Origin of the sequence: Chryseobacterium sp. KACC 21268 (assembly GCA_028736075.1) — a bacterium.
In the GTDB taxonomy this organism is placed as follows: Bacteria; Bacteroidota; Bacteroidia; order Flavobacteriales; family Weeksellaceae; genus Epilithonimonas.
Window position 1 is genome coordinate 2,710,563 of record CP117875.1, and the last position, 57,671, is coordinate 2,768,233.

The 57,671-nt window shown below is 36.7% G+C and carries 54 protein-coding genes (2 of these 54 cut by a window edge); 26 read left to right on the plus strand and 28 right to left on the minus strand.

Annotation, left to right across the window (positions count from 1 at the left end; translation table 11 throughout):
* The 9 genes from PQ459_12665 to PQ459_12705 all read right to left on the minus strand — a co-directional run.
* A protein-coding gene (locus tag PQ459_12665; protein ID WDF45748.1) for an OmpA family protein crosses the window boundary here: on the minus strand, positions 1 to 420 show its start. It extends 1,011 nt beyond the left edge of the window; only the first 420 of its 1,431 coding nucleotides appear in the window; the start codon lies at positions 418 to 420; its stop codon lies beyond the left edge, outside the window.
* Between the two features lie 320 nt (positions 421 to 740).
* Positions 741 to 3,599 carry an aminomethyl-transferring glycine dehydrogenase gene (gene gcvP / locus PQ459_12670; protein ID WDF45749.1) on the minus strand — a complete coding sequence of 953 codons (2,859 nt, stop codon included), beginning with the start codon at positions 3,597 to 3,599 and terminating at the stop codon, positions 741 to 743.
* Between the two features lie 134 nt (positions 3,600 to 3,733).
* Positions 3,734 to 5,494 (minus strand): long-chain fatty acid--CoA ligase, encoded by a 1,761-nt coding sequence (locus PQ459_12675; protein WDF45750.1) that lies wholly within the window; start codon positions 5,492 to 5,494, stop codon positions 3,734 to 3,736.
* The gene (locus PQ459_12680; GenBank protein ID WDF45751.1) at positions 5,494 to 6,504 is read right to left on the minus strand and encodes an NAD-dependent epimerase/dehydratase family protein; all 1,011 of its coding nucleotides are present in this window, start codon (positions 6,502 to 6,504) and stop codon (positions 5,494 to 5,496) included. Before PQ459_12680 ends, PQ459_12675 begins: the two co-directional genes overlap by 1 nt.
* A complete protein-coding gene (locus tag PQ459_12685; GenBank protein WDF45752.1) occupies positions 6,501 to 6,755 on the minus strand; it encodes a hypothetical protein in 255 nt (84 codons plus the stop codon). Before PQ459_12685 ends, PQ459_12680 begins: the two co-directional genes overlap by 4 nt.
* A gap of 71 nt (positions 6,756 to 6,826) precedes the next feature.
* The gene (locus tag PQ459_12690; protein WDF45753.1) at positions 6,827 to 7,768 is read right to left on the minus strand and encodes an alpha/beta hydrolase; all 942 of its coding nucleotides are present in this window, start codon (positions 7,766 to 7,768) and stop codon (positions 6,827 to 6,829) included.
* Between the two features lie 73 nt (positions 7,769 to 7,841).
* Entirely contained in the window at positions 7,842 to 8,618 is a 777-nt protein-coding gene (locus PQ459_12695; GenBank protein WDF45754.1) for an alpha/beta fold hydrolase, read from the minus strand.
* Positions 8,619 to 8,634: 16 nt separating this feature from the next.
* The gene (locus PQ459_12700; protein ID WDF45755.1) at positions 8,635 to 9,354 is read right to left on the minus strand and encodes a pyridoxine 5'-phosphate synthase; all 720 of its coding nucleotides are present in this window, start codon (positions 9,352 to 9,354) and stop codon (positions 8,635 to 8,637) included.
* 28 nt (positions 9,355 to 9,382) lie between these two features.
* Positions 9,383 to 10,642 (minus strand): mechanosensitive ion channel, encoded by a 1,260-nt coding sequence (locus tag PQ459_12705; GenBank protein WDF45756.1) that lies wholly within the window; start codon positions 10,640 to 10,642, stop codon positions 9,383 to 9,385.
* Positions 10,643 to 10,727: 85 nt separating this feature from the next.
* On the opposite strand from PQ459_12705, the gene PQ459_12710 reads away from it, so the two are divergent.
* Complete coding sequence (locus PQ459_12710; protein ID WDF45757.1) at positions 10,728 to 11,216, plus strand: DUF456 domain-containing protein; 489 nt, start codon at positions 10,728 to 10,730, stop codon at positions 11,214 to 11,216.
* An 11-nt stretch (positions 11,217 to 11,227) separates the two neighbouring features.
* The gene (locus PQ459_12715; GenBank protein ID WDF45758.1) at positions 11,228 to 11,650 is read left to right on the plus strand and encodes a hypothetical protein; all 423 of its coding nucleotides are present in this window, start codon (positions 11,228 to 11,230) and stop codon (positions 11,648 to 11,650) included.
* Between the two features lie 42 nt (positions 11,651 to 11,692).
* Here the strand turns inward: PQ459_12715 and PQ459_12720 are convergent, their stop codons facing one another.
* Complete coding sequence (locus PQ459_12720; GenBank protein WDF45759.1) at positions 11,693 to 12,337, minus strand: uracil-DNA glycosylase; 645 nt, start codon at positions 12,335 to 12,337, stop codon at positions 11,693 to 11,695.
* 153 nt (positions 12,338 to 12,490) lie between these two features.
* Between PQ459_12720 and PQ459_12725 the strand changes: the two genes are divergently transcribed.
* The 6 genes from PQ459_12725 (at position 12,491) to PQ459_12750 (ending at position 19,727) form a co-directional block, all read left to right on the plus strand.
* Positions 12,491 to 13,603: a lactonase family protein gene (locus PQ459_12725; GenBank protein ID WDF45760.1), complete on the plus strand. Its 1,113-nt coding sequence runs from the start codon at positions 12,491 to 12,493 to the stop codon at positions 13,601 to 13,603.
* Positions 13,604 to 13,668: 65 nt separating this feature from the next.
* A complete protein-coding gene (locus PQ459_12730; protein WDF45761.1) occupies positions 13,669 to 15,972 on the plus strand; it encodes a DUF5686 family protein in 2,304 nt (767 codons plus the stop codon).
* A 64-nt stretch (positions 15,973 to 16,036) separates the two neighbouring features.
* Entirely contained in the window at positions 16,037 to 17,161 is a 1,125-nt protein-coding gene (locus tag PQ459_12735) for a lactonase family protein (protein ID WDF45762.1), read from the plus strand.
* 132 nt (positions 17,162 to 17,293) lie between these two features.
* On the plus strand, positions 17,294 to 18,067 hold the full coding sequence (gene rsmA / locus PQ459_12740) for a 16S rRNA (adenine(1518)-N(6)/adenine(1519)-N(6))-dimethyltransferase RsmA (GenBank protein ID WDF45763.1): 774 nt from the start codon (positions 17,294 to 17,296) through the stop codon (positions 18,065 to 18,067).
* 292 nt (positions 18,068 to 18,359) lie between these two features.
* Positions 18,360 to 18,869 (plus strand): isopentenyl-diphosphate Delta-isomerase, encoded by a 510-nt coding sequence (idi, locus tag PQ459_12745; protein WDF45764.1) that lies wholly within the window; start codon positions 18,360 to 18,362, stop codon positions 18,867 to 18,869.
* Positions 18,870 to 19,073: 204 nt separating this feature from the next.
* Positions 19,074 to 19,727, plus strand: a complete 654-nt coding sequence (locus tag PQ459_12750) for an NAD(P)H-binding protein (protein WDF45765.1) — start codon at positions 19,074 to 19,076, stop codon at positions 19,725 to 19,727.
* 33 nt (positions 19,728 to 19,760) lie between these two features.
* Here the strand turns inward: PQ459_12750 and galE are convergent, their stop codons facing one another.
* Genes galE through PQ459_12765 form a run of 3 tightly spaced genes read right to left on the minus strand, consistent with a single transcriptional unit; the run spans position 19,761 to position 22,368 of the window.
* Positions 19,761 to 20,780, minus strand: a complete 1,020-nt coding sequence (gene galE, locus PQ459_12755) for a UDP-glucose 4-epimerase GalE (GenBank protein ID WDF45766.1) — start codon at positions 20,778 to 20,780, stop codon at positions 19,761 to 19,763.
* A 29-nt stretch (positions 20,781 to 20,809) separates the two neighbouring features.
* Positions 20,810 to 21,238 carry a hypothetical protein gene (locus tag PQ459_12760; protein WDF45767.1) on the minus strand — a complete coding sequence of 143 codons (429 nt, stop codon included), beginning with the start codon at positions 21,236 to 21,238 and terminating at the stop codon, positions 20,810 to 20,812.
* Positions 21,239 to 21,243: 5 nt separating this feature from the next.
* Positions 21,244 to 22,368 (minus strand): DegT/DnrJ/EryC1/StrS family aminotransferase, encoded by a 1,125-nt coding sequence (locus tag PQ459_12765; GenBank protein WDF45768.1) that lies wholly within the window; start codon positions 22,366 to 22,368, stop codon positions 21,244 to 21,246.
* Positions 22,369 to 22,511: 143 nt separating this feature from the next.
* On the opposite strand from PQ459_12765, the gene PQ459_12770 reads away from it, so the two are divergent.
* Positions 22,512 to 24,119, plus strand: a complete 1,608-nt coding sequence (locus tag PQ459_12770; protein ID WDF45769.1) for a S8 family peptidase — start codon at positions 22,512 to 22,514, stop codon at positions 24,117 to 24,119.
* A 181-nt stretch (positions 24,120 to 24,300) separates the two neighbouring features.
* Here the strand turns inward: PQ459_12770 and PQ459_12775 are convergent, their stop codons facing one another.
* From PQ459_12775 to ssb, 3 genes are all read right to left on the minus strand, one after another.
* Positions 24,301 to 26,847, minus strand: a complete 2,547-nt coding sequence (locus PQ459_12775) for a phosphoenolpyruvate carboxylase (protein ID WDF45770.1) — start codon at positions 26,845 to 26,847, stop codon at positions 24,301 to 24,303.
* Positions 26,848 to 26,963: 116 nt separating this feature from the next.
* A complete protein-coding gene (locus PQ459_12780) occupies positions 26,964 to 27,485 on the minus strand; it encodes an HRDC domain-containing protein (protein ID WDF45771.1) in 522 nt (173 codons plus the stop codon).
* Between the two features lie 62 nt (positions 27,486 to 27,547).
* Entirely contained in the window at positions 27,548 to 27,880 is a 333-nt protein-coding gene (gene ssb, locus PQ459_12785) for a single-stranded DNA-binding protein (protein ID WDF45772.1), read from the minus strand.
* 187 nt (positions 27,881 to 28,067) lie between these two features.
* Between ssb and PQ459_12790 the strand changes: the two genes are divergently transcribed.
* The 6 genes from PQ459_12790 to PQ459_12815 are packed head-to-tail and all read left to right on the plus strand — an operon-like array spanning position 28,068 to position 35,250.
* Positions 28,068 to 28,886, plus strand: coding sequence for a hypothetical protein (locus PQ459_12790; GenBank protein ID WDF45773.1), 819 nt, complete (start codon positions 28,068 to 28,070; stop codon positions 28,884 to 28,886).
* A gap of 11 nt (positions 28,887 to 28,897) precedes the next feature.
* Entirely contained in the window at positions 28,898 to 29,425 is a 528-nt protein-coding gene (locus PQ459_12795; protein WDF45774.1) for a hypothetical protein, read from the plus strand.
* Between the two features lie 32 nt (positions 29,426 to 29,457).
* Positions 29,458 to 29,826, plus strand: a complete 369-nt coding sequence (locus tag PQ459_12800; protein ID WDF45775.1) for a DUF2116 family Zn-ribbon domain-containing protein — start codon at positions 29,458 to 29,460, stop codon at positions 29,824 to 29,826.
* Between the two features lie 2 nt (positions 29,827 to 29,828).
* Positions 29,829 to 30,914 (plus strand): MBL fold metallo-hydrolase, encoded by a 1,086-nt coding sequence (locus tag PQ459_12805; GenBank protein WDF45776.1) that lies wholly within the window; start codon positions 29,829 to 29,831, stop codon positions 30,912 to 30,914.
* Between the two features lie 48 nt (positions 30,915 to 30,962).
* Positions 30,963 to 34,901 (plus strand): T9SS type B sorting domain-containing protein, encoded by a 3,939-nt coding sequence (locus tag PQ459_12810; protein ID WDF45777.1) that lies wholly within the window; start codon positions 30,963 to 30,965, stop codon positions 34,899 to 34,901.
* Between the two features lie 10 nt (positions 34,902 to 34,911).
* Positions 34,912 to 35,250: a hypothetical protein gene (locus PQ459_12815; GenBank protein ID WDF45778.1), complete on the plus strand. Its 339-nt coding sequence runs from the start codon at positions 34,912 to 34,914 to the stop codon at positions 35,248 to 35,250.
* Between the two features lie 67 nt (positions 35,251 to 35,317).
* Here PQ459_12815 and PQ459_12820 read toward each other — a convergent pair whose 3' ends face one another.
* From PQ459_12820 to gldD, 4 genes are all read right to left on the minus strand, one after another.
* Positions 35,318 to 36,655: a peptidylprolyl isomerase gene (locus tag PQ459_12820; protein WDF48725.1), complete on the minus strand. Its 1,338-nt coding sequence runs from the start codon at positions 36,653 to 36,655 to the stop codon at positions 35,318 to 35,320.
* Positions 36,656 to 36,759: 104 nt separating this feature from the next.
* Entirely contained in the window at positions 36,760 to 38,595 is a 1,836-nt protein-coding gene (locus PQ459_12825) for a hypothetical protein (protein ID WDF45779.1), read from the minus strand.
* Between the two features lie 51 nt (positions 38,596 to 38,646).
* Complete coding sequence (locus PQ459_12830) at positions 38,647 to 39,567, minus strand: PfkB family carbohydrate kinase (GenBank protein WDF45780.1); 921 nt, start codon at positions 39,565 to 39,567, stop codon at positions 38,647 to 38,649.
* A gap of 113 nt (positions 39,568 to 39,680) precedes the next feature.
* Complete coding sequence (gene gldD, locus PQ459_12835) at positions 39,681 to 40,238, minus strand: gliding motility lipoprotein GldD (GenBank protein WDF45781.1); 558 nt, start codon at positions 40,236 to 40,238, stop codon at positions 39,681 to 39,683.
* 461 nt (positions 40,239 to 40,699) lie between these two features.
* Here gldD and PQ459_12840 point away from each other — a divergent pair, with 461 nt between their 5' ends.
* The 4 genes from PQ459_12840 to PQ459_12855 are packed head-to-tail and all read left to right on the plus strand — an operon-like array spanning position 40,700 to position 43,527.
* Positions 40,700 to 41,566 (plus strand): RNA polymerase sigma factor RpoD/SigA, encoded by an 867-nt coding sequence (locus PQ459_12840; GenBank protein ID WDF45782.1) that lies wholly within the window; start codon positions 40,700 to 40,702, stop codon positions 41,564 to 41,566.
* Positions 41,567 to 41,581: 15 nt separating this feature from the next.
* Complete coding sequence (locus PQ459_12845) at positions 41,582 to 42,109, plus strand: hypothetical protein (GenBank protein WDF45783.1); 528 nt, start codon at positions 41,582 to 41,584, stop codon at positions 42,107 to 42,109.
* Entirely contained in the window at positions 42,087 to 42,410 is a 324-nt protein-coding gene (locus PQ459_12850) for a hypothetical protein (GenBank protein WDF45784.1), read from the plus strand. The genes PQ459_12845 and PQ459_12850 overlap by 23 nt, the downstream gene beginning before the upstream one ends.
* Positions 42,411 to 42,414: 4 nt before the next feature.
* Positions 42,415 to 43,527, plus strand: a complete 1,113-nt coding sequence (locus PQ459_12855; protein WDF45785.1) for an FAD-dependent monooxygenase — start codon at positions 42,415 to 42,417, stop codon at positions 43,525 to 43,527.
* A 34-nt stretch (positions 43,528 to 43,561) separates the two neighbouring features.
* Here the strand turns inward: PQ459_12855 and PQ459_12860 are convergent, their stop codons facing one another.
* The 5 genes from PQ459_12860 to PQ459_12880 form a co-directional block, all read right to left on the minus strand.
* Entirely contained in the window at positions 43,562 to 44,104 is a 543-nt protein-coding gene (locus PQ459_12860) for a DUF1003 domain-containing protein (GenBank protein ID WDF45786.1), read from the minus strand.
* 51 nt (positions 44,105 to 44,155) lie between these two features.
* Positions 44,156 to 45,058, minus strand: coding sequence for a TIGR01777 family oxidoreductase (locus PQ459_12865; protein ID WDF45787.1), 903 nt, complete (start codon positions 45,056 to 45,058; stop codon positions 44,156 to 44,158).
* Between the two features lie 102 nt (positions 45,059 to 45,160).
* Positions 45,161 to 45,985: a S1-like domain-containing RNA-binding protein gene (locus PQ459_12870; protein WDF45788.1), complete on the minus strand. Its 825-nt coding sequence runs from the start codon at positions 45,983 to 45,985 to the stop codon at positions 45,161 to 45,163.
* A 146-nt stretch (positions 45,986 to 46,131) separates the two neighbouring features.
* On the minus strand, positions 46,132 to 46,947 hold the full coding sequence (locus tag PQ459_12875) for a hypothetical protein (protein ID WDF45789.1): 816 nt from the start codon (positions 46,945 to 46,947) through the stop codon (positions 46,132 to 46,134).
* Positions 46,948 to 47,136: 189 nt separating this feature from the next.
* Complete coding sequence (locus PQ459_12880; GenBank protein WDF45790.1) at positions 47,137 to 47,358, minus strand: hypothetical protein; 222 nt, start codon at positions 47,356 to 47,358, stop codon at positions 47,137 to 47,139.
* Positions 47,359 to 47,652: 294 nt separating this feature from the next.
* Here PQ459_12880 and PQ459_12885 point away from each other — a divergent pair, with 294 nt between their 5' ends.
* Positions 47,653 to 49,425: an AraC family transcriptional regulator gene (locus tag PQ459_12885; GenBank protein ID WDF45791.1), complete on the plus strand. Its 1,773-nt coding sequence runs from the start codon at positions 47,653 to 47,655 to the stop codon at positions 49,423 to 49,425.
* A 9-nt stretch (positions 49,426 to 49,434) separates the two neighbouring features.
* On the opposite strand, the gene hisS is transcribed toward PQ459_12885, so the two are convergent.
* Positions 49,435 to 50,784, minus strand: a complete 1,350-nt coding sequence (hisS, locus tag PQ459_12890; GenBank protein ID WDF45792.1) for a histidine--tRNA ligase — start codon at positions 50,782 to 50,784, stop codon at positions 49,435 to 49,437.
* Between the two features lie 196 nt (positions 50,785 to 50,980).
* Between hisS and PQ459_12895 the strand changes: the two genes are divergently transcribed.
* From PQ459_12895 to PQ459_12910, 4 genes are all read left to right on the plus strand, one after another.
* Positions 50,981 to 51,616 (plus strand): hemolysin III family protein, encoded by a 636-nt coding sequence (locus PQ459_12895; protein ID WDF45793.1) that lies wholly within the window; start codon positions 50,981 to 50,983, stop codon positions 51,614 to 51,616.
* A gap of 226 nt (positions 51,617 to 51,842) precedes the next feature.
* On the plus strand, positions 51,843 to 53,468 hold the full coding sequence (gene pruA, locus PQ459_12900; GenBank protein WDF45794.1) for an L-glutamate gamma-semialdehyde dehydrogenase: 1,626 nt from the start codon (positions 51,843 to 51,845) through the stop codon (positions 53,466 to 53,468).
* A gap of 250 nt (positions 53,469 to 53,718) precedes the next feature.
* On the plus strand, positions 53,719 to 54,324 hold the full coding sequence (pncA, locus tag PQ459_12905; GenBank protein WDF45795.1) for a bifunctional nicotinamidase/pyrazinamidase: 606 nt from the start codon (positions 53,719 to 53,721) through the stop codon (positions 54,322 to 54,324).
* A complete protein-coding gene (locus tag PQ459_12910; protein WDF45796.1) occupies positions 54,324 to 55,010 on the plus strand; it encodes a hypothetical protein in 687 nt (228 codons plus the stop codon). Before pncA ends, PQ459_12910 begins: the two co-directional genes overlap by 1 nt.
* Positions 55,011 to 55,032: 22 nt before the next feature.
* Here the strand turns inward: PQ459_12910 and PQ459_12915 are convergent, their stop codons facing one another.
* Positions 55,033 to 55,548, minus strand: coding sequence for a DUF421 domain-containing protein (locus PQ459_12915; GenBank protein WDF45797.1), 516 nt, complete (start codon positions 55,546 to 55,548; stop codon positions 55,033 to 55,035).
* Positions 55,549 to 55,641: 93 nt separating this feature from the next.
* Here PQ459_12915 and PQ459_12920 point away from each other — a divergent pair, with 93 nt between their 5' ends.
* Complete coding sequence (locus PQ459_12920) at positions 55,642 to 56,082, plus strand: nuclear transport factor 2 family protein (protein ID WDF45798.1); 441 nt, start codon at positions 55,642 to 55,644, stop codon at positions 56,080 to 56,082.
* Between the two features lie 5 nt (positions 56,083 to 56,087).
* Positions 56,088 to 56,582, plus strand: a complete 495-nt coding sequence (locus tag PQ459_12925; protein ID WDF45799.1) for a hypothetical protein — start codon at positions 56,088 to 56,090, stop codon at positions 56,580 to 56,582.
* 28 nt (positions 56,583 to 56,610) lie between these two features.
* Here PQ459_12925 and PQ459_12930 read toward each other — a convergent pair whose 3' ends face one another.
* On the minus strand, positions 56,611 to 57,671 hold the 3' portion of the coding sequence (locus tag PQ459_12930; GenBank protein ID WDF45800.1) for a proline dehydrogenase family protein. The gene runs 109 nt beyond the window's last position; the window shows 1,061 of its 1,170 coding nt (coding positions 110-1,170); its start codon lies off the right edge, out of view — the gene reads right to left on this strand; it ends in the stop codon at positions 56,611 to 56,613.

A 57,671-nucleotide genomic window follows, 5' to 3' on the forward strand; every position in this document is an offset into this window, starting at 1 on the left:
TGAGAAATTGATGTCTCCCAAAAGTGAGATTGCATCATATTGTGTTCTTGCTCCAACTTGTAAAGAAGTTGATGCATTGGCAGGTGCTGCATCTTTAGTGTTGAAATAACCTTGTCTGGTCTCACCACGGTCATATTGTAACTTCAAACTGAATGAATGCGAAAGAGCCTTGTCTATACTGAAATAAGCTGAATAGCCTACAAGCGTGTTACCACTTTGGATAGATTTCAAATCTGCGTTTTGCATCAATGGAATACCACCACCAAATGAAACAGACCAGCTGTTGAATCTTGTAGAGTCTGATTTTAAAGTAGTTCTTTCAACAGAGTTAGTGTTTGTGGTTGTCTGCATCATTTCTTGCGAGAACATCACTGCCGGGCACGCCAAGGCCAACGACAAAATGGTTAATTTTGATTTCATAAAATATAATTTTAAATTGTTTTACTTATTAAATGTATAATTGGAATAATTACACCAAATCACTTTGAACATGCATTCCTAAGGTGATTCGCATTCCACTATCCAATTACCATACCAATAAAAATAAATCGCTATTATTTATAATTATTCAAAACATAACAACTCCTAATTTTATAAACTAAACTGACAGAAAATTAATCTGTTAGACGGATGTAATCAAGACATAAAAAAACCTCTCAAAAAATTGAAAGGTTTTTTTATTGATTATTTGAATATAAACTTTAGAGTTAAATCCAAGTTCTAAAGTCTAATTTCTGCTATTACATATAAGCTTCGATCGGCTCACAAGTACAGATCAAGTTTCTGTCGCCATAAGCTTCATCAATTCTCGCAACCGTAGCAAAGAATTTATGCGTTCTCACCCAATCCAATGGATAAGCGGCCTTCTCTCTTCCATAAGGCTTGTCCCAAGAATCTGAGATCACCAACTGCTCGGTGTGAGGTGCGTTTTTCAAAACATTGTTTTCTCTGTCTGCATCGCCGTTTGCAATCTCGTCAATTTCTTTTTTGATGTTGATCAATGCTTCTGCGAATCTGTCAATCTCATCTTTGTTTTCAGACTCGGTTGGTTCGATCATTAATGTTCCAGCTACCGGGAAACTCACTGTTGGTGCGTGGAAGCCATAATCCATCAAACGTTTTGCAATATCAGCTACCTCAATTCCCAAAGTTTTGAACTGACGGAAATCCACGATACATTCGTGTGCTACTCTGCCTTTGTCGTTCGCATAAAGGATTGGGAAGTGCTCAGCTAGAATTTCTTTCAAATAATTAGCATTTAGGATTGCGTGCTCCGTTGCTTTTTTCAAACCTGAAGTTCCCAACATTTTGATGTAAGCGTAAGAGATATTCAAAATCAATCCGGAACCATAAGGTGCTGCAGAGATTCCTTCAATCGCTTCTTTCCCACCGATTGAGATATTCGCATTGGTTGGTAGGAATGGAACCAAATGCTCCGCCACACAGATTGGACCAACACCAGGACCACCGCCACCGTGAGGAATTGCGAAAGTTTTGTGAAGATTCAGGTGACAAACGTCTGCCCCGATATTTCCTGGACTTGTAAATCCAACCTGCGCATTCATATTCGCACCATCCATATAGACTTGTCCGCCGTGTTCGTGCGTCAGTTTTGTAATTTCCTTGATATTCGCATCGAAAAATCCGTAAGTAGACGGATAAGTAATCATGATGCAAGAAAGATTTTCAGAATGCAATTCCGTTTTTGCTTTGAAATCTTTAAAATCAATTTCTCCATTTTCAAGATTTTTTACGACTACGATCTTCATTCCTGCCATCGCTGCAGAAGCCGGATTGGTTCCGTGCGCAGATTGTGGAATGAGAACGATATTTCTGTAGCCTTCGCCTCTGTTTTTATGATATTCTCTGATGACCATTAGTCCGGCATATTCGCCTTGCGCACCAGAGTTTGGTTGAAGGGAAGTTCCAGCGAAACCAGTAATTTCAGCAAGGTCTTTCTCCAATTCTTTGATCATTTCCTGATAACCACCAGCCTGATCTGTTGGTACAAATGGGTGAACACTTCCCCATTCTCCCCAAGATAGAGGGATCATTTGAGTTGCAGCGTTCAATTTCATTGTACAAGAACCAAGTGAAATCATAGAATGTGTCAAAGACAAATCTTTTCTTTCCAGACGTTTGATGTAACGCATCAATTCTGTCTCAGTATGGTATTTGTTGAAAACTTCTTCTTCAAGGATTTTATCTTCTCTCAACAATTCAGCTGGGATAGAATATTCTTCTTTCAAAGTCACTTTGTAACCTTGTTTCCCTTTGAACTGAGCAAAAGCTTCGATCAAATGGTTGAGTTTGTCAACTGTCGTTGTTTCGTTGATGGAAATACTGATAATGCCCTGAGAGAAATAGTTAAGATTGATTTTCTGATCTCTCATTTTCATTCTCAAAGATGATTTCTCTTCCTCGTGCAATCTGAATTTAACGGTATCAAAAACTGGCTCGTCTACAATATCATAACCTAGAACTTTCAGCGCATCGCCCAAAGCATTGGTTTTATAATGGATCTGGTCAGCAATAAAATTCAAACCTTTAGGTCCGTGATAAACAGCATACATACCAGCCATTACTGCAAGAAGCACTTGAGCTGTACAGATGTTGGAAGTCGCTCTTTCTCTCTTTATGTGTTGCTCTCTGGTTTGAAGTGCCATTCTCAACGCACGTTTACCGTACATATCTTGCGAAACCCCGATAATTCTTCCTGGAATATCTCTTTTATAATCTTCCTTACAAGTGAAGAACGCTGCGTGAGGACCACCATAACCCATTGGAATCCCAAATCTTTGGGAAGTTCCAACCGCACAATCTGCGCCCATATCAGCTGGAGATTTCAGCTTTACCAAAGCCATTGGATCACAAGCAACAACTACCTGAAGATTGAATTCTTTATAGTAAGTGATATTTTCTGTGTAATCTAAAACGATTCCATTCTTCCCTGGATATTGCAATAGAACACCGTAGTAAGAATCATTGAACTGATGGTTGCTATGATTTCCTACAATAATATCAATTCCAAGACCTTCCGCTTTTGTTTTAAGAACAGAAACTGTTTGTGGAAGAACTAGATCTGAGATGAAAAACTTAGTTGCATTGGCTTTTTTTTGATCCTTTGTTCTATTGTTGAAGAACATATGCATTGCTTCTGCAGCAGCGGTAGATTCGTCAAGAAGAGAGGCATTTGCCAACGGAAAACCAGTTAAATCAGAAACTACAGTTTGGAAATTCAACAAAGCTTCTAATCTTCCCTGTGCAATCTCTGCCTGGTAAGGCGTGTAAGCGGTGTACCAGCTTGGATTCTCCAGGATATTTCTCTGGATTGGAGAAGGCAAAATGGTATTGTGGTATCCAAAACCGATATAGTTGTCGAAATTCAGATTTTTAGATGCCAACTCTTTGGAATGTAATAGCATCTCATACTCCGAAAGTGGCTCCGAGATGTCCAGATCTTTCTCCAGTCTGATGGCATCCGGAATGGTTTGCGAGATCAGTTCTTCAATACTCGCTGCTCCTACTTTCTTTAGCATTTCCGCTTTTTCAGACTCATTAAGGCTGATGTGGCGATTTACGAATTGTTGTGTATTCATTTATAAAACTTCAAATTAGATTCTTATTATAAGGCTTGTAAATTTAATCAATTCTAAAAATATTTGTGACGTCAAGAATTTGATAAAAACTATCGTAACAATATTATTTATTACACAGGATTTACTTTTTGATCCTATTTATTATAAATCATATTGATTTTCTCAGCATATTTTTCGAGAACAATATTTCTTTTAATTTTTAAGGTTGGTGTGATCTCTCCGCTTTGGATCTCAAAATCGGCCGGCATCAAGATAAACTTTTTAATTTTCTCAAAACCAGAGAGATTCACCTGGATGTCATCAATTAGTTTTTGGTAGAAAGCCTGTACTTTTTCGTTTTCCAAAACTTCTTTCCAGTTGGTAAATGTGATGCCAAGAGTTTTCACCTTCTCTTCCAAAGTTTCAAAATTCGGAACAATCAAAGCAGAAACAAAAGGTTTGTCATCTGCAATCAGTAGAATTTGATTGATGTAACTGTTGTTGGAAAACATATTTTCAATGGGTTGCGGCGCGATGTATTTTCCGTTGGAAGTTTTCATTAGATCTTTGATCCTGTCTGTGATTGTGAGATTTCCTTCATTATCCAAAACGCCCGCATCACCAGTTTTCATCCACCCGTCTTCTGTAAAGATCTTCGCTGTTTCTGCAGGATTTTTGTAGTAACCTTTCATTATACCACTTCCTTTCACGAGAATTTCGTCATTCTCCCCGATTTTAATTTGAGAGTCGCCAATTAGTTTTCCTGCTGTTCCGTATTTGTATTTTGTAAAAGGAAAAGCCGTGATGGTCGCGGTCGTTTCCGTCATCCCATAACCAACGGTGATATGAATTCCCATCGCATCGAAAAATTGCGTCACTTCCTTAGAAATAGACGCGCCACCACAAGGCATAAACCAAAGTCGTCCGCCTAATTTTGTTTTGATTTTATTAAAGACCAAAGCATTCGCGATCTTATATTTTTGATTTAATAAAAAAGGAATGTTTTGCTGATCTCTTTTTCTTTCCGAAACTTGAGTTCCTGTTTCAATCGCCCAAGCGAAGATTTTTTTCTTAGTTGGAGAGGCTGTCACAAGCATTTCGTTGATGCCAGCATAGATCTTCTGATAGAATCTTGGAACAGAACACATTGTGGTTGGTTTCACCTCCTGCAAAGCGTTTGCAATCAATTTTGGATTCTCCAGAAAGCTGACTTTAGCTCCTACTGAAAAACAGAATAAGGTCCAACATCTTTCGAAAACGTGGCTGAGTGGTAAAAATGCCAATGATTGTTCTTTCTCAAAATCCTTGAAACCAAAAAAGTCAATGTGCGCGTCAAATGCTTTTTGGAAATTGCCGTGCGTCAACATCACACCTTTCGGAATTCCTGATGTTCCGGATGTGTAGATAATGGTCGCCAGATCTTCATCTGACCTTTCTACAATCTTGAATTTATCCGAAGCTTTCTCTATAAAGTCTGATAGAAATATGGAATTATCCTTTAGAGTAAAATTCTTTTTAGCAGCGATAATCTTCTCGACACCACTAGTTTTACTTAATAGTTGATGACAGGTTTCGTACTGTTCTTGGTCGCCTGTCAAAATGATTTTGGGTCCTGCGTGGTTAATGATATATTCTACCTGATCGGCGCCGTTTGTGGAATAGACAGGAACTGTGACCGCGCCAATTGCAAGCGTGGCAACATCCATAATGATCCATTCTGGAGAGTTGTCTGCGTAGATCGCCACTTTGTCATTTTCCTTCACACCAGCCTCTACCAAAGCGTTGGCAGTACGGAAAACCATCTGCTTGAATCTCATCCAAGTCAGTTCCTTCCATTCATTATCTTTTTTGAAACCCACAGCTGCTTTCTGTGGAAATCGTTTGGTGTTCTTGTTCAGAAATTCCGTAATGTTCATTAATTGGATTTTGATATGCTTTGTGCATAATTTTTAAGATGGAAATCTACACTTTCATCTATCGGAATGAATTCGTAATTCAAAGTCTCACGAATTTTGTTGTTGGTGATCGTCGAATCTGACTTGATCGTTTCAACATTTGTTCTGTTTCCTAATTTCAAAATTGGAATGAACCAGCCGAAAATCACAGAGAAAAATGGAAGAATATCTAAGATTGAATTTGATATTAATTTTGCTGGCGTCTTTCCAAAAGTCTTTCGAACTTTATCCGCCATATGTTTGTATTTTACAACTTCTGATGTCAAAATGAAACGTTGTCCGAAAATTGACCTTTCCATCAATTCAACAGCAATTTTTGCGACATCTCTCACATCAACATAAGCTGTCGACCCTGGAAAAGTAAATCCATTTGACATCTCTTTGAACAGTTTTCCGCTGCTGTGATTCCAGTTTCCTGAACCTATGATTAAACCCGGATTGATGATGATCGTATTCAAACCTTCTGCAGATGCACGCCAGACTTCCATTTCGGAAAGATATTTGGAGATCGCATAATTTGAATGGTCTAACTTCTCGTTGAAATCGGAGTTTTCGTCCATTTCGCCTTTGTCATTATAACCATCAAGAACTGCAATAGAACTTACGAAAAGAAACTTTTTGACTTTATCTGGATCGATTGCGAAGAGTAATTTCTCTGTCGCTTCAGAATTATTTCGGTACAATTCCTTCTCTGCACTTGGATTGAAGCTGACCTTCGCGGCGCAATGATACACTTCATCCACATCTTTCAAAGCGTTCTCCAAGGAATCTTGATCATTAAAATCAATATCGAACCACTCTATTTGGTCAAAATAAAAATCTGGACGATCAGTATAGAATTTATAAGAATCTTTGACTTCCGGCAAATTACTGGAGCTGCGTTTTGTGGCGCGAACTTTCTTTCCTTTTTTGAGAAGTTCCAAAGCAATTACCCGTCCTAAAATCCCTGTTGCACCTGTGATCAATATCATTCTACGTCGGAAATTTGAGGTTGGATGTCAGTATTCGTTTTGAAGTTCTGTATCAATAAAATAAAGTTTGCAATAGAATATGCTGCGATAATCACTACAAAATACCAGAAACTTTTGCCCTCCAAGAAGTAATCTCCTGCTCCGGAAAATGAATCCTTCAGAACAAAAAATAAAAGTCCTATCAAAAAAAGATTGACAAGAACCGAAAAAAACAAAATGACCTTGTAAATAGTCTCCTGGTATTTTTTCATTAAAGATTTTTACAAAGATAATTCAATTCTATAAAAAATCTCTTATTCGGATATTGAAATCTATCAGGAAATTAATGTGTGTTCTGTTTCATAAACTCCAATGTTTTTTCCATCATCAATTGGTGTCCAGGTTCTTCATTTAGGCCGTGATTTCCTTTATCGATGGGAATGAGTTCATTTTTGACATTATTCTCGTCCAGTTTTTTCTTCAGAATTTCGGATTGGGAATATGGAACGATTCGGTCTTTGTTACCGTGGATCATCAAAGTCGGAACAGAATTTTGGTTAATGTAAGTCACTGGCGAATAGATTTTAAGACCATCAATCGCTTCTTGTTTTTGTTCTTTGATATCTTTCGTCGTAAAGCCTCTGATCATATCGTTGCGCATTGTGTAGATCTTCGGAAAGATCAGTTTGAAAATGAAAATTTTGAAACCAGCTTCTTCGGTTCTCAGAAGTTTGTTCAAGTCGGATGGACCGAAATAATCGATCACGTAATTGACCTTGGCAGATTGACCAGGAAAATTGCTGTGTTCAGAAAACTGACTGTCATCCGAATAGGCCGCGACCATCCCAATCTGTGCGCCTGCGGAAGCGCCCCAAAGTCCTATATTCTTCTCATCAAAATTATATTTGTCAGCATTCGCCCGGATCCATCGTACTGCTTCTTTGGAATCTTCAATAGGTTTTGGAAAATTGGTATTTTTATCTAATAACGTATAGTTGACGCTGACTACGGCGTAACCATTTTGAACAAATTTTAGAACGAAATCATTCATATAGAACTTTTCGGGAAAGGCTTTGTCGCCACCGATCCAGCCGCCACCGTGGAGGAAGACGAGAACGGGAAATTTTTTATTTGATCGTTCAGGAAGGTAGATATCCAGTTTATGGTCGATGGAATCTGACGTTTTATAGGTAACATCGGGAATTTTCGAAACTTCGGAAATGGTAGTCTGAGATTTGAAAAACGTTAAACAAAGGATCAGGATGATCGATAACTTCCATTTCATAAAGATAATTTTAATTCAGATCCGATAATACAAGGCTTGTACCATTATCAAATCTGAATTAATATGTCATTATCTATGCTAAAAGAAAATCTTTGACCGCTGCGTTGAAATCTACAGGATTGTTGGCCTGGACCCAATGTTCTGCTTTGGCGATCTTGATGATCTTGGAATCCGGAAATTGCTGTCTGATCAAGAGTTCATCTTGTGGCAAAATATAATTCGAATTGGCGCCGGCAACGAACAACGTTGGTCCTTTGAAAACACCAAATTTTATCGCATTGGAAACAAACTCCGTATATTTTTCCGCCAAAGTTTTGAGGTTGAATCGCCAAGCTAACTTCTTATCGTCGGTCCAATAAAGATTCTTCATCAAAAACTGGATCACAAATTTCTCGTGAATATATTCGCCTAAAACTTTCTCAACATCCTGTCTGGAAGTTACAGTTTCGAAATCCACCGTTTGAAGCGCTTTAATAATTCCCTGATGATGCGGCGGATAAGCTTTCGGAGAAATATCGACCACAATCAGCTTGTTCAGTTTTTCTGGGAATTTGATGGCGAATTGCATCACTGCTTTCCCGCCAAGCGAATGTCCGAGAAGATTGGCTCTTTCTATTTTATGAAATTCCATATAATTCAGAATGTCATTAGCCAGATCATCGTGCGACATTGAATCTGAATGAAAACTGCGGCCGTGATTTCTAAGGTCAATCACGTGTGTTGGCATCAATTCTCCAAATTCTTTTCCGAAACTTCCCCAATTGTCCAGCATTCCGAACAATCCGTGGAATACCAAAAGTGGTGTTTCTGTTATTTCTTCTCCGTATATTTTTGAGTGTAGGATTTCCATTGATTCTAATTTATTTTTACCATTTCGCCAATCGCTTCAAATAAGCCTGAACCGTATTTTCCAAACCAAGGTAAAGCGCCTCAGAGATCAAAGCGTGACCGATGGAAACCTCTAAAAGATTCGGAATGTTGTCTGAGAAATATTGTAGATTATCCAAACTAAGATCGTGGCCAGCATTGATTCCCAAACCAAACTTCTCCGCTTCAATTGCTGTGTCAATATATGATTTGATGGCCTTTTCTTTATCTTTAGGATAGTTGGTTGCGTACGCTTCTGTATAAAGTTCAATCCTGTCTGTGCCTGTTTCCGCTGCAAATTTCACCATTTCTGGATTTGGGTCCAGGAAAATTGAAGTTCTAATTCCGGCATCTTTAAATTCAGAAATAACAGATTTTAAGAAATCAAGATTCTTTTCGCAATCCCAACCAGCGTTGGATGTAATGGCATTATCAGCATCCGGAACCAATGTCACTTGCTCGGGTTTTACCTCCAAAACCATATCGACGAATGGTCTGTGCGGATTTCCTTCGATATTGAATTCTGTTTTCACCAAAGGCTTCAGGTCGTAAACGTCTTTTCTGGTGATATGTCTCTCGTCTGGTCGTGGATGAATGGTGATTCCCTGCGCTCCAAATCTTTCCAGATCCACAGCTACTTGGGTTACACTTGGCACATCGCCACCTCTTGCATTTCTAATCGTTGCGATTTTATTGATGTTGACACTTAGTTTAGTCATAAATGATGAATGATGAATGATAATTAATTTAAATTTTGTGGACCTGCATTATCTCAAGGTCAAATTCCTTGGATGCTACCAAAAGATGATCGAAAATATCCGCCTGAATTTGCTCAAAATGTTCCCACTTTGAATCGTTGGCAAAACAATAGATTTCCAAAGGCATTCCTTGAGGTGTGATTTCCATTTGCCTCACCATCAAAGCTCCCGTCTGGTCTATGTTCGGATTGTTTTTCAGATAGCTCATCGCGTATTTTCTAAAAGTTCCGATGTTCGTCAACTGTTGTCCATTGATGATCTCGTCCGAATTGATCAAGTTTGCTTTCTCCTGCTCTATCTCTTTTTTCTTCTCCAAAAGATAATCGTGAATCAAATTGATTTTCAGCAATTCTCCGAACAACTGGTCATCCAAAAACTTAAACGATTTGATATTAAAGACAATCGATTTCTTGATTCTTCGGGTGTTGGTTTCAGACATTACCTGCATATTTTTGATTTCCGTGGTCAGCAGATCGTAGGTCGGAATAGTGGAAAGTGTTTTGTCAAAATTTCTGATTTTGGTTGTCAGTAAATCGATATCTTCAATGTTACCTTCAATCGAATATTTTGGGATCGTCACCCAATCTCCCACTTTCAAATTCTTAGATGTTGCAACGTGAATACCAGTTACGAATCCGAGAATCGTATCTCTAAAAACCAAAACAATCACAGCCGTTATCGCCCCCAAACTTCCTAAAACTGTCGTTCCACTAATGCCAAACAAAACACATATAGCAATGACTGTAAAAATAAAAACGCCAAAAATCTTAACTGTTTGCGAAATAGAATTGATCGCAATAATTTTATAATAATCCTTCTGGATCAGATAATAATTCTGTAATACTTTAATAAATCGAAACGCCATATTTGCGATAACAAACACGAGTAAAATCCCTACCAATCTCTCGAGGAAAATCATACTTTTCGGATGTCTGTAAAAGATGGAAACATAAGCAAAACTACCGAAACCCAAGGACAAGATATTTGCCACGGAATTGGTCACTTTTGCTTTGTAGATGGACTTCATCACAGGATACTTTTCTTTATCAAAAAAGAATCTGAATGTCAGGTTAATGCCATTTTTCAGCAAAAATGAAACGATGAAAATGAGAGATATTAGAAATAAGAATTTAAAAGTAATTTGGCTCGTCAGCACAAACTCATCAGGAAAGAAATCTTTGCAGAAGAAATGAATCTTATCACTAATTTGTTGAAGAAAATCCTTATAATCTATGAGTTCGTTTTTCATTTAGATGAATTATTTTACAAAAATAAGGATAAAAAAAAACTTTTGGCATTAGATTGAATATTGTATTTTTAATAAAATTATAAAATTGGATCCAACATTAATCAACATTGTCTCACTAGCGCTGCTCTTCATCGGTCTATTGGGAACATTTCTTCCCGTTTTGCCGGGATTATTATTAAGTCTCTGCGGACTTTTGATCTTCAAATTCGGGACAGAGAACGATATGCCGATGATCTACGTCTGGATATTCGTACTCTTGACAATCGTTTCAACCGTTTTGAATTACGTCATCCCGGCGAAGACCAACAAAAAATATGGCGGAACGCGCTATGGAAGTATCGGTTCATTTGTAGGAACCATTGTCGGACTTATCTTCATACCGATTCCTTTTGGCTTTTTAATAGGAATGTTGTTAGGCGTTTTCCTAGGAGAATTGCTTCACGACGTGAGCGACACCAGAAAAGCACTCAACTCTATGAAAGGTGCTTTCGTCGGATTCATCTACGGAACTGGATTCAACCTGATGGTTGGATTGGCTATGTTTTTGGTGGTTGGCTATTATATTTTCTTTTAAAAAAAATCAAAATGATGAACATTAAAACATTTTTCTGCATTCCTCTTTTATTATTGATGAGCAATTGCAAAACCCAAACTTCCCAGACTGAGACAGCTAATTCAACTAATAAAACTGTGGTGATCGGCCTGGAAAAACAAAGTAAAATTCCTAATTCTAACGTGAGTCTTCACTTTAAAGATGTTGTGGAGGAAAGTCGCTGTCCTGTGGATGTCACGTGTGTTTGGGAAGGCATTGCGATAATCAATGTTGAAGCGACATCTGGAAATCAAAAAGCTAATTTCCAAGTTGCAACCAGAGATTTCAGTCCGAAAAATGTTACCAATTCCTTCAGTTTTTCTGGCTACAAATTCACATTAACAGAATTGAAACCGCAGCCTGGAGGCAAAGAAGAGCCAGAAACAGTCAGCTTCAAATACGAAAAAGAAAATTAAATCTTCTATCAAACACTCAAACACTCCAACTCTTTAACCTAGTTATCCCCATATAATCGGCTCTTTCCTTTTTTCCTTAAGATAATTATTGATCTTAGAAAATGGATGACTTCCGAAAAACCCTCTGTAAACAGAGAATGGCGAAGGATGTGCGGATTGTATGATAAAATGTTTGGTCTCGTCTATCAGCGAGGCCTTTTTTTGTGCAAATGCGCCCCAAAGTACAAAGACCACATTTTCTTTTTGATTTGAAATTTGTTTGATGATAAAATCCGTAAACGTTTCCCAACCTATATTTTTATGAGAATTGGGCTCGTGAGCTTGCACGGTCAAAGTCGCATTCAGAAGGAGAACGCCTTGCTTTGCCCAATCCTGCAGATCATTACTTTTCCTTTCTACACCAATATCGTCTTTCAATTCGATGAAAATATTTTTGAGCGATGGTGGCGCTTTCACGTTTTCAGAAACTGAAAAACAAAGTCCGTTGGCCTGCCCATCATTATGATATGGATCTTGGCCGATGATCACGACCTTAATATCTTCAAATTCCGTTAATTCCAAAGCACGGAAGATCTGCTTCGTTGGTGGAAAACATTTTTTAGAATTAAATTCCAGTTTCACATTCTCCCAAAGGTTGATAAAATAAGAACTTTCTTTAATCGGTTTCAGAACTTCGGACCAGGTCATAGCAAGATTTTTGCAAAATTAAATTTAGAAATCGATTAATGCAAATCCCGTGACAATTACATCAATTAAAGTTAATTAATCACAAATATCGTTTGGCTTAATTTTATATGTAATAAATTCGCGGAAAATTTACATTTTCCCATCACTTTTAGAATGAAAATCTGGAACAGCTTTATCTTTTCAATCATTTTTATGGCCAACATCTCTGCTCAAAATACCATCATCGTAGGAACATACACCAATAGCGATAAGTGTACGAGTGGCGGTATCTATATTTTTGATTTTGATGAGAATACGTACGATCACAATCTCAAATTCCACACAGAGAACGTCATCAATCCAAGTTTCGTAAGCCTAAGTCCAGACAAGAAATTTCTCTTCTCAGTCAACGAAGATGGCGATAAAAGTACAGTCACTTCTTTCTCTATTGATGAAACCGATGGAAAATTAATAAAAAAAGACCAAAGAAAAACCCAAGGTGAAGATCCAGCTTTCCTGATCTCTGACGACCAAAATGTCATCACAGCCAACTATTCCGGCGGAAGCATCAATGTGTTCAAACGATATGCGGATGGAAAATTATCCGATGTTTTTCAGAATATCAAATTCGAAGGTGTTGGTTTGAATCCGAAACGTCAGGAAAAATCGCACATTCATCAGGTTCAATTTTCTCCGGACCATCAATATGTTTTGGCGACCGATCTTGGATTGGACAAGATCTATGTCTTTAAATATAATAAAATAGGCGAACAGGTTTTAGAAAAAACTGGAGAATTTGATGTAAAAAAAGGCTCTGGACCGAGACATATTGCATTTGATAAAACAGGAAAATTGATTTATCTCGTTCAGGAATTGAGTGGTGACTTGTCTGTTTTAAGTTTCAATGAAGGTAAAATCGAATTGATCCAGGAAGAAACCTTGTTGTCACGAAAAGTTAGATTTAATTTCCGTGCGGCAGACATTCATTTATCTAATAATGAAAGGTTTGTCTATGTGACGAATCGTGATGATGCAGATGACATCACCGTTTTCAAAAGAAAAAAAGATGGAACGGTAAAGAAGATCCAACAAACGAAAACCATTGGCCGAAATCCCAGAAACTTCACCATCAGCCCAAACAACAAATTGGTACTGATTGCGAATCAGGACACCAACCGAATCAATATTTTTGACCGTGATTTAAAAACAGGATTGCTCACAGCAACTGGAAAATCTATTCCGGTTTGCAGTCCTGTGAATGTCATATTTTACGAAAAAGGCAAATAGCTTTCACATTAAAACAATATTCAAAACAAAAAACAGTTACTAATAGTTAATGCTTGATGAAATCGATGATTGATAAAAAATTTATTCTCTCTTTTTTCTTAATATTTGTCACCAGTTTGCTTTTTTCGCAGACTGACAAAGAAAACGAAATCGAAAACGTCGTGATCCAAGGCGTAAAAAAATATAAGAACAAAAAGGAAAATCCTGCTTACGCCATTATGCGTGAGGTTTGGAAAAAGAAAAAATCCAACGGATTGCTTCTCCATAAAGATTACAAATACAAAACCTACGAAAAGATAGATTTCCGCCTGGATAATATTGACAGCGCTTTCACAAAGAAAAGAGCTTTTAAGGGAATGGACTCTATCATCTTCAAATACAATGATTCTTCAGAAATTGCTGGCAAAGCGGTTCTACCGGTTTTCATCACCGAAAGTATTTTCGAGACGTACGGAAAAAACGACCCGAAAAAAGAGCGTAAAGACCTTTTGGCGACACGACTTTCTGGACTGAAGAACAATCAGATTGTTTCCAAAACGATCCAGAATATGTACAAGGACATCAATATTTATGATAACACGATCAATTATCTGAATATCGGTTTTGTAAGTCCTGTTTCCACTGATGGTTTTGGCGTTTTCGATTATAATATCACAGACACGATCGAAGTCAATACTGTTAGAAGTTACGAGATCAGATTTACCCCGAAAAACCCTGAAGCTCTTGCACTGAAAGGCAGACTTTACATTTCAATGGACAAGTACAATGTGATGAAAGTGGAAATGGAAACCAACAAAAAGATCAACATCAATTTCGTCAAGAAAATTGCAACAGACCTTGAGTTTGACAATCCGGACGATTCCACATTCATCCCAACAAGAAATGAAACGACGATCAATCTCGTTACAAATGATAAAGACAAAGCGAAATCCATCATAGCCAGACGCGTCGCCAACTATTCTGACTACGAATTTGACAAAGGCATCACCGATGATTTTCTAAACAAGATCGTGATTCCCGAAGACGAAATGGTGGCGAAAGACGAAACCTACTGGCAAAGCAACAGAACAGAAGCATTGACGGAAAGCGACCAGAACATCTATAAAATGTATGATGAACTTGCTGATAATCCAAAGTACAAAAAGATTGTGAAGATTGTCGAGATTGGTAATTCCGGATATTTTCACATTGGCAACGGCATTGACATCGGAAATATATTTCAATCCTTTGGTTATAATGACATCGAAGGTGTAAGGCTGAGAGGTGGTTTCAGAACTTATCACGGTAAAAATGATATGTGGAGAATCCAAGGTTACATAGCGTACGGTTTCCGTGATCAAAAATGGAAATTCGGTGGTGAGGCCAAATATATGTTCAACAAGGAAAACCGATTTATGATTGGTGCTGGTTACAGAAAAGATGTCTTACAACTTGGTGTTCAATTGACGACGGATGAGGGAATTATGACCAGGTCATTCGCCTCTTCTTCGGTTTTGAACAGCGGTGAAACGACCTCTATGAGTTCCGTGAATCAAACCAATGTTTTTACAAGCATCGAGCCTTGGAAAAACTTCCAGGTGAGATTGGATGCGACCACTCAAAATATAAAATCGGCAGATTCTAATTTGTTTAACATCAATTATTATAGAAGCGGTGTTTTGAGAACAGACCTCAATGATACAAGATTCACCACAACATTGATTTTCAGACCTGGAATAAAATTCTCAACATATGGCGTTGACCGTTATGAGATGACTGCTTTGGCAACCAATCCATCATTAATTTTAAAATATACAAAAGGTATGGGTGGCGTTTTCAATTCTGATTATAATTACAACAAACTTCAGTTCTATTATTATCAACCGGTGATATTAGGAAACTGGGGACGCTTGTTCGCCAATGTAGAAGTTGGTAAAAACTTCGATGCTCTCCCACTCGCTTTGCAAAATGTAATGCCGGCCAACCAATCTTACGGTTTGGTGAGAGGTGTTTTTTCTTTGATGAATTATTATGAATTCGTGGCAGATTCTTACGCCGTGATGTTTTTGGAACACCACTTCAACGGAAAGATCTTATCTCAAATTCCATTGATTAAAAAACTAAAACTGCGTGAAGTTGCCTTTTTCCGTTCAGGAATTGGAAGTTTGAAACCAGAAACGATTTCGATGAATGCAGGAAATCTGAACCTTAGCGCTCCAAACAAACCTTACTACGAATATGGTTTCGGGATTGAGAATATCGGTTGGGGGAATTTCAGATTGTTGAGATTGGATTTCAACTGGAGAGGAAATTACCTTAATCATAATACTTCTGCAACTTCCGAGGTTAGAAAATTTGGTGTTCAGTTTGGTTTCCAGGCGAATTTTTAGGAAATTTGTTGAATATCAGATTTAATAAAAAAATCTGAGACAGAAATCCTCTAAATCCAGCCCAATGAATTTCAAAAAAATCATTCTGTTTCTAAGTTTTTTAATTTTCACAAGTCTTTATTCTCAGAGAGAATTTGTTTTTTTCGGTTCTTACAATTGGGACAAAGGTTCGGAAGCGGTCTATGTTTATGAACTCGATACGGAATCCGGAAAATTGACCAAAGTAGCTTCATCTTCAGATGTTATCAATCCAGGCTACATCACAGTTTCGCCAGACGGAAAGTATGTTTATGCTTCGTCCGATGCCAAAATGCCAAGCGGAACAGTAAGCGCTTTCGCTTTTGATGCGGACAAAAAAACTTTAACATTCCTGAATCAACAAAAAACTGGTGGTGAAAATCCAGTTTATGTGAATGTTGATAAGAGTGGAAAATGGCTCATTAATGCGACTTACAACATTCCAACGATTTCAGTTTTCCCAATTCTTGAAAATGGAAAAATCGATTCGATAGCGCAACATTTCACATTTACAGAAGGAAGCGGTGTTGACCCGAAAAGACAGGACAAAGCGCACACGCATTCTGCAGTTTTTTCTCCAGATTATAAAACTGTACTCTTCGCCGATTTGGGAGCCGACAAAATCTTGCAATATCCATTTGATGCGACTCTGAAACAACCTTTGATAGACAGTCAGAGTACATTCATCAACACAAAACCTGGGAGCGGACCAAGACATATCACATTCAGCAAAGATGGAAAATTGGCCTACTCGATTGAAGAATTGGCGGGAATGATTTCGGTTTATGATTTCTCGGAAAACAAGCTGAAAGAAATCCAGAGAATTGCGACGCACACAGACAAAATCAAAGAAGGATTTGAAAGTTCCGATGTTCACATTTCACCAGACGGAAAATTCCTATACGCCAGCAACAGAGGTAAAGAAAACAATATTGCGATTTTTAAAATCAAGGAAGATGGGACTTTGGAATCTCTCGGATATCAATCTGTGAAAGGAAAACACCCAAGAACTTTTGCGATAGATGAAACGGGGAAATTCATTATTGTAACGAATGTTAATTCAAATAGTGTCACTGTTTTCAAAAGAAATCTGGAAACCGGAATGTTGAAAAAAGTGGGAAAACCGATAAAAATTAATCATCCAACTTGTGTGAAGACAAAGATGTATTAATAAGCTTTTGGCATTACGCTATTTGCAATTAGCTTTAATAAAAAGTCGCAAAAGATAACTTTGCGACTTCTTTTTTATCCGTTAGAAATTATTCTTGCGCCTTTGCGTTAAATATAATTCTATCTTTGCAAAATGGACGTTAGAGCAAAAAAACACCTTGGTCAGCATTTTCTTACAGACCAGAATATCGCACGTGACATTGTAGATTCGCTTTCTTTGGAAGGTTACAAAAAAGTTTTGGAAGTGGGTCCGGGAATGGGCGTTCTGACAAAGTTCCTTCTGGAAAAAGACGTTGAAACCTACGTTGCGGAAATCGATAACGAGTCCATCGATTATCTCAAAAAGCATTATCCAAGATTAGAGGAACAGCATTTCGTTGGCGACTTTCTGAAAACTGATATTCCAGCGGTTTTTGGTGGCGAAGAATTGGCTGTGATTGGGAATTTCCCTTATAATATTTCGTCTCAGATTTTGTTTAAAATCATTGACAATTTCCAATACGTTCCCGAAATGAGCGGAATGTTCCAGAAAGAAGTTGCTGAGAGAACTTCGGGCGTTCCAAGGACTAAAGATTACGGGATTTTGTCGGTTTTGGTTCAGGCTTATTATGATGTAGAATATCTTTTCACGGTTCACGAAAATGTGTTCAATCCGCCACCAAAAGTGAAATCAGGCGTAATCCGAATGAAGCGAAATCTAAAACCTGGATTGGAAGGAAATGAAGTTCTCTTCAAGCAAATCGTAAAAGCTGGATTTGGACAACGACGCAAGAAGATGAGCAATTCTTTGAAAGTTTTGGGAATTCCTGAAGCTATGAGTTCTCATCGTTTTCTTGACATCCGTGCGGAGGAATTGTCTGTTGCGGATTTTATTGATTTTACGAATGAATGGAAGTCGAGTTTGTGAGTTTGAGAGTTTGAGAGTTTGAGAGTTTTATCGGAAACTGTAATTCAGACACAATGTTGTCATTCCGTAGGAATCTCTACAGTTAGGTTTAGATTCCTACGGAATGACAAATATGATGTTTCAGGGATAACTTTAATTAAATAACAAATCCCATAGCCCCCGATTGCAGTGGAAATCCTTTTTTGCGCTTACCAAAAGTTCTATTTAGATGGAAAACTTCTTGCAAAAAAGATTGTAGCGGAAAGCGGAATTAGCTCCAAATAATTACATTTAAAATCCTTATTTTTGTGGTATGGAAAAAGTGGTATTGGTAAATCCGAACGATGATGTTTTGGGGCAAATGGAAAAAATGCAGGCGCACGAAAATGGGCTTTTGCATCGTGCATTTTCTGTGTTTTTGTTCAACGACCGAGGCGAAATGCTTTTGCAGAAACGAGCCAACCAAAAATACCACTCGCCAAACCAATGGACAAATGCCTGTTGTTCGCATCCACGCCTCAATGAATCTTATCTGGACGGCGCGAAAAGACGCACGAAAGAGGAATTGGGAATTGATTGTGAGTTGACTGAAAAATTCCATTTTATCTACAAAGCGGATGTTGGTGAAGGACTTTGGGAACACGAATTGGATCACGTTTTCACGGGGAATTTCTCGGGAAAATTTGATTTGAATTTGGATGAAGTTTCTGAGATCCGCTATGTTTCTATCCAAGACCTTGAAAAGGAAATTACTGAGAATCCTGAGCATTTTACAGAATGGTTCAAAATCATTTGGGCGGAATATCGCAATCAGTTGAATTAAAATAAGGTCAACCACAAAAGTCACAAAAGTAACTGATTCCTTTTTTTGGCTTCTGTTAGTCTTAAAATGAAGTAAAACTTTCGTGACTTTTGTGGTTATAAAAAGATTGCAAAAGCTAAAACTCTTTGTTTTTCTATTTTCCTAAAATCTGCTGAAACGTAAATCCGAAAAAATTGCTTAACTTTATTATCAAATCTTAAAATTATGAAGGCTTTGGCAATTGGCGCAACTGGCGCAACGGGGAAAGATCTTGTGGATCAACTTTCGCACGACCCTGAATTTGAGCAGATTGATATTTTCGTGCGACGCCGTTCTGATTTTCATAATGATAAAATTACCGCACACATCGTAGATTTTGACCGACCGGAAGAATGGAAACATCTTGTGAAAGGTGATGTGGCATTTGCCTGTCTGGGAACGACTTTGAAGTCTGCAGGAAGCAAGGACAATCAATGGAAAATCGATTACGACTATCAATATAATTTTGCGAAAGCGGCGAAGGAAAATCAAGTGGAGGATTTTGTTTTGGTATCTTCTTATGGCGCAAGTCCTGATTCTAAAATTTTCTATTCGCGTATGAAAGGTGAACTTGAGGAAGCCATCAAGAATCTGAAATTCGAGAAAACGACCTTTTTCAAACCAGGAATGTTGGAGCGTAAAAACTCTGACAGAAGTGGCGAAGTTTTCGGATTGAAAGCTTTGAAGTTTGTGAACAAATTGGGGCTTTTCAAAAGTCAACAGCCTCTACCAACGTCGGTTTTGGCAAAAGCGATGATCAATGCTTCTAAGATCAAATCCAAGAGTTTTTCGGAGGTTAGTTTGCACAGTATTTTCAGCTTTGCTGAGAAATGTAAATAAAAAAACCAATCGGATTGATTGGTTTTGCTTGTATTAATGTGTTCTTTCTTTCAAGTATTTTTGCCATTCCCAAGTGGTTCTGAGCGCTTCTTCCAAAGTGGTCTCGGATTTCCAGCCTAATTCTTTTTCGGCCTTGTCTGCATTGGCGTAAGCGATTGTGATATCACCTTCCCTTCTTGGACAAATCTGATATGGAATGGCTACATCATTTGCTAATTCGAAAGCTTTCACCACTTCCAAAACTGATGAGCCTTTTCCTGTTCCAAGATTATAAATATCAAGAACGGCTTCTTCTTCAGAATTCAATAATTTTTTTAGGGCAGCAACGTGCGCTTTTGCCAAATCGACAACATAGATGTAATCTCGAACTGCAGTTCCATCTTGCGTTGGATAGTCATCCCCCCAAATGCTCAATTTTTCTCTGATTCCTGCGGCAGTTTGTGTGACGTAAGGTACCAAATTATTAGGAATTCCCGATGGTAATTCTCCCAACAAATAACTAGGATGCGCACCAATTGGATTAAAATATCTTAGTAATGAAACTCTTTTTTGATAAGCCTTAGAAAAATCTTTTAGGATATCTTCACCCATTTGTTTAGTTTTTCCATAGGAAGATTCGGGCTCTTTCAATGGTGTATTTTCATCAATCGGCATTTCGTCCGCTTGACCATAGACTGTACAAGAAGAACTGAAAATGAAATTCGAGATATTTCTTTTTCTGAATTCCTGAAGCACATTGACCAGCGAAAACAAATTGTTCTCATAATAATCCAACGGTTTAACCATACTCTCTCCCACTGCTTTTGAAGCGGCAAAATTGATGCAACCTTCGATATTGTGAGCATCGAAAACCTGAGTCAACAATTCTTTTCTTCTGAGATCGAAAGGATAGAAAATTGGACGTTTGCCCGTAATTTCTTCAATATTATTAAGAATGAATTTTTCAGAATTTGAAAGATCATCCACAATGATGACTTCAAAATTATTATTAATCAATTCTACAACTGTGTGAGAACCGATGTAGCCGAGACCGCCTGTTACGAGTATGGACATAGTTTTTTATAGATGATTTGTGATTTTATTTATAATTTTCCAATTTCTTCAATTTCATTTTTTTTTGGATTGAATCTGTAATAATTTATTAAAAATCCTAAACCTACAATTATAAGATTTCTCCACAAGAAAGGATACAAATTTTGTAAAAAGGTTTTCTTAATGAAAATTAAATTAAATAACTGAAATGAAATTAATAATCCAATTGAAATATTGAGAAATAAAAAAGTCCTCCTTGATTCTTTAAAAATATTTATCAAAGTCAGAATAAAGAATATAAAAATTGAAAATAAAAAAAAATAAAAAGGAATTGAGTAAGCCAAATATTGATCTAATAACATATATCCTTTAAACAATATATTTCCAACCGATAAACCAAAAAATATTATCCATCCAATGCAAAATACAATAGCAACAAAATATATAAACTTGTACTTGAATAATCTTTCTTCGTGCATTTTTCTTATTTAAAAAACTCCAAAACAGAATCTGTAATATACTTCAACTGCTCTTCATCCAATTCTGTGTGCATTGGCAAAGAAATTACTTCGTCCAGTAATTTATCTGTATTAACAAAATCTGCAGGATCACTTTCCTGATAATACGCTTTCTGCTTTCTAAGCGCAACCGGATAGTAGATCATCGCAGGAATTTCTTTTTCGGTAAGATATTGCTGTAATTCGTTGCGTTTTCCATTGGTGATTCTCAATGTATATTGATGAAAAACATGAGTAGAATTCTCTGCTCTTTTCGGCGTAAGGATATTTTCGTTTTCAGCAAAAGCTTCGTCATAATAATCCGCGGCTTTTCTTCTAGCTTCGTTGTACGAATCAAGGTTTGGTAGTTTTTTTCTTAAAACCGCTGCCTGAATACTGTCTAACCTCGAGTTCACTCCCACTTCATCGTGGTAATAACGCTCGTACATCCCGTGGTTTACGATGCCTCTCAGTCTGTGAGCCAACGCATCATCGTCTGTGAAAATTGCACCACCATCGCCATAGCATCCAAGGTTTTTGGAAGGGAAAAATGATGTTGTCCCAATTGTTCCCATTGTACCCGATTTTTTTTCGGTTCCATCGGAGAAAATGAAATCTGCACCGATTGCCTGTGCATTATCTTCAATTACGTATAAATTATGTTCTTTAGCGATTTTCAGAATTTCTTCCATATTTCCGCATTGTCCAAAAATATGAACCGGAATGATTGCTTTAGTTTTAGGTGTGATTGCTTTTTTGATAGCCTCTGTATCAATAGTAAAAGTGTCGTAATCCACATCTACCAAGACTGATTTCAATTTTAATAAATGAATCACTTCCACCGTTGCAGCAAATGTGAAATCTGCAGTAATCACTTCATCACCTTCCTGTAGATCCAGAGCCATCAAAGCGATCTGAAGCGCGTCGGTCCCGTTGGCACAAGGTATCACGTGTTTTACATCCAAATAAGTTTCCAGATCTGCCTGGAAAGATTTGACTTCCGGACCGTTTATAAAAGCCGCAGAATCCATCACGTTCAAAACTGCATTGTCAACTTCACTTTTTATTTTGTAGTACTGGCTTTGTAAATCAACCATCTGGATTTTCTTCATAATCAAATATTTATTATTTAAAGGCTTTTAAAATCGTTATGAATATTACTGAAAATATTTCTTGAAAGCGATTTCAAAAGCAAAAACATTATTTTGTAAATTTACATTTATTTATCAGTTTAAAAAATCAAAATCCCTGAAACGTGAGAAAAATCTTTACAATTTTATCGGTTAGCTTTTCTTTGATAGCAACGGCTCAAACAGAATTAGTTTTTGTATTCTTCAAAGATAAACCGAACAAGGCTGCGTTTTATTCCAATCCATTATCGGAACTCACGCAGAAATCTCTTGATAGAAGAACCAATTTGGGAATTTCCCTCGTTGATCAGGATGCGCCCATTGAGCAGTCATATATCACAAATATTCAAAATCTGGGGTTTACGGTTACTGATTATTCCAAATGGTTAAACGGTGTTGCTGTCAATGCGACTTCGGCACAGATTCAAAATTTATCACAACTGGCTTTTGTGGATCGTGTGGAGAGTTTTGTTAAAAATCCAAATGGAGGCAGACGAAAAGAAAAAATTGAAAAGTTTAAAAAATTTGATCAGGAATTTGCTAATCGAGAAGGTTTGACAACTTTTAATTATGGCGGCGGTTTAAATCAAATTAACCAAGTAAATATCAGGGCGCTTCACGTGGCCGGTTTTACCGGAACTGGGATGACGATTGCTGTGATCGACACAGGCTTTCCATCTGTGAATACAGGAAATGCTTACAAAAGACTTCGTGACAATGGTCACATCAAAGGTGGCTTCAATTTTATTAATAAAAGTACAGACATCTACAATACATCTTTGAATTCACACGGATCGATTTGCCTTGGAACTATAGGCGGTTATCTGGACAATCAATTTGTTGGAAGTGCACCAGATGCAGATTTTTACCTATATGCAAGCGAAGATGCATTAAATGAAATTCCAGAAGAGGAACTATATTGGATAGAGGCTGCAGAAGAAGCGGATAGAAAAGGTGTGGATGTAATTTCTACATCGCTGGGTTACACAGACTTCGACGATAGCCGATATGATTATACTTATGCGGATATGAACGGAACGACATCATTTATTGCAAGAGGTGCCCAGATTGCTGCTGAGAAAGGAATTTTCTTAACTGTTTCTGCCGGTAACAGCGGGAATGGTCCTTGGCATTACATTGGAACTCCGGGAGACAACGCCAAAGTTTTCACGATTGGTGCTGTCACAAACCAAGGAAACATTTCATCATTTTCGTCGTATGGTCCAAACTCTGCGGGTGTTATAAAACCCGAGGGAAGCGCCAGAGGAACAGACACATATACTGTCTATGGTAATCAGGTGACGCAAGAATCCGGAACATCACTTTCTAATCCTCTAGCTGCTGGTGGTGTTGCTTGTCTATTACAATCATTGCCGAAAACGACATCTAGAGATGAGATCAAAAACAAACTAATACAAAACGCTTCTTTGTACCCAAATACATCTCCACAAATGGGCTACGGTATTCTGAATTTTTACAAAACTTACCAAACTCTAAGCGTAAAAGATGTGAAAAAAGTTCAAGTCAAACTCTATCCAAATCCTGCAAAAAACATTCTCAATATTTCTTCGGAAGCAACTATACAATCAATAGAATTGTATGATTTTCTAGGAAGATTAATAAAAACTGAGACTAAAAATAATGTCGATGTCTCTAAACTTTCAAAGGGCAATTATCTTCTTAAAATAAAAACAGCAGATCAGGAATTAATTGAAAAATTCATTAAAGAGTAAAGTTTTCCCAAGAATTATATGAAAAAAATTAAGCTCTAATTCTTTCTCAGAAAATAAATAATAATTGTTTTATTATATTAAATCAAAATAAAAACCTCTCAATCGCTTGAGAGGTTTTTTTATATGAGACTAATAGTTTTTCTAAAATTAATCTGTAATTCTCTATTTCATAAAACCTTCGTTAGGCCGAATTTCTGCTCGCATTAATATTACCAAACAAAGATCTCATTACAAGTTTTTCGTAACTCTCACGATTGCCTTCACCTTTCTGAATCTTAATCAATGCGTATTGCTGAATGCTTAGTAATGGCAGCACAATCTTTTCACGGATTTTCACGGATTTACGGTTCAGAGGTTCTTCCTGCATCAGGATTTTGTAGCCTGTCAACTCCAGCATCATCTCTTTGGATAAAGAAAATTCTGCAAAAAGAATATTCCAAAACTCGCCAAACTTTTCATTATTTCTCATGTAATATGTCAATGGGAAATATGTTTTATTCATACTCATCATAGAGTTCAACACCAGAGTTTTAAAGAAATCTGAGCCTTTGTACAATTCTTGAATCTCATCAAATCTTCCAGCATCCATCAAGGTTTTCAAAGCAAATCCGAATCCGAAAAATCCGGGTACATTCTGCTTCAGTTGCGCCCAAGATCCTACAAAAGGGATTGCTCTCAGATCTTCGAACTTAAGTTCAGATCCTGCGCCTCTTTTGCTTGGTCGACTGCCAATATTCGTGCGTCCGTAATATTCCAAAGTACTCATTTCCTGAAGATATGGTACGAACATCGGATGCGCCTTCAAATCTGAATATTTTTTATAACTAATGTCAGCCAGTTCCGAAATCAGTTGACGTTCTTTATCATTCAAATCTTTTTTGACACTTTTGAAAACATCATTCTCAATCCCGGCAGTTAACAATTGTTCGAAGTTAAATTTTGCCTGATCCTTATTCCCAAAAACACTTGTAATCGTCTGCCCCTGGATTGTTAATTCAATTTGGTTATTTGCAATTGTTTTCCCCTGCGATGCGTAAAAATCGTGGGTTTTGCCACCTCCTCTTGCTGGCGGCCCACCTCTACCATCAAAGAAAACGACCTTCATTCCATTTTCCTCAGAGACTTTCGTCAGTTTTTCTTTTGATGTATAAATTTGCCAGTTTGCTTTCAGGTAGCCACCATCTTTGGTTCCGTCTGAGAAACCTAGCATGATGATTTGCTTATTATTTCTTCTCGCTAAATGTTTTTTGTAAACTGGATGATCATAAAGCGTTTTCATCACACGTTCTGATTTATCCAAGCCTTCCATTGTTTCGAACAATGGTACAATGTCGATATGGATATCCTCATCAGAATAACCACATAGCTTCATCATCACATAGACATTCATCACATCTTTCACTTCATCAGAATTCGAAATGATGTAACGGTGCATTCCTCGTTCACCATTATTTTCCTGGATGGTTTTGATGTTATAAACACTTTTCAAAGTTTCACAGGTCATTTCATCTTCAAAATCCTCGGGAATCAAAATTGCGCCAGAGTTTAGCAGAATATCAATCTTCTCAACATTTGTTTTAGAATTAACATCTTCATTAACAACTTTTTTAAAGATATCATCTATCACATTCTGATGGACTCTGCTGTCTTGACGAATATCCAACGTCGCAAAATGTGTCCCGAAGATTTTCACCCGATCTCTGAAATCATCCAAAACATCATAGAAAAGTCCATTATGTTCTTCTTTAAGAATTTTTTCAGCTTTGTCAAGCTCAGCAATGATTTCTGCGGCGGAAATCCTCGCATCTTCCTGGAATATAGAATCATATATTCTTTTGCTAACCGCTTTCAAGACATCTGAAACACCTCGGAAACTCAATCTTCTTCTTACAATTTTGAGGTGTCCGTAATAATCTTTCAGAATCGATATCCTTAATTCTTCTGCAACTTTCATAGTGATATCAGCAGTCACGAAAGGATTACCATCTCTGTCACCACCTGGCCAAAATCCTAACTGAATAATGTCCGGACTAGGTGTAAAATTAGATGTTCCGTAAACCTGTTTTATCTTTCTGTAAAGCTCACCAATACTTTGGTAATAGACATATCTTAAATAATAAATGATGCTCAAAGCTTCATCTAGCGGCGTTGGTCTCTCTTTATTTACGAAAGGGGTTTTGCCCAACTGCTGAAGCAGCGTATCAATCTGCGTCACAGAATCATTAATAATTGCATCCCGCAAATCATGGATAATTCTTTGAACCGCATTTGGGTAGAATTGCGTTGGATGCGCGGTAAAAACAATCTTGATTGCAAAATCATCCATTTTTTTCCTAATGGCTGCTAAATGATGATCCTGGTTGGCCCGATCGTACATATTCATCACAGTTCCAGAATCAGTTTCGGAATGAAGTTGTTGGAAAGCCGCATCTTCTATACTGTCAAACAAGACGACTTGTCTTTCTATGTATTGAATGATCTTAAAAAGGAGTTCTAGTTTTTGATCTTCCGTTTCCAGTTCGGTATGTTTCTGGAAAAACTCTTCCACAATTTCTTCCGGAGATTTTCCTACGTTGTAACCTTCTCTGCTTTCCTCAGCAAGAAAAGGAAGCAACATCCCAATATTTGTCATTTTATCGTAAGGCAGACTCATAAAGAGAGAATTGTAGATTTGGAATTTATTTTCTACAATCTGCCGGAATTTTTCAATTTTCTGATCGTTTAGCATTTAACAAAAATAAAAGATAAATTGTAAAATCACTCTTCGGAAATGTTATTTTTATCTTAATATCATACTTATTTACTAAAATTAATTTTCAACAGTTGCAATCTAATACATCTTAACTAAGCATTTTCCAAAACTTCAATAATTTCTGCTCCGTATTTATCAATTTTTGATCTTCCGATCCCACTTACATGCTCCAGATCTTCCAGGGTACTTGGTTTTCTCCTAGCGATCGACATTAGATGAGTATTATGAAAAATGATGTAGGGAGGCAATTGATATTCCCTGGCCTTGTCCGAGCGCCAGTCTTTGAGTTTATTATAAATAATCAGTTCCTCTTCAGAAGGCTGTTCTATCATCTCAAGTTTGATACTTTCTCTCTTACTATTCCCACTTTTATAAGAATCTGCCTGAGCTATTTTATTACTATGATCAACAGTAAATTGACCAGGACTTTCTTTGATGTGATTGAGATCTTCTTTGTAAAAAACTAAAACCGACCAGTAATTAATTTCATCTTTAATTAATTCTGTATTCACCTTTACAATCTCGCAACCATTAACGAAATCACTCACCAGTTTCTCATCTTGCTTTTGAAACTGATCCGAAATTCTAATTTGAAAAACTTTAACTTTCATCATATTTCTATTTTAAAGTAAAAGAACCCCGGCAGGACAAAACCAGCCGAGGTTTAAATCAATACTTATTTTGATCCTAAAAGAAGAAGTTCTTCAATTCTGATTTCGGTTAGAAAACGTTTTGTTCCATCTTTGTCGTCGTAAGAGCGATACATTAGTTTTCCCTCTATCGCAATTTCTTTTCCTTTGGTGACATATTTTTCCATAATGTCCACCACTTTTCCATAGGCAACCAGATTGTGCCACTGCGTCTCATCTACTTTTTCGCCATTAGCATTGATGTAATAATCAGAAGTAGCGAGACTTACGGACGCTTTTTTGTTGCCATTTTCGAAATTGAAAATCTCAACTTCTTTTCCTGTGTGACCAATCAATGTCACTTTGTTTCTTAAAGACATAGCATAAAATTTTTAAAATTAAACTTCTAAAATCGGGACGTTCATTTGTCTATTTCCTGATTTCCTTGTTGCAAATTTTCAACAAAAAGAAAACTTGAATCGGTAGAAAAACATTTATATCCGTTTGTAATCGTTTGCAAATGGAATGATTTTTATAATTTTAAAAGAATAAAATACAAATGAACCTATGAAGATAATTCTCAAAGTACTAATGCGGCTCGCAGTGATAATCTTGTCCATTATTATCATTGGAGTGATTGGATTCAATATCTCATCCTATCAAAACAGAAAACGTGCAGATGCCGATGGAATCAAATATTCTGGAATTTGCGATACTGTGAAAATAATCACGGAACAACCGGAAATAGGTTTTACAGGATTTGATAAAAAAGACATTGCTGTTCTGAAATTTGAAATCAGTAGAAATGGAAAAGTTCAAGCTGATACGATTATCAAAGATCAATTCTCTTACACCTCGGACGATGGTACTTATAAAAAAATTAAAATTCCTTTTGGAAAATTTCTGAAATCTGATACAATAGTTGTGACTACTCAAAATAATTTGAAATTCTACATCTCGGGGTATCATCATTTTGCAGGATTACATTATGGAATGACAGGCTATGTGGGCGGACACGATTGCGGATTATCCGAAAATGTCAACATTAATAAAAGTGATACCTACGGCGTAATTTCTAAAGAAATTGCATGGAATGAAGCCGACAAAAATGACAGAATAAAAACACTTGCCCCAAGTGACGAAGAATTCCTTACAATCTCTGAAAAATCTAAAATTAACAGAAAAAAAGCAGAAGAAATCTTTATGCAAAATCGAAAGAATGTGCAGTTGATGTCTCAGCTATTCTACGGTATGCATATCGAGAAATCTGGGAATTACTATATCTTCAAGGAGGAAAGAGAAGATAAAAAAAGAAAAATGGATGTAATAAAAATCAATGCAGAAACCGGTGAATTCAAAAGATTTGAAAATTACCCTTTTAATTAAAATTCGACATTATGAAACTAATTATCATCTTCCTGACATTCGGTATTTGGACTTTTGGACAAACTTCCAAGAACAAAAAAGTTGGAGAAAAAATTGAAGGTAATTTTCTTGGAAATGGAAAAATAATTGTGGCGACTGCAGTCAAAACAAAAGAAGGAAAAGGAAATCCTGTAGAAAACGGAACTCCCGACGAATATGAAGTCCGGTTTTCAGACAGCAAGTTAAAACCAATAAAATCAGCTTGCTGTGAAATCATTCTTATCAACGAAGGTGACCTAGACCAAAACGGTACAGATGAAATCTCCATCTACCAAGCATCGATGAATGGCTGCATTTACACGATGAGTACTTATTCTTTCATTAATGGGAATTGGAAAAAAATTGCTAATAGTTTTTTGGTTCCAACCGGATGTGAGAGCATAAATTATGATGATTTGCAAAAAATAATCTTCCGTGAGAAAGACAATATTTATTATTTACGAAAAGATATGAGTGATGAAAACGGTAAAATAATCAAGAAAAAATTAGAATTGAAATAGCAATTGCAACATCAATTTTTGTAAATTAGTTAATGAAAAACACACAAATGGAAAACCTCACCTGCCCAGAATGTGGCGACAAGATCATCGGCAGATCCGATAAGAAATTCTGTTCCGATGCCTGCCGAAATGCCTTCAACAACAAGCAAAATAAAAACTCAACCAACTACATGCGAAATGTGAACAACAGGCTTCGCAAGAACTACCGCATCCTTTCCGAAAATAATTTTGAAGGAAAAACAAAAGTTAATCGTCTTAAACTACAGAACGCCGGTTTTGATTTTGAATACATCACACAGATTGTGACTTACAAAAACGGCTCACAATACTGTTTCGTTTATGATCAGGGCTACAAAATCCTCGACAACGATTGGGTATTAATTGTAAAAAAGACCGAGTAACTATGATTTTTATTTTTCCAATTCTGCTTATTTTTTTAGCTGTTTATATCTACTATCTCCCCGTTTTTGGCGGCGAATTCTCCGGAAAAAGACTGGTACGGATGAAACAGTCTCCTAACTATAAAAATGGAACTTTTCAAAATCTAAGCTTTACCCCGTCATTAGCAGAAGGTTTTACAATGCGGAAAGTTCTTTGGGAATTTCTGACAGATAAAACGGAAAACAAAATCCCAAACGTACAGTTACCAACTCAAAAAATCAATCTTAAAGAACAGCCAATCACTGATAATTTTTTGGTTTGGATGGGACATTCGTCTTATTATTTTCAGATTGATGGAAAGCGATTTTTGGTAGATCCCGTCTTCAGTGGGAATGCATCACCGATTCCGGGAACTACAAGGGCTTTTGCTGGAACAGATATCTATTCGGCTGATGATTTTCCACCGATCGATTTTCTGATTATTTCCCACGACCATTATGATCATCTGGATTATAAAACAGTGAAGAGCCTTAATCCTAAAATTGATAAAGTCATCTGTGGTTTGGGTGTTGGTTCACATTTTGAAAAATGGGGTTTTGCAGAGGAAAAAATCATCGAGCTCGATTGGTACGAAGAAGAAGAATTGGCTAGCGGATTCACAATCACTTCTACTCCAGCACGTCATTTTTCCGGACGAAGATTCAAAAGAAACAATACGCTCTGGTCTTCCTTTGTCTTAGAAACTCCGAATCAAAAAATCTTCCTCGGTGGTGATAGTGGTTATGATTTTCATTTTAAAGAAATTGGAGAGAAATTCGGTCCATTTGACTGGGCGATTTTGGAAAATGGACAGTACAATGAAAAGTGGCGATACATCCATACGTTGCCGGAAGAATTCATCCAAGTTGCGGAAGATCTCAATGCGAAAAATGTTCTGCCTGTACACTCGGGAAAATTCTCTTTGGCGCAGCACGCCTGGAATGAACCTTTGGCAAAAGTGTTTGAGAACAGCAGAGGAAAAAACTTCAAAATATCAACACCCATTATTGGTTCAAAATTGATTTTGGATGATGATTCCCAGACTTTTGCTGAGTGGTGGAAATCTTAAAATTTTGTTAAAATAAATATTATCTTTGCGGAAACTTACAACCGCAAAATGAGGAAAATCTATTCTCTAGTTTTAATATTAACGTCTATTATTTTTTTCGCTCAGAAAAAAAACAATGATTATTCTTTTTACGAAAACAAAGGTCAAATTGTCGATCAAAATGGAAATGCAAATCCAGATGTAAAATATCTTCTCAATTCTCCTGGACTGAATGTTCAGATCAAGAAAAATGGTTTTTCTTATGATGTTTATGAAACCGAAAAGAAAGAATCAAAGAAAGAGATATCTAATAATGATTTAAAATCCGACAAAAAGAGAGATCATTCTAATACAATTCTAAAACATAAACATCACAGAGTTGACATCAAGTTTGTAGATTCCAGAAGCAATCCCGAAATAGTTTCAGAGTTTAGATCTCAGGATTATGAAAATTATTATAATCTACCTTACAAAAAAGAAGGTGTCAGCTTTGTTTATCGCTACAAAAAACTGACGTATAAAAATCTTTACGACAATATTGATTTAGTCTTTTTCAAACCGGAAGATTCTACAAAACCTGTTGAATATAATTTTTTGGTTCATCCTGGCGGAAGAATGTCTGATATTAAAATGAAATTTCAGGGTGCCAAAACAAAATTGAAAGATGGAAAATTATCTATGGATCTGAGATTTGGTGAGATGCAGGAAAATATTCCTAATTCCTGGATCGAAAACGACCGTAAACAAAATATTACTGTCAATTACAAAGATTTTGGAAACCAGACTTTCGGTTTTGAATCTTCTATTAATAATTCTGATAAAACAATTGTGATAGATCCGGTTCCTACGAGGATTTGGGGAAGTTATTTGAGTGGGAACCAGGATATTTATGGAATAGTAAAAACTGATATTGAAGACAATGTCTACGTTTGTGGTCTTACATGGAGTAGTACCAATATTGCAACAGCGGGAGCATACCAGCCGACATTCAATACGACTGGATTTTCAGATTCATTTATAACTAAAATCAGCAAAGATGGATCTACAAAATTATGGGGAACATACTGCGGAGATAAGTTTTATGATGAGTTTATGAGCGTTACCTTCGATCCTTCTTCCAATGTCTATGCAACGGGAATGACTTGGTTACCGAAAACTCCAACCAGTAATCAGTACAATGTTTTTAAAAGATTTTCCTTATTAAAATTCAATAAAAATGGAACCATGATTTTCTCCAAAATACTTGGAGGTAATGTAGAAGAAGTTCCATATGATATTGATTTTAAAAACAATAAACTTTATCTCGTTGGAGAAACCAGAAGTACCAGTGGATTGGCAACGACAGGCGCTTTTCAGGAAACGAAAATTGATGGATATACTGATGGATTTATTGGCAGATTTGATGCGATCACAGGAGATGCAGATTGGCTGACATATTTCGGAGGAAATAGCCCCACTAGCCTCTATCAAATATTCAATTCTGATAGTAATTATATAGAAATAATGGGTGCCAGTAGAGCATCTGACCTTGTAATGCAAAATCCTATTAAGGGAACAAATATACAGGGAAAAACCACTGGGCTTTATTTGAAATTTTCCGATAACGGGAGTTTAATATACTCAACATATCTGGGTGATGACAGTGTTGACAGTGATTATTTTCGATATGCACGCCGAGTTGGTAACAACATTTTTTTTAGTGGCAGAACTACAAAAAGCACTTCAGAACAGGCACTTTTATATAAAATTGATACCAACACCAACAAACTAGTAAGCAGAAAAGAATTTAGAATCTACAATCATTTGCAGCATACGTCATATATAGACAGGCAGGGTAACATCTTTATTTCGGGAATGGTGGATAACTCATCTTCTTGGCTATCACAGATTGGTACTCCGGATGCGTTTCTACCAAACCCTGTCAGTTACGCAGGAGTATATGCCATAAAATACGATTCCGACCTCAATAAAATATGGGGAACATTCTATTGGGGTTCTCAATTACCTGATATTATAAAGGATTCCGAAGATAATCTGTACTTTTTTGGTATGGCAAGCGGATATTCTCCTTATGTAGGTACTCCTGGGGCTTTTCAAGAAACTGCTAGCTCTGTTTATAATGGCATGTACATCGCAAAATTCAAAGACTGCTCATCATTTGCACAATTAACTTCAAACTCTCCCGTCTGCGTTGGTAAACCAATTGAGCTTTCTGCAAATGGAGGTGCAAATTACGATTGGACAGGTCCTAATGGATTCACCTCCAAAGAGCAAAATCCGAAAATTCCAGATGCTTCACTGGCCTCTGCCGGAACGTACACGTGCTCAATTACTGGAACGCTCGGTTGTGACACCTCCACATCTATCACAATCGTAGTTGGTGACAATCTAAAACCAGTGCCAAATATTGCAACTCTTCCTAAGATTATAGGCGATTGCAAAACGGTAATTACATCAATACCATTAGCAACAGACAATTGTACAGGAACAATTGCTGCAACAACCACTGATCCACTATCCTACCAACTGCCGGGAACTTATACAATCACATGGAAGTATGATGACGGAAATGGAAATATCACAACACAGGCGCAAAATGTAGAAATTACTCCTCAACCTTTACCCATTGCAAATCCGACACAAACTTTCTGTAAGATAGAAAAACGTAAAATTTCCGATATCTCAGTAACCGCAAATAATCCAAAATGGTATGATGAAAATGGAATTCTAATTACAAATCTGTCTAAAGAACTGGATGATAATACAAAATACTACGTTTCTCAAACAGCTGGTGGCTGCGAGAGTGCAAAGACAGAAATTTTAATTAAACTTGCAGATCCTAATCCTCCTACCGGTGATGCTGTTCAAAGTTTCTGTTCAGCTACTATGCCTAAGTTATCAAATGTTGTAGTGAATGGAAATGCTATTAAATGGTATAATAATCTAGGAGTTTTCATCCCCAATCCCACAAGCACAGATTTAGAAGATGGTAAAACTTACTTTGCCTCTCAAACTTTGAGTGGTTGCGAAAGTACGGTAAGATTACCTGTAAAGGTAAATGTGGTCACCAATTATCTTTCCGCAAATAATTACTCAAAGAGTATCTGTAATGATACTACTTCAAGCATAAAGACAGAAAATCTTGATAAGTATAAAAAAGAATTAATTCCTAATCCTGATGATTACACTTTCTTAATTACGGATAGTAAGGGGGAAAAAATCATTGGAGATGCCGAACTTTTACTTAATGAAAATATTTTTGACGTTAAAATAATCTCGGGTCTTGGCTGTTACCAGCTCGTAAAATTGAGCTTGACACTTAACGAAAAACCAAAGATTGATCTACCTGCTGAGAAAGAATTTTGTGATAATATTGGAACTCCGTTAGATGCAGGCTTCAATAAAGATTATTCATACAGCTGGAATACTGGCGAAACTACACATGAGATCAATGCAGACAAAGAACAAACTTACACTGTGCAAGTGACGACTCCATTTGGATGCACAAATACGGCGAGCGTCATTGTAAAAAAAGCTAAGCTGGCGGAGATTGAGAATATTTTGATTAATAATGATACTGCGATGATGCTTATGTCTTTCGTAGGAGAATATCTATATTCGATGGATCAAATTACCTCGCAAGAGTCTAACAAATTTATCAATTTGAAGAACGGAAATCATACTGTTTTTGTTAAAACCAAATTGGGCTGTGACCTGGGTTCAAAAACCTTCACTATATTTTCTTTAAGTAATATATTCACTCCTAATAATGACGGTGTAAATGATACCTGGAAGATCTCTGGAATAGAATACTACCCCAATTCTGAAGTGAAAATCATTGATAAAAATGGAATAACTGTAGTCAATCATACTACTAAAGGTGAAGCGTACGAATGGAACGGAGAGTCCAATGGCCGAAAACTACCGACAGATAGCTACTGGTACCAAATTAAACTGAGTGATGGAAGAATACTGCAAGGTTATGTGGTAATTAAAAATCGAAATTAAAAAAAATAATATGCTAGAGCTAAACGAACTTGAACTTGCACTATTGGAAGGTCTGTACACAAAATATCCGCAGCTAAAATCTCACAGTCCTTTTATCAAAATTACAGAGAGAAAACTCACCAATACTGGATTGGATGTACATCTTGAATACATTGATTTTAGTGGCGAATCAGATGAAATTAACGCGCTATTCAGCAATGGAGAAAATATACAGGTCAAGGGATTGAAAGAAGGCTTAAGCTACGTCATAGACGTCACGGCTGGACAGATAACCGCCATCGAGTTTTCTACTTACAATGAAAAATGGGATGGAAAATTAGCAGATTATAAGATCGTCGAAAAAGAATAAACTTATTTGAAAATAAAAAAGGATGAGCAAAACACTCATCCTTTTTTTTTATATTAAATCTTAAAGATTATTTAGTTGTCACAACTGTATTTTTCTGCCAGTTACTGTGGAATTTGCAATCCTTGTATTTGTTATCAATTGAGATAAAGATTGAAGGTATTTTTGCATTTACCCATTTCTCAACGATTTCGTTTTTCTTCTTGTTGAGAGCCATTTCCTTGATTCTTTCGTAATCTGTAGAGAGCTCCAATTGATGTGCATCGATGATGTCATTTACTTCAATGATGCTGATCATCTTTCTCTTCTGCTGATCCTCCTGCTGGAAAGGTTCCGTGATATCATTCTTCTTAAGACCTGCAATCTGATAAGAAACTGTTGGATCCAGACTCAACTTTTCTAATTTATCAGAACCGTCTTGAGCATTTGTCATAATACCTGCAGAGAATTTGTTGCTTTTGTCATCAGAGAATTTGTAAGCGGCATCTTTGAAAGTCATTTTCTTGTTTATAATCAAAGTTCTGATACTGTCCAGCTGCTTTCTTGTGGATGCAATTTCCTGGGCGTTGGGCGTACTTTTGATTAGAATATGTCTTGCATCATACTTCTTCCCATTTCTTTTGATAAGTGTAATCAAGTGGTAACCATATTCAGATTCTATAGGATCCGACATCTCACCTTCCTGAAGGTTAAGCGCTGCCGCCTCAAAAGGTTTTACCATCTGCCCTACGTTGATATTCTTATAAAGTCCACCCATTGCAGCAGAACCTTCGTCTTCGGAATAGATTCTTGCCTGGCTTTCGAAGCTTTCTCCTTTTTTGATGTCAGCTTTTATTTTATTTAATTTATCAATAATCTCCTGCTTGTGGGAAGATGAAATTTTTGGAAACATACTGATTTTTGAAAGCGCTACTTCATCTTTTACATTCGGTAACTGGAACTTGAACTGGTTGTAGAAATCAGTCACCTCATTCGGCGTCACATCTGCTTTCTCTGTAATCCTTCCGTATTTTGCCTGCCCGTAATAGTTGTCAGCATCAATTTTCTCTATTGCCGTTTTCATCTCGTAAGACGTACGGAATTTGTAAGCTGCCAACATTGCCTTCTCGTCCGGAAACTGAGAAAGAATCTGAGTGTATTTTGTACCAGCCATTTCTTTAATAGCCGCAGATCTGTTTTCTACCAATGTATCCTTCTTAGCTTCGTATATCAGTAACTTATTGTTCAGGATACTCTCCATAAAATCACATTTATCCCCCACATCTGCGCCTTGCTGTTTAGCATAGTTCGCTTGATCTTCTATGTCAGACTCCAATACAATTTCATCACCTATTACGGCCGCAATCCCATCTATGAGCTGACCTTTTTTTACCTGAGCAGAAAATTTTGTACTGAACAAGCACAACATTACTGACAATAAAAAAAGACATTTCGTGTATTTTAACATTATTTTTATTTATTAAGGTGCAAAATTAAGATTATCAACCAATCTTGCTTCATTTTTTGTTATAATTATTTCTTAAAATTTTTATTCAGTTCTGCCATAAAAGCGGGCTGAATTTCAACCTTCGTTTTTGCACGTTGTTCTGCAATGGTTTTCTGAAGTACTTTCTCTGTCACAGCGTCTGTCATATCTTCCTGAGCTTCTGCCTGCGTCATTTGCTGTTCTGGTAAAAGTGCGTCAATTGCAACTACAACATCTCTATCAGAAATTTTGGTTGTAAATGTTCCTTTTTTGAATGGCACGTTGTTCTTTTTGAAAATATCAGAAGATTCCTGAATTTTACCTTCTTCAAAGTGCACCAAAACCTGATTCTTATCGTTGACCTGATTTTTATATTTAGTTTTCAAAGTTTCCCATTTCTTAGGATCCTTGATTTCCTTTTCTATATCCTTCAGCAATTTTGGATCAGAAATGACTGCAGCTCTGGATTCTGCACGCTTTTCCCAAACGTATTTTGATTTGTTCTCGTTGTAGTACTCTGTGTAAAGTTTTGGATTATTCTTCACTTCATCCTTCAGGTATTCGGAAAAGATATATTCTGAAAATAGATTTTTCCTAAGATCATCTATTGCAGGTTTCACTTCGGGAAGATTCTCAAAATTCTTTGCATAAACGCCTACAATGTACTGCTCTGCTTGATAGTTCACCAAGTCTGGCCACTGGTTGGTTGGCAATTGCTCCAGATTTTTGTATTGGGAATCAATTGCTTTTTTCAGATCTTCGTAAGTCACTCTATTCTTTCCGTAAGAGAAAAGAACGGCCTTACTGTTTTTTGGATTAAGATAGTTTTGATAAGATTTTTTAATCTCTGCAAATTCAGCTGTTTCAGTGAATTTTTCTTGAGTTTTCAACCAATCAACCAGTTTTGAAGTCACCTCTTCACCATAACTGGTCGCCAGCATCTCTTTTTGGAAAAACTTTCTGTTAGTATCATTAAGTTCGTAAGGCTCAATATTGTAGATATTAAAAATAAAATATTTATCACCGAACAAAATTGGTGTTTTGGTGTAGAAATCTTTCTTTTGACCTTTCAAAGCGTTGTAAACTTCATCTGGCAAAATAGGTGAACCCATCACTGCACCTCCGGAATTTTTCTCATCTTCCGTGGTTCCGTAATCTTTCACAACAGCTTGAAACTTCTTCCCAGCGTCCAATTCTTTGTAGATTTTTGCTTTGTTCATTTCATAGTTCGCATCATTCGGAATCGTAAGGACTCCAAAAATCATGTAACCCAAGCTAGGTCTTGTCGCTACTACTTTTGCGAAGCCAACCACGTTTGGCTTGTCTATGAATGTAGTGTAAGTGTTTGCCGGGGCATTTTTCACCTGCTGGTACAAGTCGTAATCCAACATTCCTGGTTTTACATAAAAAGGTTTCGATGCTTCCGGCGTTCCATTCTTTGCAAGAAAATCTTCCATCGTCATTTTTCCTGCTTTCACCTGATTGTAAAGTGTTTTGTAATCAGTTTTATCGTCTGCCTTTTTCTCTTTAATGAAAAGCAAAACCTGAGTTTCTGTCTTGTTGGAATTTACATAATCAGAAAGGACAGGCTCAATAATAGCTTTCGGATAAAACTTTTGCTCTCTCAGTTCAGACATTCTCTGGTTCACAGAATTGACGAAAAAATTAAGCGTATCGGCTCTTTTCTCCTTTGCCAATTGTTGCAACAGAAGGAATTCTACAGTAGAATTAACTGATTTATCGGGTCCATTATTTTCAAGACCATATTTATTTTCTTTAATATAATCTTTTACAGAAATGCTGTCTTTACCAACAATCAGATATTGCGCAGAAGTCATCTGAGAAACGAATGCTAAAACAGCAGGAAAAAAAATCTTCTTCATTTGAATATTTTATAACACCCTTTTGAGTGAAAAATTTGTGTAAGGTTAAATTTAGATTACAGATTCGAAAGTCGTAAGCTCCTTGAACTGGTTGATTCTCTCGCTCAATTCTTCTTTCGTCACACTTTCGATTCTCTCTGTCCCGAATTTCTCAACTGTGAAAGAAGCCATTGCACTTCCAACAATAATTGCGGTTTTCATACTTTCAAAACTGAAATCACCTTTCTTTGTAAGATAAGATGCGAAACCACCTGCGAAAGTGTCTCCAGCGCCGGTTGGATCAAAAACTTCTTCCAAAGGCAATGCAGGGATCGCGAAAATTTTTCCGTCGTGGAAAAGCAATGCGCCGTGTTCTCCTTTTTTAATGATCACATATTTTGGTCCTAATTCGTGGATCTTCTTAGCAGCTTTCACCAAAGAATATTCTCCGGAAAGTTGTCTCGCTTCCTCATCATTAATTGTGATAACATCAGTCTTAGCAATTACTTTCATCAAGTTGTCCCAAGCGATGTCCATCCAGAAATTCATAGTATCAAGGATCACCAATTTTGGCTGCGTTTTCATTTTTTCTAAAACAGAAAGCTGAACTACAGGATCAAGATTTCCCAACAAAAGCACTTCTGCTTCGGAAGAATGCTCAGGAACTTTTGGATCGAAATCAGCTAAAACGTTTAGTTCTGTCACCAAAGTATCTCTGGAGTTCAAATCGTTGTGGTATTTCCCACTCCAGAAAAATGTTTTCCCATCTTTCACCATTTCTACCCCATCTACATTGATGTTTTTTGAAGTCATCATATCCAGATATTCCTGTGGGAAATCGCCGCCGATTACGGAAACCAAACTCACGTCTGTGTCCAAAGCTGCTGCTGCAAGTCCGATATAAGTGGCTGCACCACCGAGGATTTTATCTGTTTTTCCAAAAGGTGTTTCGATGGCATCAAATGCTACAGTTCCTACTGCTAGTAATTTCATATGTTAAGTTTTTTTGTCCGATGTCCGATGATGGATTTCGGAAGTATTTTATATTATTTTATTTTTTAGTTTTGATTCGAAAGTCTTCTGACCTTTGACTTCCAGCTTCGCAATTATTTTTTCCATTCAAATGAATCGATCAAGTGCAAAAGGTCTTTTTTGATATAATCTACAGCCGGCGCCAAAGAATCTGGACGCGGACGTGAATTGAAATATAAATTCCCAGTTACAAAATGTCTCGTGCTGTCTGTCACATAAAACTGAATATTTGATGCGGTTTGACCTTTCAGTTCATAAAAATTTCCGTAAACATTTTTCTCTGGGTAAGCGAATGATTTAGTATCAATCGCGCTGGCTTTGATGGTGTGTTCGTAAACCATTTTCTCTGCTTCCTTCACGTGAAGTTGGAAATCATTCTTGATCGGAAAATAAGTAATGAAAACATTAGCCTTCATATCAGGATAAGAGAGATTGTACCAACAGGCTTGTTTTGCATCTTTGATCTTAGCAAAATCCGAATATTCAAAAGAGTAATCACAAGGTGCAGAAAAGCTCAGATATTTCGGGGCTGGATATTCCAAACGCAAATCGCCTTTCGGTTTTGGAACCGGTTCTTTGCCGCAGGAGAAAAGTGATAAGCCGATGAAAACTCTGATCAGATTTTTAAACATTCCGCAAAAATAACAATTAGAATTGATACAGAGAATTTTGAATACTTAATTTTTGTTAAGAATAATTGATTTACAGAGAAATAATCATATATTAATGAGTGATATTTTTAACTCTATTGCTGATTTGGAGATTTTGCGGATTTATTTTAAAAGCATTTTTGTCATTCCGTAGGAATCTCAACAGTTTAGATTCCTACGGAATGACAAAATCGTGTTTTTGTACTGTGTTTTTGTTTTAACACTGAATTTGCAGCCCGACTTGAACGGAGCTCATTTTTTGTGGCTGGAAAAGCGATGGCAAAAAATAGCGGGAGTGGAAGGCGGAAAAGCTGCCCAAATAATATTAATTAGTTTTAAAAAGCGTTAAAATTGAAGATTAATCTGATGAAAATAAAATATTTGTAACCTTTTTCGGTTTCTGATCGTATAATATAATGCAACCTAAAGAATGAGGTTTTTATATGAGACAATTAAAAATTACAAAACAGGTTACCAACAGGGAAACCGCATCACTAGACAAGTATCTGCAAGAAATCGGAAAAGTGGAATTGATCACGGCCGATGAAGAGGTAGATTTAGCACAAAGAATCCGCGCTGGCGACAGAGCTGCGTTGGAGAAATTGATCAAAGCTAACTTACGTTTCGTGGTTTCCGTTTCCAAGCAGTATCAGAATCAGGGACTTTCTCTTCCCGATCTGATCAACGAAGGAAATCTTGGTCTAATGAAAGCGGCGAAAAGATATGATGAGACGAGAGGTTTCAAATTTATCTCCTACGCTGTTTGGTGGATTCGTCAGTCGATTTTGCAGGCTTTGGCCGAGCAGTCGAGAATTGTGAGATTGCCATTGAATAAGATTGGTTCTATCAACAAGATCAACAAAGCTTATGCTCACCTGGAGCAAGAGAACGAAAGACCACCTTCTCCGGAAGAGTTGGCAGAAGTTCTTGATATGAGCGAGGAAGACATCAAGGAATCTATGAAAAACAGTGGTCGTCACCTATCGATGGATGCGCCACTTGTGGAAGGTGAAGATTCTAACCTTTATGACGTTTTGCGTTCGGGAGAATCGCCTAGTCCAGATAAGGATCTGATGTTGGAATCTCTACAGATCGAAATCGAAAGAGCACTTCAAACTTTGACGCCGAGAGAGGCTGACTTGGTAAGATTGTATTTCGGATTGAACGGAAAACACCCAATGACGCTTGAAGAAATTGGTGAAACTTTTGACCTTACGAGAGAAAGAGTTCGCCAGATCAAAGAAAAAGCAATCAAAAGATTGAAACACAACACAAGAAGTAAGATTTTGAAATCTTACCTTGGAAAATAAAATTCATTTTTCGGAATGAAATTGAAGCAAGACTTTTTGGTCTTGCTTTTTTGTATTTTTGATTTTGATCTAATAACAATGAAACATAATTTTCTGATTTTAATTTTCTTAACTATCTCTTATTTAGTTTTCTCTCAAAATTTAATCGTCCATTATAAAATTGGAGGTTATCAATTTGGAGAAAGTGGGGAGTACGAAAAAGAAGAAACTGTAAGTGTTTATCCAGAAAAACAGAATTTTAGAATGGATTTTATTCAATTAAAAAGATCTTGGATTTATAATGAATTGACTAAAAAAAACGATTCTTCAAAAACTGATACTCTAGAATTAAAATCAATAAAAATCAGAAAAAGTAAAATAGAAAATCTAATTTCAGAATTAAACAAGCAACGTAATAATTTTAATTATGATTTTATAAAACAAAACATAAAACTATCAATATCAAAAAAAGAAATTATTAGAATTACTAATAAAAAAGATTTATTTTATCTAATTGGAGACGAAAAGACAAAAAGATCAGATGAGTTTGATCGAAAAAATTAGACAATTAAAACAATTGAAAGATTTTGATCAATATATTAAATATCTAATACCTAAATTAAATTTGGATATGATTTGGATTGATGCTTGGAATTTTGCAATTATTGAAAATGGAGATAAAAAATATAAATTAGATTTTAATAATGATTTAGGTCAACCAATAAATAACTCTACAAAACCATTTATAAATTTAGATATTAATGTTAAATTAAAAGATATTCTTCCTAAGAATTCGCTTCTAAGAAAGGAAATTGAACTTGAATCTTTATTTGAAGAGTATGTTGTTTGGTACTTAAAAAAGTGAAAAAATGAGCATCTCAATCATCGGTGGCGGAATTGGCGGTTTGACTTTGGGAAATGTTCTGAAGCAACACAACATCGATTTCAAAATCTACGAAAGTGCACCGGAAATAAAACCCGTCGGAGCTGGAATCGCAATGGCAGGAAATGCAATGAAGATCTTTGACAAACTCGGTTTGAAAGAGAAAATCGAAAATGCAGGAACGAAAATGCACGCTTTAATTATTACTGATGAAAAGCTGAAAACCATTTCAAAAACCGACGTTCTGAAGCTTGAAAGCAAATACAAGGTTTGCAATATCGCGATTCATAGAGCTGAACTTCAAAAAGTTTTAAGTGAAAATATTTCAGAACATATCATTCTTAATAAACGTCTTTCGACCATTGAGAAGAAAGAAAATTATCATTTGACTTTTGAAGACAAAACAGAAATCGAAAGTGAAATTGTCTTTGGAGCCGATGGCGTGAAATCGTTGGTCCGAAATCAAATTCTTAAATTTGGACAAATCCGAGAAGCGAAACAAAAATGCTGGCGCGGAATTCTGAAGACCGAAATTCCAGAAAAATATAGTCACGATGCCTACGAAATGTGGGGAAAAGGAAAACGTTTCGGCTTTGTGAAAATCAAGGAAAATACTTTGTATTGGTATGCTTTGGTGAACGAGAAATTCTATTCTGAGAATATTGATCTATTGGAAACCTTTAAAGAATTTCATTCTGATGTTTTGGAAATGATCTCTAAAACTTCGAAAGAAAATATTATTCTTAATGACATCTTCGACCTAAAACCAATGGAAAAATGGTCTGCGGAAAATCTTTGTTTGATTGGAGACGCAGCACACGCCACAACACCTAATATGGGACAAGGTGGTTGCCAAGCAGTCGAGGATGCGTACATCATCGGAAAACTCTTGGAAACTGAAAAAGACTGGAACAAGATCTTTAATCAATTTGAAAAAATTAGAAGATCAAAAGTGAATCACATTGTAAAAACCAGTTGGACGCTTGGGAAAGTGGCGCAATGGGAAAACTTTACAGGACTTCGGAATTTTGTTTTTAGAAATATGCCGGAAAGTGTAAATCAGAAGCAGATGGAGAAGATTTTGAAATTGGAATTGTAGTTTTTATTGGTCTTCGAGAGCCTCAGACTGACAACTAATCTTCTTTTTTCAGACTTTCAATCAAACCTTCCAACTCTTTGATCTTGTCTTTCAGGTTTTTGATGTCGTTTTTGTTGTTGGAAACTTTGCTCTTCAGCATTACCGTTCTGGCGCGTTCGCTGTGGTCGTCCTCGTCATCGTCCTCGTTGATTTCTTCCACATCTTCCTGGATCTCATCAATATCTTCTTGGATTTCTTCTACATCTTCCTGGATTTCCTCGATGTCTTCCTGGATTTCATCAATATCTTCCTGGATCTCATTAACATCTTCCTTCAAATCCTCGATATGTTCTGTACTTTTATTGACTGACATCTGAATGAAAATCGCCAAATAAATCGCTTCCAACGACACAACCGTGGTGAGAACCAACAACATATGTTCAAATTCTACAATATTGAAAATCGGTAATGCAAAACAGACGATGAAGAAAATCGTATGGAAAACCAATGACTGAATAGAACCTACCCACCAAATGATCCCATTGGCAATCTTCTCTAAAATGGTCAGTTTTTCCTGAGTTTCTTCTGTGATTTTCATTGATAAATTTTGATAAAAGTAAGGATTAAAAAAGCGATTTGCAACAAGACATTAATTAATGACATCGCTCAGCGCCGCATCGAGATTGTTGTACTGGAATTTAAAACCAGCATTTTCAATCTTGTTTGATGAAATTCTACTGCCTTCTAAAGCCAAGACGGACATTTCGCCTAAAACTGTTTTGATGATGAATTTTGGAATATTGGGTAACCAAAGTTTCTTATCAAGATGGGAAGCAATCTTTTTGGTAAGTTCCCTATTATTGATAAAATCTGGTGCAGATGCGTTGTAAGCTCCATTCATCGAAACATCTTCTACCGCTTTGACATAAATATTGACCAGATCATCGATATGGATCCACGGGAAATATTGGTCGCCAGTTCCTAATGCAGCTCCGACATTCAGTTCGATTGGTTTTTTCAAGACTCCCAATGCGCCTCCTTTTTCTGATAAAACAGTAGATGTTCTGACACATACTACTCTACTTCCAAGTTCTTGAAACTGGAAAGCTTTCTCTTCCCAATCTTTGCAGACATTTCCCAGAAAGTCATTGGCAGGTTGGTCATTTTCGGTGAAAATCTGTTGCGACGTTGTTTGTCCATAGATTCCGACGGCTGATGAGGAAATTACCGCTTCTGGGTAAATCTTTCGTTTTTGCATCTCATCAAATATGAACTGAGCAGAATCGACACGACTTTTGTAAACTTCCTCTTTATAAGCCCTTGTCCAACGTTTGCTGATTGACGCGCCAGCAAGATGAATGAAAATGTACGTGTTATCTAGCGCACCTTCTTCCAGGAATTTCTTTTCATAATTCCATTCATAGGATCTGAAGTCAGAATTGTGAGGTTTGGAACGGACGAGAATCTCTACTTGATAACCTCTTTCGAATAATTTTCTTGCAAGTTTTTTGCCTACAAGTCCTGTTGCGCCACTGATGAGAATCTTTTTCATGAAGGAATTTCCTATTTGGAATCAAAAACGAGTCCAAGTAAAGTCAATCCCACCTTTAGTTTTTGAGAACTGACAATAAACATCTGGAATATGAAAAAAGATTTAAAGAAGTTTTATTCTATCGTCAGCAATCTCGATGATTTTATCTTTGTACAGACTTCCAATGGCTTTTTTAAAGTTCTTTTTGCTCATTTGAAGTTCATCTTTGATTTCGTCTGGCGAGGATTTATCAGAAAGATAAAGCAATCCGTAATTGTCATTCAGCTTATCAAGAATAGCCTGTTTGAACTCATCCACATTTTCGAAACCTTGTGGCTGAAGAGTGACATCTATCTTCCCATCCTCACGAATGGTTTTGATGTAACCGGATTCTTCGGAAAGTGGATATAATTTTTTGAAAACATCGGATTCGTAAACCAATCCGATAAATTGTTTGTTAATAACGACATTCCAACCCAATTCGGATTCATTCATCATAATCAAATCGACCTTATCGCCAACTCTCAGTGGCAAATCTTCATACTGAGGATTACGTTTGAACTTGGTAGTTCCTGTTGTTAAACCTGTTGCTTCGTCTTCGTAAACATAGACGATGTAGCGTTTCCCTTCTATGATTTTAGATTTCTGTTGTTTGTATGGGATGAAAAGATCTTTGATGATTCCCCAATCCATAAAAGCACCTGTTGGTAAACTTTGTACGCAAGTCATAACAGCAAACTCTCCTACTTCGGCATTTGCTTTTTCGGTAGTTGCCTTTAAGTTACCATCGTCCTGATAAACGAAAACTTCTACTTCGCTCCCAATTTCCCAGGATTCATCTGCAAAAACTTTTTGGATGAATGCTTTTTCGCCAAGTTCATCTTTTAGGATATAACCAGAAGAAATTTGTTCTGCGATTGTGAGAGTTTGGGTTTGACCAGGTTTCATAGAGTTGAATTTGACGCAAAAATAGAGAAACTTTTCTTAATCTAATTTTTTACGGAAAATTTCGTCACCAAAACATATTTTCAACATCACTAAAATGATGGTCGCTAATTTTACTACTATTAAATTTCTAATTTTAGACATAATAATTACCTGATTTTATAAACTGCAATATCTGCAGAAACGTTCCCTAATAAACTTAGACTAATTCCTCCACTGACTACTCCAAAATTAAGTTTATCGCCTTTCTTAAGATTATAAATATGATTGATAGCAGCCTGTGATACTGACACGTTGGCCAGTGCTAACAAATTAAGTCCTCCAAAAAGCTGATAATCCAAAACGGTTGAAACATTATCAGTATTAGTCTTGCCAATCACTGCGGCAGGCGTATTATTGGACAATAACTGTGCAGTCAACCCTTGCCCGAATCTTAATGAATAATTGATCGCATAGAGCCCGGTATCCGAAACGATATACTGGTCACCAGCAATAAACTCTGATCCAATCTCCGTCACCATTGTGCTGAGACGTATTGTACTAAATTCTGAATCCAGCACATTGACTCCTAATGAAAGCAATGATACGCCCGATCTTCCTCTTGCTGCGAAAGCACTAGGATCACTAAACATCTTCTTCCAAACACCTTTTGACAAATCCGGACGTGTATAGTCTGCGTCATAAATATAGTAGCCTGGGCTGGTGATGTTTTCTGTCTTCGGACTCGTGCTGCTTACAGGATTTGTAATCTGCACAAATGCGCCATGCTGTGCTTTCCCGTACAGATTGTCTTTCAACTTGAGCGAGTCTGCTGTGATTCTTGGCGGAATAATTCCCTCTGCAACGTGTGACAAAGCCGACTTATGAACTTCGAAAGTTGACAATGGTTTGGAGGTATTGATTCCTACTTGAGCCTTGGTATTAATGAATATCAATGCAAAAAAAGTGATGCAAATAATTTTCATAGTCTTAGTTTTAATGGTTGCAATAATGGTCTATAGAAATAAGTATTTCTTTTTCATAGAATTGCATTTAACTATAAAAATTAATTATAATCAAATGGTATAGCTTAGTTTTTATATAACCTCAATCCATTAGTTATGAATTGAGGTTGTTTATAATGAAATAGGATGAATGTTAAATACTTATATTTCCTACCAACCTGTTCTGTCTTTTGGTGGATCTGTCTCTTCTCTTGCAGCCACTTTCACAGTTGCAGAATCTGCGCTTACAGGATTGTTTGATACTCTAGATTCTACTTTGTTTTGAACTTGGATTGTAGATTCGGCTTGTGAGGTTACATCATCATCTTGTCTACAAGAAACAAAATTAAGAGATACTACTGCGATTGCTAAGATTGAAAAGATTTTTTTCATTATGATATAATTTTTTAATTTCTAAAATTGATTGAACAAAAGTTTAATTCTGTTTTTATTCTGTGACGAAATTAGATTGTAATTTTGACCCACGAAAACTTTTGTGGTCATTATTGGGAAATTATGACGTCCTAATTCGTAAATTAAGACAGATGTAAAAAATTGAAAATCAATGTATTGATTAAATTATTAGAAATTTTGCAATCATAATCTTTTTCTGTTAAATAGTTGTCAGATATATTTAGCTTTTGCGTATTTTTGCAGATACAAATGATAAGGTTTTAAAAATTTCTCATGAAAGATTATTTCATTGTCATATTATTCTTAATTTCTGGTTTTGCTTTTTCGAAAGACAAGGATCCGAAATCCTATGACTTTTTGCGGACAAAATATGAAGCTTTTGATGAAGGCGACAGTCGTGCATTTTTATATTTGAAACCATACATCAAAAAGGCAAAAAGTGAGAACAAACAGGATCAATTGTTCCAGGCTTATAAAGATGCCGTCTTCTACACAAAATCCGTAAGTGGCAAACTGCAATATGCAGATAGCTGTATAGACGCTGCGTATAAGACCAAGAATGATGATATGATCTCATCATCTTACGTTCTACGTGGAAGTGTCTATTACACCAAGCTCAAAAAGTTCAAACCTGCGCTAGATGAGTATCTAATGGCCTACAAGTACTCCAAAAACTCCAGTGATCTATATTTAAAAAGCAAAATATCTTATCACTTAGGTGTAGTAAAAAATTATCTTGGCTACAGCGAGGAAGCATTGGAATTATTTAAAAACTGTATCCGGTTTTTTGAAAAAGAAGCCAACATTCCAACTGCTGACAATGAGAACAGAATCTACAATAATCAAAAAGGTTATCTCAACAGTATTCATCAGATGATTGTCTGCTACAGACATCTGAAAGATGCAAAAAAGGCAGATTCATTGACTGACATTGGATTACTTAAAACATTTAATAATAAAGACTTTGTACAGGAGAGAAGTTATTTCCTGAAATCAAAAGGCATATCGGAGTACAACAATAATAAGTACAAGGCCGCGATAGATAATCTGGATCAATCTCTAAGCCTAATGAAAGATGATTTCGCCTGGAGTTCAATTGATTACTTCTACAAAGGCAAAAGTTATTTAGCGCTTAACAAAGAAGAATTGGCCATTTCCAATTTCAAAAAAATAGACTCTATTTTTAATAAACAAGAATTCATCCTACCTGAATTAAGGGAAAATTATGAAATTCTTATCAATCATTATAAAAAACAAAAGGACTCAGAGAAACAGCTTTATTACACCACGCAACTCCTCAAAGCAGACAGCATCATCTCTAGAGATTTTGCATATCTTTCTCTGAAAGTTCACCGGGAATATGATACCAACACGCTGATTGAAGAAAAAGGAAGACTGGAAACTGCGAACACTTGGGGCGTATTTTTGATACTTAGCCTGGTGACCACTGCAGGAATCCTTACTTATGTTTTAGTAAAAAGACATAAAAATGATAAGAGTACACTGGACAAATATCTTGCTCTTCAGGAAAAACTGAGTACCAAAAATTATGTAAGCAGTGACAATTCTAACGCCTACACGCCAGTTGCAATGCAGGAAAACAGTGAGGATAAAAAGACACATATCACAGAAGCTGTAAAACAGGATTTGCTGCAAAAGCTGAGAAAATTTGAGGATAAGAAACAGTTCACCCAGAAAGGACTTACCATTCAGAAATTATCTGTCCAATTTGAAACCAATTCCAACTATCTCTCTCACGTTATCAATGAGCAAAAGGGAATGAACTTCAACAGATACCTTGGTGATCTGAGAATCCGATACATCACACGTTTGCTTTTCGAAAAGAATATCTATCTTAATTATACAATCGACAGTCTTGCGAAAGAATGTGGAATCGCATCCAGGCAGAATTTTTCGGATCTGTTTTTTGAGATCAATGGCATCAGACCAACAGATTTCATCAGAAAGCGAAAAAAGGAGTTGGACAGTCTTAACTACTCCTCTTCTTCCATCAGCAACATTCGTGGATTGTTTTCCGAAAATTAAACGGTAAGTTTATTCTAAGAATGCAGCTACATTTACAGTTTGCTGCTCTCCGGAAGTAAGATTTTTAATGGTAACATTCCCCTCTTTTATTTCCTGCTCGCCCAGAAAAACTAAATTCTCGATACCTTTTTTCTCTGCGTAAGTGAATTGTTTTTTAAGTTTGGAAGGGTCCGGATACAGTTCTGCGGAAATATTCTTCGCTCTTAATTTTGAAATTAGCTTCATCGCTTCGATTGATTCTGCTTCACCGTAATTTGCGAAAAGGTATTTGACTTTCACATCAGAATCTTCAGGGAAAATTCCCAATTCCTCCATCACGAGATAGATTCTGTCCAATCCAAAAGAGATCCCAATCCCGGGAACATCCTTCACACCAAAAACCTCTGTCAGATTATCGTAACGTCCTCCACCACCGATGGATCCCATTGCAACATCCTTCGCTTTTACTTCGAAAATGGCACCTGTGTAATAATCCAAACCTCTTGCAAGTGTGATATCGAAAACCAAATCTTGGGAATTAATTCCAAGTTCTAAAGCATTTTTGATCACGAATTCCAATTCTTCTACGCCTTTCGAGCCAGTTTCGTTGCCTTGGAATCTTTCTTTTAGATTTGATAAATTTTCCAGTGCATTATTGGTTTGATTGAATAGAAAATCCAGTTTGGAAATGGCTTCTTCAGAGATTCCTTTTTCCAGCATTTCTTTCGTCACGCCATCTTTCCCGATTTTATCAAGTTTATCTAGCGCAACAGTGAAATCAATTAGTTGATCGGCAATTCCTGCATACTCTGCAATTCCCGAAAGAATTTTTCTATTATTAATATGAACTGAAACGGATAAATTCAAATTGTTAAAAGATTTGAAATATAATTGTAGTAACTCTACTTCCTGCCAAAGACTCGTACTTCCGACCACGTCTGCATCACATTGATAAAACTCTCGGAATCTCCCTTTCTGAGGACGATCTGCACGCCAAACCGGCTGGATCTGATAACGTTTGTAAGGAAAAGCCAATTGTCCCTGATTCATTGCAACAAATCTTGCAAAAGGAACTGTAAGGTCATAACGAAGAGCTTTTTCAGAAATCTGAGAGATTAATTTTTGAGAATTCTTATTTCCCCAATCTTCATCATTTGTTTTTGAAGCGTAGTCACCGGAATTCAAAATTTTGAAAATAAGTCTATCCCCTTCTTCGCCGTATTTTCCCGTCAAAGTGGAAAGGTTTTCGAAACTAGGCGTTTCCAAAGGCTGGAACCCAAATAGTTCAAAATTATTTTGAAGAATATTGATGATGTATTTTCTTCTGGAAACTTCTTTTGCGGTAAAATCTCTAGTTCCTTTTGCTAAGCTTGGCTTCATTATATAATAGATAAATGATGATTGATTAATGATAAATCGCTGCAAAAATAAGAATTATAAGCGGAATAAGAATTTTAAAAATTTCATCTTTCATATCGTTACTTATTCAAAAACATCAACAATTAAAATTTTGTTAAAACATACAACATTCAAAGTCGTGAAAACTTTAATAATTAACTTTGTTAAAAATCAAAAAATGTCGAAGAAAAACAGAAAACAAGAAGAATTCTACAATGTCATCACCCACGGTTTAGGTGTGGTTTTGTCTGTTGTCGCTTTGATTTTGATGATTTATTATTCAGTCATCAGCGAGAATACGATCGCAATTGCTTCTTCTTTAATTTTCGGAATCAGTTTAATCCTACTTTATTCTGCATCAACGATTTACCACGCCGTTTACAGATTGAAATGGAAAAAGATTTGCCAAAAAATAGATCATCTCAGCATCTATGTTCTGATTGCCGGAACTTACACGCCGGTGGCATTATTGGGATTGAAAGGCGCTTGGGGCTGGAGTATGTTTGGTTTGATCTGGGGAATGGCTCTGATCGGATTTATTTTCAAATTCTCACCGCTGAGAAACAATGAGAAGATATCGCTTTCGCTTTATGCTTTAATGGGTTGGGCTTCGATTATCGCGATCAAACCGATGATTGAGAATCTCTCCACCGGCGCATTAACATTGATCATTCTTGGCGGATTGTGTTACACATTCGGGATTTATTTTTATGCTAAAGACAGAAAACCGTTTTACCATCCGATTTGGCACCTATTCGTTTTGGGTGGAAGCATTCTCCACTTTTGCGCCATTTTCTTTTTTATTCTTCCCTGATTGATTTGCATTAATGTAAAATCTGTAAAAATTAACGCATTAAATTATCGATAATAAATTATATTTTTTTGAAACTTTAACAATACCAATTCAATTGTTAAATCCACAAAACAGTAATTTACAACAACTTAAATACAATTCAAAATCTCCATCAATAAAAGAAACTGAATCAATTGCGGTTCTGAAATCCTTATTGTAAATTTGTAAAAATCAAAAATTAAAATTTATGTCTAAAGCCATTTCTCAAGTGCCTTTTGCACAAAACGAACCCGTAAATTCTTATGTACCAGGTTCCGACGAGGTAAAAAGCCTTATTTCTACTTATAAAAAAATGTGGAAAGAAAAAACCGAAATCCCAATGGTAATCGGTGGAAAAGATATCAAAACAGACAAAAAAATAAAACTGAGCTCGCCTCAGGATCATCACCACGATTTCGGATTCTACTATGAAGGCGATATCTCACACGTTGACAGCGCGATAGAAACGGCGTTAGCTGCTAAAAGCAAGTGGAATGCCTTAGGTTGGGAACACAGAGCCGCCATCTTCTTGAAAGCCGCTGACCTTTTGGCCGGACCTTACAGAGATGTGATCAACGCAGCGACGATGATCGGACAGTCCAAAAACGTTCATCAAGCAGAGATTGACGCCGCTTGCGAATTCATAGATTTCTTGCGTTTCAATGTTGAGTTTATGACGGATCTTTATTCTGAGCAACCAGTTTCTGACGCTGGAATTTGGAATCGCGTGGAGTACAGACCTTTGGAAGGTTTCTGTTTTGCGGTGACGCCTTTCAACTTTACAGCGATTGCAGGAAACTTGCCAGCTTGTATGGCGATGATGGGAAATGTGGTGGTTTGGAAACCATCTGACAAACAGATCTATTCTGCAAAAGTCATTATGGACGTTTTGAAGGAAGCTGGACTTCCAGACGGTGTTATCAATATGATCTTCACAGACGGAAAAGAAACGGCTGAGAAAGTTTTGGCTCATCCAGAATTTGCAGGTCTTCATTTCACAGGTTCTACAAAGGTTTTCCAAGGAATGTGGAAGATGATCGGCAACAATATCCACAACTACAGATCTTACCCGAGAATCGTTGGAGAAACTGGCGGAAAAGACTTCGTGATGGTTCACCCATCTGCGAATATCGAGGCCGTTGCAACTGGTTTAGTAAGAGGTGCTTTCGAATATCAAGGTCAAAAATGTTCCGCAGCATCCAGAGCCTATGTTCCAAAATCCCTTTGGAATGAAGTAAAAGCAGTGATGGAATCTCAAATCAAATCCATCAAAATCGGTTCTCCAGAAGATCCATCAAACTTTGTGAATGCCGTGATCGACAAAAATTCTTTCGAAAAATGCAAAGGCTATATCGACAGAGCTGAAGCAGCAAACGACGCAACAGTTGTAATTGGTGGAAAATACGATGACAAAAAAGGCTGGTTCGTGCATCCAACAGTTATCGAAACCATCAATCCTTACTACGAAAGTATTGTGGAGGAGATCTTCGGACCAATCCTGACTGTCTTTGTTTATGAAGATGAAAACTGGGCAGACACTTTGAAATTGGTTGACACTTCGACGCAATATTCTTTGACAGGTTCTATTTTCGCACAAGACAGATATGCGATCGACGAGGCTTACAAAGCTTTGGAAAACGCTTCCGGAAACTTCTACATCAACGACAAACCTACGGGTGCAGTGGTTGGACAGCAACCTTTCGGCGGGTCTAGAGCATCTGGAACCAATGACAAAGCAGGTTCTAAGATGAACTTGACGCGTTGGGTTTCTGTAAGAAGCATCAAGGAAACTTTTGTCTCTCCAAAAGATTACAAATATCCATATTTAGGCTAAAAGCCTGAAGTCAGAGGTCAGATGACGGAAGATTTCAATCCGAAAAAAACTTCGTGTTGAAAACTGCCGGCATCTGACTTTTCTCTTTTATAAAAAATTAGGAGCTGTTTCCCGCTATCCGCTACTACTCCTCGCGCCAAGGCTTTTCCCTAGGCTTGCTGTGGGGTAACCGCTACTATCGGGGCTATAGGTTTCCACATATACCCAACTTCGGTCTTCGGACATCCGACTTCCGACAATATTCTAACAGATGAAAAAAGCATTAATAATAGTTGACGTTCAAAATGATTTCTGCGAAGGTGGCACATTGGCGGTTCCGGAAGCGAATACTATCATTCCGTACATCAATGGCCTGATGGAAGACAATCAATACGAAGAGATCATTCTGACGCAAGATTGGCATCCGGCAAATCATAAAAGCTTCGCCTCCAACAACGGAAAAAATGTTGGCGAAACGATCACATTGAACGGCGGTGCACAATTTATGTGGCCAGACCATTGTATTCAAGGAACTTTCGGGGCTGAGTTTCACAAGGACTTGAACCGTGAGAAAGTGACGCACATCATCCAAAAAGGGAAAAACATAGAAATCGACAGCTACAGTGGTTTTCAGGACAACAATCATTTTGTGAAAACAGGATTGGAAGATTATCTGAAATATCACGACATTCAACTGGTCGAGATTGTTGGTTTGGCTTTGGATTATTGCGTGAAGTTTACCGCGATTGACGCTTTCAATGCAGGTTTTATCACTTGTCTCCACTTCAACGGAACAAAAGCGGTGAATGTAAAACCAGATAGTGCGAAGAATACGATATATGATTTGGCTGAGAAAGGAATTACTATTTTAGCTTAATGGAAAAAGTAATCTTTCGGAAAAGCATCAACAAATCTATTATTGAAGAAGTAGCATCTATCTTAGAAAGAGAGAGTATTGATTTTCAATTGATTGACAATGAGAAATACTTCGACGCAACTTTCGTTACGGATCCTAGTAAGATTGAATATCAACTTCTCATTCAAAAAGATGATTTTGAAAATGCAGAGAAACTGATAACAAAATATTACTCGGAAAATCTTGTGATTCCTGAAGATTATTATCTCAAAGAATTCAGTGATGAGGAATTGACAGAAATCATCCACAAAAAAGATGAATGGAATGAATTCGATTATGAAGTTGCAAAAAGCTTGTTAAAAGACAGAGGAATTGTCATTTCAGAAACTGATATTGAAAGAATCAATTCTGAAAGACTAGAAAAACTGAAAACCAATTACGAAAAACCGAATGAAGTTAAAAACTTGATTGTTTTGGGTTATATTTTTTCGGTCATTGGATTTTTCGCTTCGTTTGTGATGACCTTTTGTCTATTTATTAGTTACGGTGTGAGTCTTGTCATTTTAAAACTCAAAAAGCAGCTACCGAACGGAGAAAGAGTTTATTACTTCAATGAACGAGACAGAAAACACGGCCGAAGAATATTGGTCTTAAGTCTCATCTTTACGGTTTTCTGGTTTATATTTTTCTTGTTCAAAAATAATTAAGGCTGGAATTTCCAGTCTTTTTTTATGGATTAAATTTCCTTTTAATCCTGGTTTTATGTCTGGAATAATGCGTTTGGTGGCTGTCTTTATCAATGGACATCACGCTGATATTGCCATCAACTTCCAAAATTGCCAGCTTCACTTCAGAAACCGCTTCGATGCCGTGTTCGTGGATGGATTCTTCCAATTCGTCTTCCGAAATTTGGACTTTCTTCAAAACATCAGTGAAGACCTTTCCGTCCTTGACCAAAATATATGGATGGTCTTCTATCAATTCTTTCACAAACTTGCTTTTGAAGATAAATTTCTTGACAATGAAATTTGCAACAAACAAAACCAAGGCTGCCACAATTCCGCCAATCAACGTATTATTAGGACCAACCATCGCATTCTGAACAGCGTTGCTTATCAACAACAATAAAATCACATCGCCAGCATTGAGTTGTGACAATTGATTCTTACCGAAAATCCTTACGGCGATGACCATAAAAAAGTACACGGCAAGCGAACGAAGAACGATATCAAGAATTGGATCCAAGGTGAAAAATTATTAAATAAAGATAGAAAATAAGTTGAATAAGATTTCAAAAGAAAGTTCATTATCTTTGGGTTAGAAATATATAATATAATTATGATCAAGAAATTATTAGTAGCATTAAGCTTTATCGCCGTATCAATGATGTTTGCCCAAAAAAACAATGACCAACAAGCTGTTTCCGAAGCCTCAGAAAAATTGAGACTCGCAATGATCAGCGGTGACAAAACCGTCTTAGAATCTTTGATTCTACCGGAATTAACCTACGGACATTCCGGCGGTCACATTGACGATGCGAAAGAATTTGTAGAAAAATTAGCGAGCAAAAAGTCTAATTTCCTCAACATTGATATTACAAACCAAAACATCCAGATCGTTGACAAAACAGCAATCCTCCGTCATCATTTGTTCGCAAACACCGAAGACCTTGGAAAGGCACCTGCAGTTGTGAATCTGGATATTTTATATGTTTGGTCTAAGACTAAAAGTGGTTGGAAATTGTTGGCTAGACAGGCTGTGAAGGCGGAGAAGAAATAAGATAAATGAAATCAATTACAAATTATCTAAATAAGATTATAAACTATGATTGGGATAAGTTCAATCAAATAAAAGATATGTTTAAACAAGCAAAAAAATGGAATAATCTTTTAGATGAATTTGACCAAATTTTAGTTGAAAATTCTTATTTTGTATTGGAAAACACTGATAAAATCATAGAAGAAATAAGACTTTACGAATCTAATTTTCAGTCACTAAACATTAAAGGAAAGTTACATATCGTTGTTGAGAGATTTAGAATTACAGGAAATCTGATTGATAAACTCAATAATTTTAAATTTCAAAATATAATGACGGAAGGTTCTTGTAATTGTTTAATAAGAAAAAAGCTTAATTTAACACCTAAACCAGAAACTATAAAACAAATAAGAACCGATTTTGATGGATATTATTATTCAAGAGTTTATAGATGTAATGAATGTAAAGAAATATGGATTTTAGAAGAATTGGACGATGGAACTGCGAGATGGCAGCATTAACAAAAAATCCGCCTCACAGCGGATTTTCCTATTTCGATTTTCTTCTCTTCAATTCTTTATCAATCAGTCCCAATTCCCGTCCGGTTTGTCCGGCAACAGACGTATTTTCCTGCGCTCGTCTTGTAAGATACGGAACAACATCTTTCACAGGACCGTAAGGCAGATATTTGGCAACGTTGTAATGTTTGTCCGCCAAGTAATAAGTAATGTTATCACTCATCCCGTAAAGCTGGCCAAAATAGATGTGCGGATTGTTGTGCTCCAGATTGTTGGTCTGCATTTTATCCATCACCAACTCGGAGGATTTCTCGTTGTGTGTTCCGAAAAACGCTGAAACTTTATCGAGATTCGCCATCACAAAATCAATTCCCGCGTTGTAATTATCATCGGAAGCTTGTTTGTTGGGTTGGATTGGGTCTGGGTAGTTTTGCTCCTCGGCGCGTTTTCTTTCCTTCTCCATATAAGCGCCACGAACTATCTTATAACCAATGAAATAGCCTTTTTCTTTAGCTCTTTCAAGATGTGCGTTCATATATTCCAAACGACCGGTTCTGTACATTTGAATGGTGTTCCAAACGATGGGTTTTTCCTGATTGTACTTTTCCATCATTTCCTCACAAAGTTGGTCGGCCGCGTCTTGCATCCAGGATTCTTCGGCGTCCACCATTACTTTTTTGTTGTTCTCGAAACAGAGTTTGCAAACTTCGTCGAAACGCGTCACTACTCTATTCCATTCTTCTTTTTGGCTGGTCGTAAGTTCTTTGCCCTTTCCAACTTCTTCATAAATATCAATTCTTCCAAAAGCCGTCGGTTTGAAGACGATAAATGGAATCGCCGGATTTCCAACAGAAAATCTGATGATATCTTTGATTTCCTTGCAAACCGCATCAAAAACTTCCTCTTCTTCTTTTCCTTCAATCGAGTAATCAAAAATGCTTCCAACCCCACGTTTGAACATCTGTTTAACCACAGACATACTTTCCTCGCGGGTCTCGCCACCACAAAACTGCTCGAACAAAGTTTGCTTCACGATGCCGTCCACAAACGGAAAATTGTTCTTAACAGTAAAATTAAGCAGTGAAACGCCAA

Excerpts from the sequence above, each read along its gene's own strand:
- gcvP (WDF45749.1), bottom strand. The coding sequence starts at position 3,599 with ATGAATACACAACAATTCGTAAATCGCCACATCAGCCTTAATGAGTCT.
- PQ459_12675 (WDF45750.1), bottom strand. The coding sequence starts at position 5,494 with ATGAACATTACGGAATTTCTGAACAAGAACACCAAACGATTTCCACAG.
- PQ459_12680 (WDF45751.1), bottom strand. The coding sequence starts at position 6,504 with ATGATATTGATCACAGGTGCAACAGGGATTTTAGGACGGGTAATTGCT.
- PQ459_12685 (WDF45752.1), bottom strand. The coding sequence starts at position 6,755 with ATGAAAAAATACCAGGAGACTATTTACAAGGTCATTTTGTTTTTTTCG.
- PQ459_12690 (WDF45753.1), bottom strand. The coding sequence starts at position 7,768 with ATGAAATGGAAGTTATCGATCATCCTGATCCTTTGTTTAACGTTTTTC.
- PQ459_12695 (WDF45754.1), bottom strand. The coding sequence starts at position 8,618 with ATGGAAATCCTACACTCAAAAATATACGGAGAAGAAATAACAGAAACA.
- PQ459_12700 (WDF45755.1), bottom strand. The coding sequence starts at position 9,354 with ATGACTAAACTAAGTGTCAACATCAATAAAATCGCAACGATTAGAAAT.
- PQ459_12705 (WDF45756.1), bottom strand. The coding sequence starts at position 10,642 with ATGAAAAACGAACTCATAGATTATAAGGATTTTCTTCAACAAATTAGT.
- PQ459_12715 (WDF45758.1), top strand. The coding sequence starts at position 11,228 with ATGATGAACATTAAAACATTTTTCTGCATTCCTCTTTTATTATTGATG.
- PQ459_12720 (WDF45759.1), bottom strand. The coding sequence starts at position 12,337 with ATGACCTGGTCCGAAGTTCTGAAACCGATTAAAGAAAGTTCTTATTTT.
- PQ459_12725 (WDF45760.1), top strand. The coding sequence starts at position 12,491 with ATGAAAATCTGGAACAGCTTTATCTTTTCAATCATTTTTATGGCCAAC.
- PQ459_12730 (WDF45761.1), top strand. The coding sequence starts at position 13,669 with ATGATTGATAAAAAATTTATTCTCTCTTTTTTCTTAATATTTGTCACC.
- PQ459_12735 (WDF45762.1), top strand. The coding sequence starts at position 16,037 with ATGAATTTCAAAAAAATCATTCTGTTTCTAAGTTTTTTAATTTTCACA.
- rsmA (WDF45763.1), top strand. The coding sequence starts at position 17,294 with ATGGACGTTAGAGCAAAAAAACACCTTGGTCAGCATTTTCTTACAGAC.
- idi (WDF45764.1), top strand. The coding sequence starts at position 18,360 with ATGGAAAAAGTGGTATTGGTAAATCCGAACGATGATGTTTTGGGGCAA.
- PQ459_12750 (WDF45765.1), top strand. The coding sequence starts at position 19,074 with ATGAAGGCTTTGGCAATTGGCGCAACTGGCGCAACGGGGAAAGATCTT.
- galE (WDF45766.1), bottom strand. The coding sequence starts at position 20,780 with ATGTCCATACTCGTAACAGGCGGTCTCGGCTACATCGGTTCTCACACA.
- PQ459_12760 (WDF45767.1), bottom strand. The coding sequence starts at position 21,238 with ATGCACGAAGAAAGATTATTCAAGTACAAGTTTATATATTTTGTTGCT.
- PQ459_12765 (WDF45768.1), bottom strand. The coding sequence starts at position 22,368 with ATGAAGAAAATCCAGATGGTTGATTTACAAAGCCAGTACTACAAAATA.
- PQ459_12775 (WDF45770.1), bottom strand. The coding sequence starts at position 26,847 with ATGCTAAACGATCAGAAAATTGAAAAATTCCGGCAGATTGTAGAAAAT.
- PQ459_12780 (WDF45771.1), bottom strand. The coding sequence starts at position 27,485 with ATGATGAAAGTTAAAGTTTTTCAAATTAGAATTTCGGATCAGTTTCAA.
- ssb (WDF45772.1), bottom strand. The coding sequence starts at position 27,880 with ATGTCTTTAAGAAACAAAGTGACATTGATTGGTCACACAGGAAAAGAA.
- PQ459_12790 (WDF45773.1), top strand. The coding sequence starts at position 28,068 with ATGAAGATAATTCTCAAAGTACTAATGCGGCTCGCAGTGATAATCTTG.
- PQ459_12795 (WDF45774.1), top strand. The coding sequence starts at position 28,898 with ATGAAACTAATTATCATCTTCCTGACATTCGGTATTTGGACTTTTGGA.
- PQ459_12800 (WDF45775.1), top strand. The coding sequence starts at position 29,458 with ATGAAAAACACACAAATGGAAAACCTCACCTGCCCAGAATGTGGCGAC.
- PQ459_12805 (WDF45776.1), top strand. The coding sequence starts at position 29,829 with ATGATTTTTATTTTTCCAATTCTGCTTATTTTTTTAGCTGTTTATATC.
- PQ459_12810 (WDF45777.1), top strand. The coding sequence starts at position 30,963 with ATGAGGAAAATCTATTCTCTAGTTTTAATATTAACGTCTATTATTTTT.
- PQ459_12815 (WDF45778.1), top strand. The coding sequence starts at position 34,912 with ATGCTAGAGCTAAACGAACTTGAACTTGCACTATTGGAAGGTCTGTAC.
- PQ459_12820 (WDF48725.1), bottom strand. The coding sequence starts at position 36,655 with ATGTTGTGCTTGTTCAGTACAAAATTTTCTGCTCAGGTAAAAAAAGGT.
- PQ459_12825 (WDF45779.1), bottom strand. The coding sequence starts at position 38,595 with ATGAAGAAGATTTTTTTTCCTGCTGTTTTAGCATTCGTTTCTCAGATG.
- PQ459_12830 (WDF45780.1), bottom strand. The coding sequence starts at position 39,567 with ATGAAATTACTAGCAGTAGGAACTGTAGCATTTGATGCCATCGAAACA.
- gldD (WDF45781.1), bottom strand. The coding sequence starts at position 40,238 with ATGTTTAAAAATCTGATCAGAGTTTTCATCGGCTTATCACTTTTCTCC.
- PQ459_12840 (WDF45782.1), top strand. The coding sequence starts at position 40,700 with ATGAGACAATTAAAAATTACAAAACAGGTTACCAACAGGGAAACCGCA.
- PQ459_12845 (WDF45783.1), top strand. The coding sequence starts at position 41,582 with ATGAAATTGAAGCAAGACTTTTTGGTCTTGCTTTTTTGTATTTTTGAT.
- PQ459_12850 (WDF45784.1), top strand. The coding sequence starts at position 42,087 with ATGAGTTTGATCGAAAAAATTAGACAATTAAAACAATTGAAAGATTTT.
- PQ459_12855 (WDF45785.1), top strand. The coding sequence starts at position 42,415 with ATGAGCATCTCAATCATCGGTGGCGGAATTGGCGGTTTGACTTTGGGA.
- PQ459_12860 (WDF45786.1), bottom strand. The coding sequence starts at position 44,104 with ATGAAAATCACAGAAGAAACTCAGGAAAAACTGACCATTTTAGAGAAG.
- PQ459_12865 (WDF45787.1), bottom strand. The coding sequence starts at position 45,058 with ATGAAAAAGATTCTCATCAGTGGCGCAACAGGACTTGTAGGCAAAAAA.
- PQ459_12870 (WDF45788.1), bottom strand. The coding sequence starts at position 45,985 with ATGAAACCTGGTCAAACCCAAACTCTCACAATCGCAGAACAAATTTCT.
- PQ459_12875 (WDF45789.1), bottom strand. The coding sequence starts at position 46,947 with ATGAAAATTATTTGCATCACTTTTTTTGCATTGATATTCATTAATACC.
- PQ459_12880 (WDF45790.1), bottom strand. The coding sequence starts at position 47,358 with ATGAAAAAAATCTTTTCAATCTTAGCAATCGCAGTAGTATCTCTTAAT.
- PQ459_12885 (WDF45791.1), top strand. The coding sequence starts at position 47,653 with ATGAAAGATTATTTCATTGTCATATTATTCTTAATTTCTGGTTTTGCT.
- hisS (WDF45792.1), bottom strand. The coding sequence starts at position 50,784 with ATGAAGCCAAGCTTAGCAAAAGGAACTAGAGATTTTACCGCAAAAGAA.
- PQ459_12895 (WDF45793.1), top strand. The coding sequence starts at position 50,981 with ATGTCGAAGAAAAACAGAAAACAAGAAGAATTCTACAATGTCATCACC.
- pruA (WDF45794.1), top strand. The coding sequence starts at position 51,843 with ATGTCTAAAGCCATTTCTCAAGTGCCTTTTGCACAAAACGAACCCGTA.
- pncA (WDF45795.1), top strand. The coding sequence starts at position 53,719 with ATGAAAAAAGCATTAATAATAGTTGACGTTCAAAATGATTTCTGCGAA.
- PQ459_12910 (WDF45796.1), top strand. The coding sequence starts at position 54,324 with ATGGAAAAAGTAATCTTTCGGAAAAGCATCAACAAATCTATTATTGAA.
- PQ459_12920 (WDF45798.1), top strand. The coding sequence starts at position 55,642 with ATGATCAAGAAATTATTAGTAGCATTAAGCTTTATCGCCGTATCAATG.
- PQ459_12925 (WDF45799.1), top strand. The coding sequence starts at position 56,088 with ATGAAATCAATTACAAATTATCTAAATAAGATTATAAACTATGATTGG.